General features: G+C 66.3%; 54 protein-coding genes, 1 tRNA gene, 1 other RNA gene and 1 riboswitch (2 of these 57 running past the window's edge). Of the genes, 29 read left to right on the top strand and 27 right to left on the bottom strand.

Translation table 11 applies throughout. The features are described 5' to 3' along the window. The 9 genes from QFZ23_RS16265 to QFZ23_RS16225 all read left to right on the top strand — a co-directional run. A protein-coding gene (locus QFZ23_RS16265) for a hypothetical protein (RefSeq protein ID WP_373427888.1) crosses the window boundary here: on the top strand, positions 1 to 225 show its 3' end. It extends 342 nt beyond the left edge of the window; 225 of the gene's 567 nt are visible here — the last part of the coding sequence; its start codon lies beyond the left edge, outside the window; it ends in the stop codon at positions 223 to 225. A 65-nt stretch (positions 226 to 290) separates the two neighbouring features. Then, positions 291 to 704: a pilus assembly protein TadG-related protein gene (locus QFZ23_RS16260; RefSeq protein ID WP_306924448.1), complete on the top strand. Its 414-nt coding sequence runs from the start codon at positions 291 to 293 to the stop codon at positions 702 to 704. A 70-nt stretch (positions 705 to 774) separates the two neighbouring features. After that, positions 775 to 1890, top strand: coding sequence for a peptide chain release factor 2 (gene prfB, locus QFZ23_RS16255; protein ID WP_306924447.1), 1116 nt, complete (start codon positions 775 to 777; stop codon positions 1888 to 1890). A 171-nt stretch (positions 1891 to 2061) separates the two neighbouring features. Continuing rightward, entirely contained in the window at positions 2062 to 2838 is a 777-nt protein-coding gene (ftsE, locus tag QFZ23_RS16250; RefSeq protein WP_306924446.1) for a cell division ATP-binding protein FtsE, read from the top strand. After that, positions 2835 to 3749: a permease-like cell division protein FtsX gene (gene ftsX / locus QFZ23_RS16245; RefSeq protein WP_003804884.1), complete on the top strand. Its 915-nt coding sequence runs from the start codon at positions 2835 to 2837 to the stop codon at positions 3747 to 3749. Before ftsE ends, ftsX begins: the two co-directional genes overlap by 4 nt. 45 nt (positions 3750 to 3794) lie before the next feature. Continuing rightward, positions 3795 to 5162 (top strand): peptidoglycan DD-metalloendopeptidase family protein, encoded by a 1368-nt coding sequence (locus QFZ23_RS16240; protein WP_373427944.1) that lies wholly within the window; start codon positions 3795 to 3797, stop codon positions 5160 to 5162. Between the two features lie 116 nt (positions 5163 to 5278). Next, on the top strand, positions 5279 to 5749 hold the full coding sequence (gene smpB / locus QFZ23_RS16235) for an SsrA-binding protein SmpB (RefSeq protein WP_306924442.1): 471 nt from the start codon (positions 5279 to 5281) through the stop codon (positions 5747 to 5749). 122 nt (positions 5750 to 5871) lie between these two features. Next, positions 5872 to 6240, top strand: a transfer-messenger RNA (tmRNA) gene (gene ssrA / locus QFZ23_RS16230). Between the two features lie 191 nt (positions 6241 to 6431). Next, entirely contained in the window at positions 6432 to 7415 is a 984-nt protein-coding gene (locus QFZ23_RS16225; protein WP_306924440.1) for a S1C family serine protease, read from the top strand. 73 nt (positions 7416 to 7488) lie between these two features. Here the strand turns inward: QFZ23_RS16225 and QFZ23_RS16220 are convergent, their stop codons facing one another. After that, positions 7489 to 7623, bottom strand: coding sequence for a hypothetical protein (locus QFZ23_RS16220; protein WP_306924438.1), 135 nt, complete (start codon positions 7621 to 7623; stop codon positions 7489 to 7491). 126 nt (positions 7624 to 7749) lie between these two features. Further along, positions 7750 to 8112 (bottom strand): hypothetical protein, encoded by a 363-nt coding sequence (locus tag QFZ23_RS16215; protein ID WP_306926897.1) that lies wholly within the window; start codon positions 8110 to 8112, stop codon positions 7750 to 7752. Positions 8113 to 8134: 22 nt separating this feature from the next. Between QFZ23_RS16215 and QFZ23_RS16210 the strand changes: the two genes are divergently transcribed. Continuing rightward, the gene (locus QFZ23_RS16210) at positions 8135 to 9523 is read left to right on the top strand and encodes an MFS transporter (RefSeq protein WP_306924436.1); all 1389 of its coding nucleotides are present in this window, start codon (positions 8135 to 8137) and stop codon (positions 9521 to 9523) included. On the opposite strand, the gene QFZ23_RS16205 is transcribed toward QFZ23_RS16210, so the two are convergent. From QFZ23_RS16205 to QFZ23_RS16165, 9 genes are all read right to left on the bottom strand, one after another. Continuing rightward, on the bottom strand, positions 9510 to 9875 hold the full coding sequence (locus QFZ23_RS16205) for a fluoride efflux transporter FluC (protein WP_306924434.1): 366 nt from the start codon (positions 9873 to 9875) through the stop codon (positions 9510 to 9512). The two genes, QFZ23_RS16210 and QFZ23_RS16205, sit on opposite strands and share 14 nt — an antisense overlap. Further along, the gene (locus QFZ23_RS16200) at positions 9872 to 10327 is read right to left on the bottom strand and encodes a fluoride efflux transporter FluC (RefSeq protein WP_306924432.1); all 456 of its coding nucleotides are present in this window, start codon (positions 10325 to 10327) and stop codon (positions 9872 to 9874) included. Before QFZ23_RS16200 ends, QFZ23_RS16205 begins: the two co-directional genes overlap by 4 nt. Positions 10328 to 10333: 6 nt before the next feature. Then, a complete protein-coding gene (locus QFZ23_RS16195; protein WP_306924430.1) occupies positions 10334 to 11047 on the bottom strand; it encodes a metal-dependent transcriptional regulator in 714 nt (237 codons plus the stop codon). Between the two features lie 10 nt (positions 11048 to 11057). After that, positions 11058 to 11837, bottom strand: a complete 780-nt coding sequence (locus QFZ23_RS16190) for a class I SAM-dependent methyltransferase (protein ID WP_306924429.1) — start codon at positions 11835 to 11837, stop codon at positions 11058 to 11060. Between the two features lie 85 nt (positions 11838 to 11922). Further along, positions 11923 to 13329 (bottom strand): aminotransferase class V-fold PLP-dependent enzyme, encoded by a 1407-nt coding sequence (locus QFZ23_RS16185; protein ID WP_306924428.1) that lies wholly within the window; start codon positions 13327 to 13329, stop codon positions 11923 to 11925. Between the two features lie 34 nt (positions 13330 to 13363). Then, a riboswitch (SAM riboswitch) is annotated at positions 13364 to 13477 on the bottom strand. 178 nt (positions 13478 to 13655) lie between these two features. Next, on the bottom strand, positions 13656 to 14468 hold the full coding sequence (gene hisN, locus QFZ23_RS16180) for a histidinol-phosphatase (RefSeq protein ID WP_306924427.1): 813 nt from the start codon (positions 14466 to 14468) through the stop codon (positions 13656 to 13658). Between the two features lie 66 nt (positions 14469 to 14534). Continuing rightward, positions 14535 to 15650 (bottom strand): ribosome small subunit-dependent GTPase A, encoded by a 1116-nt coding sequence (rsgA, locus tag QFZ23_RS16175; RefSeq protein ID WP_306924426.1) that lies wholly within the window; start codon positions 15648 to 15650, stop codon positions 14535 to 14537. After that, a complete protein-coding gene (gene aroA, locus QFZ23_RS16170; protein ID WP_373427943.1) occupies positions 15634 to 17010 on the bottom strand; it encodes a 3-phosphoshikimate 1-carboxyvinyltransferase in 1377 nt (458 codons plus the stop codon). The genes rsgA and aroA overlap by 17 nt, the downstream gene beginning before the upstream one ends. Before the next feature lie 21 nt (positions 17011 to 17031). Further along, positions 17032 to 17601: a DoxX family protein gene (locus QFZ23_RS16165; protein ID WP_306924423.1), complete on the bottom strand. Its 570-nt coding sequence runs from the start codon at positions 17599 to 17601 to the stop codon at positions 17032 to 17034. A gap of 437 nt (positions 17602 to 18038) precedes the next feature. Between QFZ23_RS16165 and QFZ23_RS16160 the strand changes: the two genes are divergently transcribed. Both QFZ23_RS16160 and rsrA read left to right on the top strand, forming a co-directional pair. Then, positions 18039 to 18767 (top strand): sigma-70 family RNA polymerase sigma factor, encoded by a 729-nt coding sequence (locus tag QFZ23_RS16160; protein ID WP_306924422.1) that lies wholly within the window; start codon positions 18039 to 18041, stop codon positions 18765 to 18767. Beyond that, a complete protein-coding gene (rsrA, locus tag QFZ23_RS16155; RefSeq protein WP_306924421.1) occupies positions 18764 to 19024 on the top strand; it encodes a mycothiol system anti-sigma-R factor in 261 nt (86 codons plus the stop codon). The genes QFZ23_RS16160 and rsrA overlap by 4 nt, the downstream gene beginning before the upstream one ends. A gap of 84 nt (positions 19025 to 19108) precedes the next feature. Here the strand turns inward: rsrA and QFZ23_RS23795 are convergent, their stop codons facing one another. From QFZ23_RS23795 to QFZ23_RS16135, 5 genes are all read right to left on the bottom strand, one after another. After that, a complete protein-coding gene (locus tag QFZ23_RS23795) occupies positions 19109 to 19183 on the bottom strand; it encodes a 50S ribosomal protein bL37 (protein WP_369299106.1) in 75 nt (24 codons plus the stop codon). 128 nt (positions 19184 to 19311) lie between these two features. Next, entirely contained in the window at positions 19312 to 19917 is a 606-nt protein-coding gene (locus QFZ23_RS16150) for a PadR family transcriptional regulator (RefSeq protein ID WP_306924420.1), read from the bottom strand. After that, positions 19917 to 20744, bottom strand: coding sequence for a DUF4097 family beta strand repeat-containing protein (locus tag QFZ23_RS16145; protein WP_306924419.1), 828 nt, complete (start codon positions 20742 to 20744; stop codon positions 19917 to 19919). Before QFZ23_RS16145 ends, QFZ23_RS16150 begins: the two co-directional genes overlap by 1 nt. 90 nt (positions 20745 to 20834) lie before the next feature. After that, positions 20835 to 21434, bottom strand: coding sequence for a GDSL-type esterase/lipase family protein (locus QFZ23_RS16140; RefSeq protein WP_306924417.1), 600 nt, complete (start codon positions 21432 to 21434; stop codon positions 20835 to 20837). Positions 21435 to 21577: 143 nt separating this feature from the next. Further along, positions 21578 to 25405, bottom strand: coding sequence for a multifunctional oxoglutarate decarboxylase/oxoglutarate dehydrogenase thiamine pyrophosphate-binding subunit/dihydrolipoyllysine-residue succinyltransferase subunit (locus QFZ23_RS16135; RefSeq protein ID WP_306924415.1), 3828 nt, complete (start codon positions 25403 to 25405; stop codon positions 21578 to 21580). Positions 25406 to 25857: 452 nt separating this feature from the next. On the opposite strand from QFZ23_RS16135, the gene QFZ23_RS16130 reads away from it, so the two are divergent. The 5 genes from QFZ23_RS16130 (at position 25858) to QFZ23_RS16110 (ending at position 31278) form a co-directional block, all read left to right on the top strand. Beyond that, positions 25858 to 27432, top strand: a complete 1575-nt coding sequence (locus QFZ23_RS16130) for a hemolysin family protein (RefSeq protein WP_373427942.1) — start codon at positions 25858 to 25860, stop codon at positions 27430 to 27432. Further along, on the top strand, positions 27429 to 28499 hold the full coding sequence (locus tag QFZ23_RS16125; protein ID WP_306924413.1) for a hemolysin family protein: 1071 nt from the start codon (positions 27429 to 27431) through the stop codon (positions 28497 to 28499). Before QFZ23_RS16130 ends, QFZ23_RS16125 begins: the two co-directional genes overlap by 4 nt. Before the next feature lie 123 nt (positions 28500 to 28622). Then, positions 28623 to 29594: a metal ABC transporter solute-binding protein, Zn/Mn family gene (locus QFZ23_RS16120; RefSeq protein WP_306924411.1), complete on the top strand. Its 972-nt coding sequence runs from the start codon at positions 28623 to 28625 to the stop codon at positions 29592 to 29594. After that, positions 29591 to 30403 carry a metal ABC transporter ATP-binding protein gene (locus QFZ23_RS16115; protein WP_306924409.1) on the top strand — a complete coding sequence of 271 codons (813 nt, stop codon included), beginning with the start codon at positions 29591 to 29593 and terminating at the stop codon, positions 30401 to 30403. The genes QFZ23_RS16120 and QFZ23_RS16115 overlap by 4 nt, the downstream gene beginning before the upstream one ends. After that, positions 30403 to 31278, top strand: a complete 876-nt coding sequence (locus QFZ23_RS16110; RefSeq protein ID WP_306924408.1) for a metal ABC transporter permease — start codon at positions 30403 to 30405, stop codon at positions 31276 to 31278. The genes QFZ23_RS16115 and QFZ23_RS16110 overlap by 1 nt, the downstream gene beginning before the upstream one ends. Before the next feature lie 34 nt (positions 31279 to 31312). Here QFZ23_RS16110 and QFZ23_RS16105 read toward each other — a convergent pair whose 3' ends face one another. Beyond that, a complete protein-coding gene (locus tag QFZ23_RS16105; RefSeq protein ID WP_306924407.1) occupies positions 31313 to 31777 on the bottom strand; it encodes a Fur family transcriptional regulator in 465 nt (154 codons plus the stop codon). A 95-nt stretch (positions 31778 to 31872) separates the two neighbouring features. Here QFZ23_RS16105 and QFZ23_RS16100 point away from each other — a divergent pair, with 95 nt between their 5' ends. Beyond that, positions 31873 to 32529, top strand: coding sequence for an MBL fold metallo-hydrolase (locus QFZ23_RS16100; RefSeq protein ID WP_306924405.1), 657 nt, complete (start codon positions 31873 to 31875; stop codon positions 32527 to 32529). Here the strand turns inward: QFZ23_RS16100 and QFZ23_RS16095 are convergent. Next, on the bottom strand, positions 32526 to 33608 hold the full coding sequence (locus tag QFZ23_RS16095) for a PLP-dependent cysteine synthase family protein (RefSeq protein ID WP_306924403.1): 1083 nt from the start codon (positions 33606 to 33608) through the stop codon (positions 32526 to 32528). The genes QFZ23_RS16100 and QFZ23_RS16095 overlap by 4 nt on opposite strands. Before the next feature lie 85 nt (positions 33609 to 33693). Between QFZ23_RS16095 and QFZ23_RS16090 the strand changes: the two genes are divergently transcribed. The 3 genes from QFZ23_RS16090 (at position 33694) to QFZ23_RS16080 (ending at position 36196) form a co-directional block, all read left to right on the top strand. Beyond that, complete coding sequence (locus QFZ23_RS16090) at positions 33694 to 34536, top strand: sulfurtransferase (protein WP_306926896.1); 843 nt, start codon at positions 33694 to 33696, stop codon at positions 34534 to 34536. Between the two features lie 80 nt (positions 34537 to 34616). Further along, a complete protein-coding gene (locus QFZ23_RS16085) occupies positions 34617 to 35771 on the top strand; it encodes an NAD(P)-dependent alcohol dehydrogenase (protein ID WP_306924401.1) in 1155 nt (384 codons plus the stop codon). Continuing rightward, positions 35768 to 36196 carry an HIT family protein gene (locus tag QFZ23_RS16080; RefSeq protein ID WP_003804824.1) on the top strand — a complete coding sequence of 143 codons (429 nt, stop codon included), beginning with the start codon at positions 35768 to 35770 and terminating at the stop codon, positions 36194 to 36196. Before QFZ23_RS16085 ends, QFZ23_RS16080 begins: the two co-directional genes overlap by 4 nt. Here QFZ23_RS16080 and QFZ23_RS16075 read toward each other — a convergent pair. Next, positions 36193 to 37974, bottom strand: coding sequence for an HNH endonuclease (locus QFZ23_RS16075; protein WP_306924399.1), 1782 nt, complete (start codon positions 37972 to 37974; stop codon positions 36193 to 36195). The two genes, QFZ23_RS16080 and QFZ23_RS16075, sit on opposite strands and share 4 nt — an antisense overlap. Before the next feature lie 156 nt (positions 37975 to 38130). Between QFZ23_RS16075 and QFZ23_RS16070 the strand changes: the two genes are divergently transcribed. Next, positions 38131 to 38310, top strand: a complete 180-nt coding sequence (locus QFZ23_RS16070) for a hypothetical protein (protein WP_306924397.1) — start codon at positions 38131 to 38133, stop codon at positions 38308 to 38310. Positions 38311 to 38313: 3 nt separating this feature from the next. On the opposite strand, the gene hrpA is transcribed toward QFZ23_RS16070, so the two are convergent. Together hrpA and QFZ23_RS16060 are read right to left on the bottom strand one after the other, a co-directional pair. After that, positions 38314 to 42306: an ATP-dependent RNA helicase HrpA gene (gene hrpA, locus QFZ23_RS16065; RefSeq protein ID WP_306924396.1), complete on the bottom strand. Its 3993-nt coding sequence runs from the start codon at positions 42304 to 42306 to the stop codon at positions 38314 to 38316. A gap of 72 nt (positions 42307 to 42378) precedes the next feature. Beyond that, on the bottom strand, positions 42379 to 42546 hold the full coding sequence (locus QFZ23_RS16060; protein WP_306924395.1) for a hypothetical protein: 168 nt from the start codon (positions 42544 to 42546) through the stop codon (positions 42379 to 42381). Positions 42547 to 42627: 81 nt separating this feature from the next. On the opposite strand from QFZ23_RS16060, the gene QFZ23_RS16055 reads away from it, so the two are divergent. After that, on the top strand, positions 42628 to 43596 hold the full coding sequence (locus QFZ23_RS16055) for a GlxA family transcriptional regulator (RefSeq protein ID WP_306924394.1): 969 nt from the start codon (positions 42628 to 42630) through the stop codon (positions 43594 to 43596). On the opposite strand, the gene QFZ23_RS16050 is transcribed toward QFZ23_RS16055, so the two are convergent. From QFZ23_RS16050 to QFZ23_RS16025, 6 genes are all read right to left on the bottom strand, one after another. Then, complete coding sequence (locus tag QFZ23_RS16050; protein ID WP_306924393.1) at positions 43597 to 43911, bottom strand: protealysin inhibitor emfourin; 315 nt, start codon at positions 43909 to 43911, stop codon at positions 43597 to 43599. 60 nt (positions 43912 to 43971) lie between these two features. Beyond that, positions 43972 to 45012 carry a M4 family metallopeptidase gene (locus QFZ23_RS16045; RefSeq protein ID WP_306924391.1) on the bottom strand — a complete coding sequence of 347 codons (1041 nt, stop codon included), beginning with the start codon at positions 45010 to 45012 and terminating at the stop codon, positions 43972 to 43974. A 99-nt stretch (positions 45013 to 45111) separates the two neighbouring features. Beyond that, a tRNA-Arg gene (locus QFZ23_RS16040) sits at positions 45112 to 45184 on the bottom strand. A 93-nt stretch (positions 45185 to 45277) separates the two neighbouring features. Beyond that, positions 45278 to 46834 (bottom strand): ferredoxin--NADP reductase, encoded by a 1557-nt coding sequence (locus tag QFZ23_RS16035; protein ID WP_306924390.1) that lies wholly within the window; start codon positions 46832 to 46834, stop codon positions 45278 to 45280. Continuing rightward, a complete protein-coding gene (locus tag QFZ23_RS16030) occupies positions 46831 to 47703 on the bottom strand; it encodes an FAD:protein FMN transferase (protein WP_306924387.1) in 873 nt (290 codons plus the stop codon). Before QFZ23_RS16030 ends, QFZ23_RS16035 begins: the two co-directional genes overlap by 4 nt. A gap of 8 nt (positions 47704 to 47711) precedes the next feature. Continuing rightward, positions 47712 to 48191: an FMN-binding protein gene (locus QFZ23_RS16025; protein ID WP_306924385.1), complete on the bottom strand. Its 480-nt coding sequence runs from the start codon at positions 48189 to 48191 to the stop codon at positions 47712 to 47714. A 192-nt stretch (positions 48192 to 48383) separates the two neighbouring features. On the opposite strand from QFZ23_RS16025, the gene argS reads away from it, so the two are divergent. From argS to rho, 6 genes are all read left to right on the top strand, one after another. Further along, positions 48384 to 50033, top strand: coding sequence for an arginine--tRNA ligase (argS, locus tag QFZ23_RS16020; protein ID WP_306924384.1), 1650 nt, complete (start codon positions 48384 to 48386; stop codon positions 50031 to 50033). A 5-nt stretch (positions 50034 to 50038) separates the two neighbouring features. Continuing rightward, on the top strand, positions 50039 to 51514 hold the full coding sequence (gene lysA, locus QFZ23_RS16015; RefSeq protein WP_306924383.1) for a diaminopimelate decarboxylase: 1476 nt from the start codon (positions 50039 to 50041) through the stop codon (positions 51512 to 51514). Then, positions 51515 to 52831, top strand: a complete 1317-nt coding sequence (locus QFZ23_RS16010) for a homoserine dehydrogenase (RefSeq protein WP_306924381.1) — start codon at positions 51515 to 51517, stop codon at positions 52829 to 52831. It abuts the gene before it with no gap. Continuing rightward, positions 52832 to 53938, top strand: coding sequence for a threonine synthase (gene thrC, locus QFZ23_RS16005; RefSeq protein WP_003804798.1), 1107 nt, complete (start codon positions 52832 to 52834; stop codon positions 53936 to 53938). An 11-nt stretch (positions 53939 to 53949) separates the two neighbouring features. Beyond that, positions 53950 to 54915 carry a homoserine kinase gene (gene thrB, locus QFZ23_RS16000; protein ID WP_306924380.1) on the top strand — a complete coding sequence of 322 codons (966 nt, stop codon included), beginning with the start codon at positions 53950 to 53952 and terminating at the stop codon, positions 54913 to 54915. Between the two features lie 446 nt (positions 54916 to 55361). Then, positions 55362 to 56328, top strand: the start of a protein-coding gene (gene rho, locus QFZ23_RS15995; protein ID WP_306924379.1) for a transcription termination factor Rho. Its footprint extends 1208 nt past the window's final position; the window shows 967 of its 2175 coding nt (coding positions 1–967); it begins with the start codon at positions 55362 to 55364; the stop codon falls past the right edge of the window.

The following is a 56328-nucleotide window of genomic DNA, read 5'->3' as shown; positions in this document are numbered from 1 at the left end:
CAGGCTACCATGCTGGCGCTTGCCGATTACGGCCATCCCGCCGGGAACGCCAGCGTCGAGATCCGCTGTGACTCCGGCGGCGACTGCATGGCGGCGGGCTCCGCGGTCACCGTCACCGTACGGCTCACCGTGCCGCTGCCTTTCGTGCCCTTCGGGGAAGCACTTCGCCTCAACGCCGGCCAGCTGAGCGCTTCGGCCACCCAGGTTGTGGGCAGGTTCCGTTGACGCCTCCTGCGGCCGGCCGCACACCTGCCGGACCAGCGCGAACGAGCCGTGATGAGGGCGGACAAATGACAGTCCTCATCATCGGATTCGTCATGCTGGCCCTGCTGGTCAGCACCGTGGTCATGGCGGCGTCCAGCCTTTACATCGAGCACAAGAAGCTCCTGTCGCTGGCAGACGGCGCCTCGGTGGCCGCCGCCGACTCCTACACGCTCGGCCAGGTCGAAACGGCCGGCGGCACTCCCTCGGCACTGCTGAATGGTGACAGGGTCCGGAACGTCGCAGCCGACTATCTCAGCCGCAACGGCGCCTTCGGGCGGGTCGACGGGCTGGCCGTCGCGGCGGGAACGGGGACGCCCGACGGTTCCACCGCCGTCGTGGTTCTCAGCGCCACCGTGCACCCGCCGGTGGTCAACTTCCTCATCCCGGACGGCATCACCATTGGGGCCTCATCCACGGCGCGCTCGCGGTTGACCCGGTAGCGGGCCGCAGGCCCGCTACACCTGCTACCGGCGCAGCCGGTGAGGGAGGATAGCGTACGCTTAAACAACCATGGCTCAAATTGATTTTGCTGCAGAAATCCGCGCACTGCGCGGCACCTATACCTCCATCGAAAATGTCACCGATATCGAGGCGCTCAAGGAAGAGATCGCAGAACTGAGCGAGCGGGCCGGCGAGCCGGACCTCTGGGACGACCCCGCAGCCGCCCAGGTCATCACCTCACGGCTTTCGCACCGCCAATCCGAGCTGGAGCGGCTGAACACCCTGGCTTCCCGCATCGATGACCTTGAGGTGCTGGTGGAACTTGGCCAGGACGAGGACGACGCCGACTCCATGGGCGAGGCGGAGGCGGAGCTGGAGTCCATCCGCAAGTCGCTGAAGGACCTTGAAGTCGTCACCCTGCTTGCCGGCGAGTACGACGAGCGTGAGGCCGTGGTCACCATCCGCTCCGGAGCCGGCGGCGTCGATGCCGCGGACTTCGCCGAGATGCTGCTGCGCATGTACCTGCGGTGGGCGGAGCGCCATGGCTACCCAACCACCGTCATGGACACCTCCTACGCCGAAGAAGCGGGCCTCAAGTCCGCCACCTTCGAGGTCAATGCGCCGTACGCTTTCGGCACGCTCAGCGTCGAGGCGGGAACACACCGGCTGGTCCGGATCAGCCCGTTCGACAACCAGGGACGCCGGCAGACCTCCTTCGCTGCCGTGGAAGTCATTCCGCTCATCGAACAGACGGACTCCATCGACATCCCGGACAACGAAATCCGCGTCGACGTCTTCCGCTCGTCCGGCCCTGGCGGCCAGTCGGTTAACACCACCGACTCCGCCGTCCGCCTGACGCACATACCCACTGGCACGGTGGTGTCCATGCAGAACGAGAAATCGCAGCTGCAGAACCGCGCCGCCGCGATGAGGGTGCTCCAGTCCAGGCTTCTGCTGCTCAAGAAGGAGCAGGAGGACGCGGAGAAGAAGGCCTTCGCCGGTGACGTCAAGGCATCCTGGGGCGACCAGATGCGCTCCTACGTCCTGAATCCGTACCAAATGGTCAAGGACCTCCGGACCGAGCACGAGGTGGGAAACACCTCCGCCGTGTTCGACGGCGCCATTGACGACTTCATCGAAGCCGGGATCCGCTGGCGCACTGACAACCGCAACGCAGAACGCTAGACGCGCCAGGGGCAAGGGACCTAATCCGCGACACGCCCCTCTGACTCCCGCCTGAGCATGGCAGCCCGTGCGTATAGTCGAGAGGCCGGAGCTCAACTTCCCCCTAGTGAAAGCCCCCGCACCGGTTGCAGACCATGCCTTTAAAGCCGTGTCCTGCAGGGTTTTAGGGTCATGATCCGTTTCGAAAATGTCACCAAGGTCTACGACCAGAAAGCCAGGCCCGCCCTGGATTCTGTCAGCCTTGAAATTGACCGTGGTGAATTCGCCTTCCTCGTCGGCGCGTCAGGATCCGGCAAGTCCACGTTCCTGCGCCTGGTCCTCAAGGAAGACCGCGCCACTTCCGGCACGGTCTACGTCGCCGGCCAGAACGTAGCCAACATCTCCAGCTGGCGCGTGCCCCGCCTGCGCCGCGGAATCGGGGTGGTGTTCCAGGACTTCCGCCTGCTGCCGCAGAAAAACGTCTTCGCCAACGTAGCCTTTGCCATGCAGGTCATCGGCAAGAGCCGCAGCGTCATCCGCGACACCGTCCCTGAGGTGCTCAAAACCGTTGGCCTGGAGGGCAAAGAGAAGCGCATGCCCCACGAGCTCTCCGGCGGTGAGCAGCAGCGGGTGGCCATTGCCCGGGCCGTGGTCAACCGCCCCGGCATCCTGCTGGCCGACGAGCCCACCGGCAACCTGGACCCCACCACGTCCATGGGGATCATGGGGGTGCTGGACAAGATCAACCAGAACGGCACCACAGTGGTCATGGCCACGCACGACGACGACATCGTCAATGAGATGCGCAAACGCGTTGTGGAGCTCAAGAACGGCAAGGTCATCCGCGACGAAGCCCGGGCCCTCTACACGTCGATGATCCCGGTGGTCGGCCAGTCACGCAGGCTCAAGGACGCCAGCGGACGCGACGACGAGGCCGCCCGCGACCAGGCAGGGGAGGGGCGGCTGTGAGGCTCCAGTTCATCCTCGGCGAGATCGGCGGCGGCCTGCGGCGCAACCTCTCGATGGTCGTTTCCGTCATCCTGGTGACCTTCGTGTCCCTGACCTTCGTGGGCGCCGCCGGGATGCTCCAGCTCCAGATCAACCAGATGAAGGGCTACTGGTACGACAAGGTCCAGGTGGCCATCTTCCTGTGCGGTGAAGGGTCGACGGCGGCCGGCTGCGCCTCGGGACCGGTGACGGCCGAACAGCAGGACAACGTGCGGACCCTGCTGGAATCGCCCGCAGTCGCCCAGTACATCAACGACTTCCAGTTCGAATCCAAGGACGACGCCTACAAGCACTTCAAGGAGCAGTTCTCGAACTCTCCCATCGTCGATTCGGTTACGCCGGACCAGCTCCCCGCCTCATTCCGGATTAATATGAAGGACCCCGAGAAGTACCAGATCATCAGCGAGACCTTCGCCTCGCAGCCGGGCGTGGAAACTGTCATCGACCAGCGGCAGGTCCTGGAGCGGCTCTTCTCCGTGATGAACGCGGCGTCCCTCGTCGCAGTGATCATCGCAGGCGTGATGACGGTGTGCGCCATCCTGCTCATCGCCACCACCATCCGCCTCTCGGCGTTCAGCCGGCGCCGGGAAACAGGAATCATGCGGCTCGTGGGCGCTTCCAAGACAGTAATCCAGCTGCCCTTCATCCTCGAAGGCGTGATCGCCGCGGTCATCGGCGCCGCCCTCGCGTCAGGAACGCTGTGGGCCGTGGCCCACTTCTTCCTGGGCGAGTACCTGTCCAAGCAGTATCCGGATACGGCGTTCATCTCGCCGGCCCAGACCCTGCTCCTCGCCCCGGCACTCGTCGGGCTGGGTGTTGTTCTGGCGGGCACTTCATCTCTGCTCACGCTGCGCCGATACTTGAGGGTGTAGGCCATGCTCACCGAAGGAATGCCCATGACGAGTTCCGGCAGGCCCATGCGAAAGAGCCCCGCGGGGCGCCAGCGCAGGATTCTCAGTGCCGCAGTGGCACTGGTGCTGGCCGCGAGCCTGGGTGCGTCATCTCCCGCCGCCTTCGCGGACGACCTTGAGGACCAGCAGGCCGCCCTGAAGGCCGAAGCCGCCCGGGTCCAGCAGTCGCTCGAATTCGTCGATGCAAAAATTTCCAAAGCAGCCGGGGACCTCGTGATCTACCGGGGACAGCTTCCGGCCGCGCAGCAGGCGCTGCTCGAGGCCCAGGGCCGCGTGGCGAGTGCCGTCAAGGAAGTGGAAGCCCTCGCTGCCAGGGTGGATCTCGCGCAGCAGAACAAGGCCAAGATCACCCAGCAGCTGGATGCCGACAAGCAGAAGATCGCCAGCACGAAGAAGCTGATCGGCCAGATCGCCACCCAGGCCTACAAGTCCGGCGGCGTGCCCTCAGACCTCACCCTCTTCTTCGGTTCCAACAACACCGGCAGCCTCACAGACACGATGGACCTGGCCGACCAGGCGCTGCGGAGCCAGAACTCCGCGATGGACAAGCTCACCCAGCAGAACGCCACCAACGTGAACTCGCAGGCCCGGCTGCAGGCAGTCGAAGCCGAGATCAAGGACCTCAAGGCCAAGGCTGACGCGGCGCTTGCCAAAGAGAAAGCCGCCCGCGACGAGGCCGCCGCCAAGAAGGCCAAGGTGGACAAGCTCATCGCCGACACCACCCGCCTGAACAACGAACTCGAGGCCGCCAAGCCCGGAATCCAGAAGAAGCTGGCAGCCGTCAAGGCACGCCAGGACGCCGTTGCCGCCGAAATCGTCGAGCGTGACCGCAAGCTGCGCGAGGCGTGGCTCGCCGAGCAGCGTCGGATCGCCGCCGCTGCCGCCGCGGCGGCGAAGGCCAAGGGCGAGGAAGCAAAGCCTTACGTGCCGCCCGTAGCAGGGCCGCCGTCGGCCTTTGGCCTCCGCCACCCGTTCCCCGACAGCGTACCCATCACCTCCGGTTTTGGATGGCGTGCGACGCCGCCCGGAACAATCGACTTCTACGGCACCGGCGGTTACATGCACACGGGCATTGACTTCGGCGCCGCCTGCGGCACGCCGGTGTACGCAGCCGCAGCCGGCACAGTTTTCTCAGCCGGCTGGGCGGACGACGGCGGCGGAAACAACGTCAAGATCTCGCACGGCGTGGTCCAAGGCAACTCGCTGACCACGATCTACTACCACAACACCAGTGTGGTGGTCTCGGTGGGACAGCAGGTCAGCCAGGGCCAGCTCATCGCCTATTCGGGCACCACCGGAAACTCTACGGGCTGCCACTCGCACTTTGAGACCTGGCTGAACGGCGAGGCGGTTGACCCGATGCGCCTGCTCTGACGCGGGGGCACCGGCCACCCGGCGACGCGGGCCCGCCGGCGCACCTGCCGTAGAATAGTAAGACTTTGTTCCGGTGCCGCCGGAACAGCCAGTACCGAGAACTGAGGAGTTGAACCGTGCCCAAAGAAAGTGGCCGTAAAGTCGTGGCCACCAACCGGAAGGCCCGGCACGACTACCACGTCCTGGACACTTACGAGGCGGGCATAGCGCTCATGGGGACGGAGGTGAAGTCCCTCCGCGAAGGTCACGCATCCATGGTCGACGGGTTCTGCACGTTCTACAACGACGAGCTCTGGATGGAAGGCATCCACATCCCTGAGTACAACCAGGGCAGCTGGACCAACCATGCGGCGCGCCGGCGGCGGAAACTCCTGCTGCACCGCGAAGAACTCATCAAGATCTCGCACAAGATCCGTGAATCAGGTTTCACGATTGTCCCGCTGCAGCTGTATTTCGTGGATGGCCGGGCCAAGGTGGAAATTGGCATCGCCCGCGGTAAGAAGGATTACGACAAGCGCCAGACCCTTCGCGAGCAGCAGGACAAGCGCGAGGCCCTGCGCGTCATGCGGGAACGCAACCGGCGCTAGGCCTGCGCGGCCGACGCGCGGTGCACCGGCTGGAATGATTTGGCGCCCCAATGCGTTATGATTGGTAGTCCGGCAGGGATCAGGTTTCGAACCTGCGTCTGACCGGTTTGGTAACAAAATACGGGGATGATCGGTTTCGACGATGTTAGTCGCGACAGGTGAAGCGGGCCGAGGATGCAGAATTATCTCGTAAACGCTGTCTGCAAACCAATAAGTGCCGAATCTAAGCGCACTGACTTCGAACTCGCTGCTTAAACAGTAGTTCAGTCCGTCAGCCCGGGGATGCTATCGCCCCGGATCCTGGCGTCATTTAGATAGCCACTGCTGTTTGCTCCCGTCATCGGAGTAAACGGGACTCTTAGATGACTGGGCCCGGATCAGCTGCCTGTTTGCAGGACGGCTGGGGCCGAGAAAATCCGACGCAAACTGCGCCCGGAGAAGCCCTGACAACACGACATCGGACGGGGGTTCAATTCCCCCCATCTCCACAAAATCCCGTTACCTGACGGGGAGCGCCCGGACCTCGGTCCGGGCGCTCTTTGTTTAAGCCCCTGACCCAGTCCGCGGCAGCTGTTGCTGTTCACCCACGGCGTAGCCCGCACGGGACTACCCACCCTGCCGGCGGGGTTGTGACAGGTATCACGAATCCAGTGATGTGAAACCAGCGGTAGGGAGGCATGCCATGTCCACGGCGGCTGCAAACGAACCGGGTCCCGTCGACGACGGCGCGGCCCTCGACTCCTATTCGGAGACGGTCATCAGGGTGGCCAGGACCGTCACACCCCATGTGGCTGCCATTGAGATGACGGGGAACCGGCGCAACGGACGGTTCCGGGTCGGCGCCGGATCCGCTGTCCTCTTCACCGAGGATGGCTACCTGCTGACCAACGCCCACGTGGTTGCCGGGACCCAGAAAGGACACGCCGTCTTCGCTGACGGCTCCGGTACTGCTCTTGAGGTGGTGGGCGCGGATCCGTTGTCCGATCTCGCTGTGGTCCGGGGCCGCGCCCCGCATGTCGCGCCGGCGGAGTTCGGTGACGCCGAGTCGCTGCGGGTGGGGCAGCTGGTGATAGCCGTCGGGAACCCCCTGGGACTCTCGGGCTCGGTGACGGCAGGTGTGGTCAGCGGACTGGGACGTGCCATCCCTGTCTGGGCCGGACGCAACCGCAGGGTCATTGAGGACGTCATCCAGACCGACGCCGCCTTGAATGCCGGCAGTTCCGGCGGGGCACTGGCCGACTCACGAAGCCGGATCGTGGGGATCAACACTGCGGTGGCCGGTGCCGGGCTGGGGCTGGCCGTTCCCATCAACAGCACGTCGCGCCGGATCATCTCCGCGCTCCTCTCGGACGGCCGGGTGCGGCGCGCCTATCTCGGCGTGGTCAGCACCCCGATCCGCCTGGCTGTCAGCGAAGTGGTCCGAACCGGCCAGCGGGAGGGGCTGCGCGTGGTGGAGGTGCTCTCCGGTTCCCCGGCGGAGCAGGCAGGGCTCCGGACTGGCGATGTGCTGCTGCGGGTAGGCTCCCGCCCGGTCAGCAATGCCGAGAGCCTGCAGAAACTCCTCTTCGCCGAGGCCATCGGCGTCCCGATGAACATAGCCGTCCTGCGCGACGGACACCTAACCGATGTGTCGGCGGTTCCCGGCGAAATGGCGGACTGGGGATAGGCACAGGAACCGGACACAAAGAACGGGGTGGCCAGGAAATCCCTGGTCACCCCTAATCTATGTTTTCCAGCAATCAGCGTTTCTTCAGATGCGCCACAGGGTCCGGGGCTCCCTCAATTGGGGCCTTGGCCTTCTTGTCCGCGCGTTTCTGCTTGATCGTTTTGCCTGCTTTTTTCTGCTGTTGCTGGTGCGGCGACTTGTCCGGCATGGCGTGCTCCCTCGTCCGAGGAGCAGGAGAGTGCCCCTCCCTACGTAAATTACGCCTGTTCCAGCCCAAATGTAACTGCCCAAGTTCGCCGCCCGCGCAGATCACCTTGTCCGTCTACCAGGCCCGTCAGCCGGCGACGTCGGCGATTCCCACGAACCTGGTGCCCACGCCGTCGAACTCGCTCCGTACGAACCCGGGCGCCGGCCGGGGCACTTCGGAGGGGCGGTGATGCGCGCAAACGACATACGTGAACTCGGGCCACCACTTCTTTGGCCGGGCAGCCTCCTCGTAACCACAGACCGCGCAGACGAGATGCACCCACACCGGCCTTTTCCCTGTCCGGTTAGCGCGCGACTGGACGAGCCAGGCGGGGGGATTGTCCAGTAGCTCGCCTAACTGGGCTTCGGTCAGAAGCTTGGGAATGCCGTGGCGCTGCGCCATTTCCAGTGGTACATCCAGGGCAATTGCCGCATCACGTCTGCTGATCATCCACTCCACGATACGGTAAGTCATGAGCGATGCCAGCCAGACCACCGCGCCCACGCGCCTCCAGCGACAGGTACTGACGGTCGCGATCGTGGCGTCCTTCATGGCGATCCTTGACAGCTTCGTCGTCAGCCTGGCGCTGCCCGCCATCGGCAGGGAACTCGGCGGCGGCCTCCGCATCCAGCAGTGGGTGGTGGACGCCTACCTCCTGACGCTGGGCGCACTCATTCTGGCGGCAGGCTCACTTTCAGACCACTTCGGACGGGTGCGTGTTTTGCAGTGGGGGCTGGGCGGTTTTGCCCTCACCTCGGTCCTCTGCGGGGCAGCCTGGACCGGCGAAATACTGGTGGTCAGCCGGGGGCTGCAGGGAGTGGCCGGAGCGCTTCTGGTGCCCAGCTCGCTCGCGCTGATCGTCAGCCACTTCGACAGTGACGCCCAAGGGGCGGCCATCGGCAAATGGTCGGCGTGGACCAGTGCTGCCGCCATCGCGGCCCCCTTGATCGGAGGTGTATCCGTGGATCTGCTCTCGTGGCGGGTCATCTTCTTCGTCAACGTCCTGCCGGCGGCGGCCATCTGGCCCGTCCTGGCCAGGCTGCGGAAGGCCGATGCTGCCACCAGCGCTGCCGGCAGCATCGACATTGCGGGGGCGCTTCTGGCCGTCGTTGCGCTTGGAGGACCCGTCTACGCGCTGATCGAGCAGGGGAGCGCGGGCTGGGGCAGCCCGCAGGTCTGGCTGCCGCTCGCCGCAGGTCTCGTGGCCACAGTGCTTTTCCTCATCCATGAATCGCGGACAGCCGCGCCGCTCCTGCCCCTGGGCATGTTCACGGTGCGCAACTTCGGCTGGGGCAACATCGCCACGGCCGCGATCTACGGCGGGTTTTCCCTCGGGTTCTTTGCACTGGGCATCTACATCCAGCAGGTGGGCGGCATGAAGGCGACCACCGCCGGCCTGGCTCTGCTGCCATCCACGGTGATCCTGATGCTGTTGGCATCGTTCTTCGGGGGCCTCGCCGGCAAGTTCGGGCCGCGGTGGTTCATGACCGCCGGGCCGGTGCTGTGTGCTGCCGGATTCCTGCTCACGCTGTCCATTGGCGGCTCCCTGAACTACTGGACCCAGGTCCTGCCAGGGCAGGTGGTCTTCGGCCTCGGCCTTTCCATGACGGTGGCACCCCTGACAGCGGCCATCCTGGGTTCCGTGCCTGAGAAGCAGGCGGGCGTGGGCTCCGCGGTGAACAATGCGGTTTCACGAATCGCCGGCCTCGTCTGCATCGCGTTTGCGGGCTTCATCGTCGGTCCCGAGCTGACGACGCCGGGCCTGCACCGCGCGCTGCTGGCCACGGCCGCGCTGCTGTTACTGGGTGCAGCCTGCTCCGCCGTCGGAATCCGCAACCCAATGAAAGTTAGCCGCCGCTGACCGCGATTCCTGCCGCGGCAGCAGCCAGCCCCAGCAGCAGGTTGGCGAGGATGTTGGCGGCGGCGGCGAGGTAGCGCCGTTCACTGGCCAACCGCACCGTGGCGGTGGTCCAGGAACTGAAAGTGGTCAGGCCACCGGCGAACCCGGTGGCCAGGGCAGAGTGCCATTCCGGGCCGAATACCGAAGTGACGCCCACGGACAGCCCGATCACGAACGAGCCGGCCACGTTGACCAGCAGGGTAGCCCAGGGCCAGTGCCGCCGCGGCGACGGGAACCCGGCCAGCCAGCCGTCCACAGCGAACCTGAGGAGGGCGCCGGCGACGCCGAAGAGGCCCACGAGGAGCGCCGTCACGGACGCACCCCACGAGGAGCGCCCAGCACCCTGCCGGTCCGCCAGCCGGCTGCTGCTGCCGCCAGCCCTAAAAACACAGAGAGTCCGACATAGAGAAGTCCCGATCCGGGGAGCCCGGATCGAGTCAGCTGGTCCGTGGAAAATACGACGGCGGAAAAGGTGGTGAAAGAGCCCAGGACGCCCGGTCCGATGGCCGCACGGAGCCAGAACGCAGTCTGCGGCCGCGCGATCCAGACGGTGGTGAGGGCCGCCAGCACGAAGCTCCCAACGATGTTGATGCCCAGCGTGGCCCACGGCAGGTCTCCCGGCCGGTCCGGGCACAGCAGTCCCAGCACGTACCGCAGCTCCGTGCCCAGCAGTCCGCCGGCGGCCACGGCCGTCCAGACCCGCCAACCGTAGCCGGAGCCCATCTTGGAGGCAGCGCCGGTGCGACCGGCCAGGGGAGCCCGCAACTGTGCCTACAGCCCGGCCATGCGGCAGCCGGGATGCGCGGAGTCGCTGTGGATCCACAGCGCGGAGGCCACTTCGTCGGCGAGGTCAACGTCGCGGCTGGTCCCGGGGGAGCCGATGCGGACCACGAGCGCACCGCCGAAGGGTTTGCGGCCGCGCACCTCGACGTCGGCGTCGAGGCTGATCCTTTCCGCCGCGAGGTAGCGCAGCAGCTCCGGGTTCTCGTCGCTGATCCGGGTGATCCTGCCGGTGTGGCCGTCGTCGAGCTCGATCATCCGGTGGGCCGACGGCATCCGGACGGTTCCGTCAGCCGAGGGGATGGGATCGCCGTGCGGGTCCCGTGACGGGTTGCCCAGCCGGGCTGCCAGCCTCTCAATGAACGTGTCCGAGACCGCGTGTTCCAGCTGTTCGGCCTCGTCGTGGACTTCGTCCCAGCTGTATCCCAGGTCCTTGACCAGGTACGTCTCAATGAGCCGGTGCCGCCGGACCATGGAGAGGGCAAGCCGGACGCCCTGGGGCGTGAGCGTGATGGCGCTGTACGGCTTGTGGAGGACCAGCCCCTGGTCCTTGAGCTTGCGCACCATTTCGGAGACCGAGGAATTGGCCACGCCGAGGCGCTGTGCAAGCTGGGTGGAGGTGATGGGCTTGTCCTGCCATTCCGTGAAGGAATAGATGACCTTAACGTAGTCCTCGATTGAGGAGGAGGGCGTAATGGTCTTCACAGCTTCAAGCCTACCTGCTGCCACCAGGGCGTTCCGCCCTGACAGCCCGCCAGGTCTGGGTGAGGTAGGGGAGCTGCAACAGTTCGCCCTCGGCATGCCCCAGGTGCTCGTGCAGGTACCAGGTCAGGTTGCCGGTCACCTTGGCGCGGGTGGCATCGTTGGCCGCGAGGTAATAGCTGCGGGACTTGGCCAGTTCGAGGATGTCGTCCGGGGTGACGGGATCTTCCCACCGCGTTAAATGGCTTTCCAGGGACGTGAATTCCGGGCCGATTTTCGGGCGGAAATCCGGTTTATGGACGTCCCCCGCGTGCATGATGCGGGACAGCCGGTACACCCACGGCACTGATGTGTCCAGCTGGTTCCAGATCAGGCCCAGCACCCCGTGGGGCCTGAGGATCCGGGCAATTTCCGTGCTGGCCCGCAGCGGGTCGCACCAGTGCCACGCCTGGGCAACGCTGACCACATCGAACGACGCCCCGGGCAGTCCGGTTTCCTCCGCCGTCCCTTCCAGAGCTTGAACCCGGGGGTAGGCGCGGCAGAGCTGCTCCAGCATGTCCACGGAAGGGTCCACCGCGCTGACGCTCAGACCGCGTTCCACCAGCAATGCCGTGAATTTACCGGTTCCGGCGCCGAGGTCGGCAGCGGTGCGGGCCCCGGCTGGAATGAGCCAGTCCGCGGAATCACCAGGGTAGCCGGGACGAACGCGGTGGTAGTGCTCGCCGCCGTCCTGGAAGCTCTGCCCCAGCTCCTGCCGCCGCCCGTGATGAAGTTTGGGACCGCCACGTGCCACGCACAGTCTCCTTAGCCCGACGTCGAAAATTACCTTTTCGAATTTACCGCACGGGGACCGCTGCCGAAGGAGGCCTGGGTGGCGACTAGTCCTGCGAGCAGGGTGCGGCGCCGGCGGTGCCGGGGGTGTTGGGTGCCCATTCGGGGTAGGTGCGGGTGTCGTTCGCCGGAACCCAGCGCCCGGCGTCCACCACGTAGTCCCAGCCGAGGCCGGAACGGCGGAGCTCCTCGATTCCGGCGAGCAGCCGCTGGACGTCCTCGAGCCGCGATCCCACCCCGAAGCTGGCGCGCAGGGAACCGGATGGAAGGCCGAGGCGCTTCAGCAGCGGGTGCGCGCAGAAGCGGCCATCGCGCAGGCCCACGCCGTGTTCGGCCGACAGGTAGGCGGCCACCAGACCGGCGTCGTAACCCTCCACGGAGAAGTTGACCACGCCAATGGCGTCGTCCGGGTCGCTGTCCTCGAAGATCTGGTGGACGGTGACGCCGTCGATCTTGCGCAGCCCCTCGACAAGGAAGGACCGGATGGCGGCTTCGTGGGCGTGCCAGTGCTGCGGATCAAGGGCAGCGATGACCTGGGTTGCCCGGGCCAGTGTGGCAGCGCCGAGCACATTGGGTGAGCCGCCCTCGTGGCGGGCGGGGCCGGTGGCCCAGCTGACGCCGTCGAGCCTGGCCTCGCTCACGGCGCCGCCGCCGGCGAGGTGGGGTGTGCCGGCATCGAGCCAGTCCGGGCGGCCGATCAGGACGCCGGCCCCGAAGGGGGCGTATAGCTTGTGGCCGGAGAAGGCGAGGTAGTCGACGTCGTCCGCGGCGATATTGACGCGGCGGTGCGGCGCGAGTTGCGCGGCGTCCACCACGATCCGGGCGCCGTATTCATGGGCCAGCGCAGCGAGGCGCCGGATGGGAAGGATTTCGCCGGTGACGTTGGAGGCGCCGGTCACCGCAAGGAGGCTGACATCGCCGTGCTCAAGTTCGGTGCGCAGGCTGCTGATGGTGGCTTCCACCGTTTCCGAGGCCACCACGCTGCGGTGCGGCACGCCCTGCCACGGCAGCAGGTTGGCGTGGTGCTCGATGTCCAGGTACAGGACTTCACCGGTGTGGTGGTGGTCCTCCACAGGCAGGCAACCGGCCAGGAGGTTGAGGGAGTCGGTGGTGTTCCGGGTGAAGATGACGGCGTCATCGGCGCGGCCGCCCACGAACTCCCGCACAATGCTCCGTGAGTTCTCGTACACGGAGGTGCTGATCTGCGAGGCATAGCCGGCACCGCGGTGCACGCTCGCGTAGTACGGCAGGATCTCGTTGAGGTACGCAGAAACCACCGACAGCGCAGGCGCGGAGGCGCCGTAATCGAGGTTGGCGTAGCGGATGTGGCCACCCTGGATCAGCGGAGCCTGGATTTCTGCGCCGGTGACGGCGGCCAGGGGACGGCCGGCGGCGGCGAACCGGCCGTCCAGCACGCCAGCGTCGGTGGTGGAAGAAATGGTTGCAGTCGTCATGGGACCTCACTGAGAAAGGACCCCGTGTGACGGGGATCCGCGCTTGCCGGGTCCGTTCCGGATCGGCCTGGTCGTCACCCGGGGCACCCCACCGCGAATGGAGGGTTGCCGGCCAGCTAACCGGGGTTTAGCGCTGGCACTCGTGACCTGTTACGAGACTAGGACATCCGGACGGGCGATGAAAAAGCCAATCAGGAATGTTAAGCGGATTATTACGCGGCCCGGATATCGGGCATTCGGCCGCATAAACGACGGCGGACGCCACCAAAAGGGGGCGCCCGCCGTCGTTATATTCAGCGCTAGGGCGCCGGGGCAGGAGAGGGCACCTAGAGCAGGTCGTCCAGCTGCGGGTTCAGGCGCTTCAGGACTTCCGAGTGCAGGATCGAATTGGTCGCCAAGGCGTTGCCGCCGAACGGGCCGTCGGTGCCTTCGAGGGAGGTGAAACGGCCGCCTGCCTCCGTCACGATCGGCACCAGTGCCGCCATGTCATAGAGGTTCAGTTCCGGTTCGCAGGCGATGTCCACCGCGCCTTCTGCCACCATGCAGTAGGACCAGAAATCGCCGAAAGCGCGGGTGCGCCACACCTCCTGGGTGAGCTGGAGGAACTCATCGAGGTTGCCGCGGTCCTTCCAGCCGCCGAGGCTGGAGTAGGACAGCGAGGCGTCGGCGAGGCTGGAAACGTTGGATACCTTGAGCCTCGTGGCGGCGGCCAGGGAACGGCCCGAGTAGGCGCCGGCGCCTTTGGCGGCCCACCAGCGCTTGCCGAGCGCAGGGGCGCTGACCACGCCCACGACGGGTTCGCCCTCGTCGACGAGGGCGATCAGCGTGGCCCAAACCGGCACCCCGCGAACAAAATTCTTGGTGCCGTCGATGGGGTCGATGATCCAGCGGCGGGAACCGTGGCCGGAGCTTCCGAACTCCTCACCGAGCACGGCATCGCGGGGACGGGAGCGGGACAGCTGGCCGCGGATGGACTCCTCGGCGGCCTTGTCCGCATCGGTGACCGGCGTCAGATCTGGCTTCGTCTCGATCTGGAGGTCCAGCGCCTTGAACCGGCTCATGGTCTGGTCGTCCACGGAATCGGCCAGCACATGGGCCAGACGCAGGTCATCGTTGTACGTTGAAGCGGGTTGGGTCATGGTTCCAAACTACCCTCAAAGGCCCTGCGGGGCGGGGAGGCAGCCGCCGGGCTGCGCCGGGGAAGGCTAACCGACGCTGCCGAGTTCCTTGGTTTCCTGGGCCTCCATGCGCGGGTCGGTGCCCAGCAGGCGGCGCAGGGACGCGAGCCTGGCTGCTCCCGTTGGGCCGGCATGACCGGCCGCAACCCACGCGTCCACACCGCAGTTGACGGCAGTGGCGTCGTGCTTGCAGCCGCGTTCGCAGGCCTCGGTGCCCGGCTCAAGGTCGGGGAAGGAGTGCAGGATACGGTCCGGGTCGACGTGGGCCAGCCCGAACGAGCGGATGCCCGGCGTGTCGATGATCCAGCTCCCCGCCGGGGCGTCAGCAAGCCTGAGGGCGAGGGCCGACGACGAGGTGTGCCGCCCGCGGCCCGTCACGGCGTTGACGCCGCCGGTGGCACGTTCGGCCCCGGTCAGCGCGTTCACCATGGTGGATTTGCCGACGCCCGAATGCCCCAGCATCACGGTCACCTTGCCGTCCAGGTGGGCGCGGAGTTCGGACACGGCGGCAACGTCGAGCCGGGCGGAGAGGCCGTCGTCGGACCGGGCGTCGATGCCGGATGCTTCCGAGTCAGCCGTGCGGCTGATGATGACCGGAAAGTCGAGGTGGCGGTAGTTGTCCAGTAGTTCGGTGGGGTCTTTGACGTCCGCTTTGGTGACCAGCAGCAGTGGTTCGATCCCGGCGTCGTAGGCTGCCACCAGCGCCCGGTCGATGAAGCCGGTACGGGGTTCCGGGTTGGCGGCAGCGACCACCACCACCAACTGGTCCGCGTTGGCAACAACAGCGCGTTCCACCGGGTCGGTGTCGTCGGCGCTGCGGCGCAGCAGGGTCTTGCGGTCCTGGATTTTCACGAGCCGGGCGAGGGTGTCCGGCGCGCCGGACACGTCGCCCACGAGGGACACGAAGTCGCCGGCCACCACGGGGGAGCGGCGCAGTTCCCGGGCCCGGGCGGCGATGACCGTCCGCTCGTGGCCGGAGTCCTCGCCTACGACTGCTGTGTAACGCCCCCGGTCAACAGTGATGATCCGTCCGGTGACGGCGTCCTCGTGGCTGGGGCGGTCCTTCGTCCGGGGCCGGGAACCTTTCTTGTTCGGCCGGATCCGGACGTCGGATTCGTCCCAGGAATCAGTGCTGCGTGCCACCGGTGGTCCCCGCGGTGTTGGTCACTGCGCCGATCCGCTGGCCGAGCATGTCCGCCCACAGCTTGGGGAAGTCCGGCATGGTCTTGGACGTCGTGGCGATGTCCTGCACTTCCACACCCCTGACCGCCAGGCCGAGAATGGCTCCGGCCGTGGCCATCCGGTGGTCGGCATAGCTGTGCACGACGCCGGCGTGCAGTTCCGAGGGCCGGATGATGAGTCCGTCGGCGGTTTCCTCGGCATCGCCGCCGAGGCGGTTGATCTCCGTGACCAGCGCGGCGAGCCGGTCCGTCTCGTGTCCCCGGAGATGGGCAATGCCGCTCAGTCGCGAGGGGCCCGAGGCCAGCGCGCACAGCGCGGCGACGGTAGGTGCCAGTTCGCTGGTTTCGGCGAAGTCCGCGCCTTTGATTTCACTGCCGCCGGTCACCGTCAGGGTTCCGTCCTGCAGGGTGACCGCTGCCCCCATGTCACTGAGGATGCTGCGCCACATGTCGCCCACCTGCGTGGTGCGCTCGGGCCAGTCCGGAATCCGCACTGTGCCGCCTGTCGCCAGTGCAGCAGCCAGGAACGGGCCGGCGTTGGACAGGTCCTGTTCGATACGCTGGTCGAACGCACGGATCGGGCCGGGGCTGACAATCCAGTGGTTGGGCTTGGAGTCATCCACCGCTACGCCCGCCCCGCGCAGCACGGCAACGGTCATGTTGATGTGGTCAAGGCTCGGAACGGTGCTGCCGGAGTGTTCCAGATGCAGGCCGTCCGTGAATCGTGCCCCCACCAGCAGCAGGGCGGAGACGAACTGGGAGGACGCGCTGGCGTCAATGACGAGGTGCCCGCCGCGGACCTGCCCCGTGCCTTCAACACGGAACGGCAGCGAAGCTGGCAGTCCGCCGTCCTCTCCGCTGACGGTTACGCCGAGGCCTGCAAGGGCCTCGATGATGGTCCCCATCGGACGCTCCCGGGCATGGGGATCGCCGTCGAAAATGGTGGCGCCGCTGCGGAGTGCCGCCAGCGGCGGGACAAACCTCATGACGGTTCCGGCAAGGCCGCAGTCGATGGCGGCGTCGGCACCGCCGGAGTTGGCCGGAATCGGCGTCACCTCCAGGTCCGGGCCGAAGGCGCCGTCGCCCGGCACCTCCCGGATGTCCGCGCCCAGCTGGCGCAGGGCTGCGATCATCAGCGCTGAGTCGCGGGAATGCAGCGGTGCCCGGAGCCGGGACGGCCCGTCGGCCAGGGCGGCGAGCACCAGGTACCTGTTGGTCAGCGACTTTGAGCCCGGCACGCGGACGGTGGCGTCAACCGGCTGCTCCGCAAACGGCGCGGGCCAGTGCGGAGCAGCGCCGGAGTCTTCAGCGGACGCGCCCATGGGTGATGCTGACATTCCCGCTTATGCCCCCACCGCGTGGTCAACAGCCTTGCGGACTGCCTTGTCGGCCTTGCGGACCGCCTTGTCGGCACTGTGCAGCTTCTTTCCGGTGGTCTTGCGTGCGTCGGCGGCGAGGTGGCTCGCGGTCTTCCGCGCGTCGGCAGCGAGGTGCTCTGCGCGCCAGGCCAGGCTCGGTTTGCCGGCTGTGTCCACTGAGGCGAGCAGCACACCGCCGGTGAGGGTGATGTTCTTGAGCAGCTGGTTGCGGCGGGCGTCCCGGCCCTCCCTGCTGCTGATGTCGGCGCTGCGCCATTCAACGAAGGCGTTCAGTGCCGAGATGACGGCCAGCACCGAGGCCGCCAGGCGCGCAGATTTGCCGAGCGCGAAGAGTACGCCGGCACCCACCTGCGTTCCGCCGATGATCCGTGCCAGCACCTTTTCGTTCGTCTGGAACGGCAGGGCCTCAGAGGCGCGGCGCAGGAGGGGCGACAGTTGCTGCGCGGTGTCGTCCGCATTCCTGAGCTTGTCCGTTCCGGCGAGGATGAAACTTGAGGCCAGCATCGGCCGGGCAAAAAAGCGGGCAAAGGACATGAATTTCCTCCTGGATGGCCGAGCCGCGGTGGCCGCGGCGGAGTCGGTTCTAGTCTTGCACTTTTGCGGAATATTTGCCCACCGCGCGTCGTTGTGCACTTCAGGCCGGAAGCAGTCTGCAGGGGGCGTCCTGCACGGTTTCCGGTGTTTGGCGGCGGCTGGGGGATGGCCGGAACCGGCAAGAGCACGGACAGCCGCACGAACGCGGGTCTTATCAAGCGTGTCCTAATAGGCGGAGTGGAGATGGAGCATTGACTTTGGTGAAGGAAGCTGTGGGGGTGCGAAGTCCCGCCAGGATGCGGCCGTTTGTGGTGCCGGAAACCGACGCGCTTGAGGCAGGGAGTGCCTTCCCGGGCCAGGACGGCTTCCCCGGCCCGGACTCCGGTACGGCACGTCGTCAGGGGCGGCCGGCGCCGATCAAAGTAGACTTGAAGGCAATGAGCACCGTGGATCCGGCCGTACAGGCCGCACAGGAGGACGCCGCCAACGGCATCCCGGAGAATGGCACGTCACCCGCCGCTGAAGCGGCAGAGGATATCGACGTCGGCTCGGAGAGCGCCGAAGCGCGCCGGGCCCGGTTTGAGCGCGACGCCATGCAGTACGTGGACCAGCTGTATTCGGCGGCCATGCGCATGGCGCGGAACCCGGCCGATGCCGAGGACCTCGTGCAGGAGGCGTATACCAAGGCGTTCTCGGCGTTCCATCAGTACAAGCCGGGCACCAACCTGAAGGCCTGGCTGTACCGGATCCTGACGAACACCTACATCAACCTGTACCGGAAGCGGCAGCGGGAACCCCTGCAGTCCAATTCGGACACCATCGAGGACTGGCAGCTTGCCCGTGCCGAGTCCCACACTTCCAGCGGTCTGCGGTCCGCGGAGGCCGAGGCTTTGGACCACCTGCCGGATTCGGACGTCAAGCGGGCCCTGCAGGCCATCCCGGAGGAGTTCCGGCTGGCCGTGTACTTCGCCGACGTCGAGGGCTTCGCGTACAAGGAAATTTCGGACATCATGAACACCCCCATCGGCACTGTGATGTCCCGGCTCCACCGGGGCCGGAAGATGCTGCGGGACATGCTGGCGGACTACGCCGCCGACCGGGGATTCAAGGCTGCTGCAGACGCCACGGCGGCAACGGAAAGCAAGAAACAGGAGAACGCGAAATGAGCGACTGCCAGGGATTGGGCGATTGCGATGACACAAGGATGCAGCGCATCTACGAGTATCTGGACGGAGCTTTGACCCGCAGCGACCTTGCGGAGATCAAGCACCACCTCGATGAGTGTCCGGAATGCGCCCAGCAGTACGATCTTGAGTGCGTCATCCGGAAAGTAGTGAAGCGTTCCTGTACCGAGGCGGCGCCGGAAAACCTTAAGAACGCGATTCTGGAACGGATCCACACCATCCGGCCGGTGGACGCCTGACGGGTTTCCTGACTTAAACGCGATGCCCCCGCTACCTTGCTGGTAGCGGGGGCATCGCGTTTAAGCTTCGGTTCAAGCCGTGGCTTAGGTGTTGGGGCGCTTCCCGTGGTTCGCGCCGCCACGCTTACGGTCACGACGCTTACGTGCACGTTTGCTCATAGCTGGCCTCCTTAATTTCGTTACCCAAAAGAGTTGCCCTCCAGTCTCCCATATCAGGGGACAGGCCGCGAACCGGGAGCGGTGCGGGGGCGCAGGGAGACGCCGCGGCTGCCGGTGCCCAGTAGCGGCTACAGTGAGTTGCGGATCGAGACCCGGGCCTGGTCCAGGACGGTCCGCACCGTTTCCAGGGCCACGGGTGTCATGGGCCGGGCGCTGGTTTGCAGTCGAAGCTCGGCGCGGATGTCATCGCGGAACGCCTGCAGGAGCATCTCCGCTTCCTTTAGCATGCGCTGCCCCTCGGCGGTGTAGCGGCCCTGGCCGGCCAGGTCCGCCGACCTGGCAGCGGTGCGTGCCGCTTCCGCTGTGGCCGCCAGGTCCGCCCGCAGTCCGCGCATGTTGCTGCGGATGTCGGCTCGGAGGTCATCGGCGAGCCGGCGGACGGACGCCGCAATGTCGTTCTCCACGGTCTTCAGCTCCTCGCGCCGGCTGTCCAGTTCAGCCAGGCCCGCCGCGGTGATGCGGTAGTTGGTGCGGCGCCCCTGGGATTCCGTGGCCACCAGGCCTTCCTCCTCAAGCTTGCCGAGGCGCGGATAGATGGTGCCTGCGCTGGGAGAGTAGGTGCCGCCGAACCGGTCGCTGAGCGCCTTGATGAGTTCATACCCGTGCTTCGGGCCTGCCTCGAGGAGTGCCAGCAGATAGAGCCGGAGGGCGCCGTGGGCAAAGACGGGAGGCATCAGAGCGCCTGTTCCGCGGTGGCTGGCGCCTGGCCGTGGAAGATGGACGTCTTCCCGGACACCGAATTGGTCCGGACCAGCATGAGTTTGGCGTCCGGGCCCGAGATGGTCTGTACCTTGCCGCCGGGGTGGCCGTACTTCCGGTCGTCGATGACCACAGGCCCGCTGGCTGACTGGGCCACGATGTCCACGCCGACGTCGTGCGGTACGCGGACGGTCAGGTCCCCGGACACCGAGTTCGCACCGAAGTCATGGGTGAAGCCGTGCAGGTCAAAGCTCATGTCGCCGCTGACAGTGTTGGCCCGGATGTTGGTGAACTGGCCGGACGCCGTGACCTCGCCGGAGACGCTCTTGGCCGTCAGGACGCCGCTGTGGTTGCGGGCGATCACTTCGCCGCTGACTGTGTTGACGTGCAGGTCACCGGAGGTCCCGTCGGCCAGCAGTGATCCCGTGACGGTGCTCAGCCGGGTCCGTCCGTGGACACCCGAGACCAGACCGTCCCCGCTGACAGTGCCCGCCTCGACCTCAACGCCGGCAGGGACGGCGATGCTGATGACCACGGAGTTGTTGCTGCTGTTGTTGACCGAGTTCATCAGGTTTTTGAACCAGCCCTGCGGTCCGTGCAGCTGGTGGCGGATTTCGAGGCGGCCGCCGGTCATGGAGATCGCCAGCGGATCGCCGAGCACCTCCGACACCTCGATGCGGACAACGGCCTCGTCGTGCGTGACGATGTCCAGCCTGCCCCGGACAATGCCCACCTTAAGGTGCGAGACGCCGTCGACATCCATGGTCTGCGGGCCGGTGACGGTCCAGGAATTCTCTTCCATGATTCCCTCCACTTGAGATATATCGTGTCCGTGGAAGCCACGCTAGTCCGCTGCCGCCGTAAGATCAAGATATATCGCGAGTGGGTTTTCCTAGTCCGGGGTGTCCATTCCGAGCCACTGGAACCAGCCCCGGTGCAGCACCAGCCATGCCATCAGCCCGTAGCCCGCCTGCCCGGGCGAGCCACCGTTGGCTGCGAGGTCCTGGCGCCACTGCTCATGGTTCAGCAGCGGTGAAAACGTGTCGACGTAGAGGTGCTTGCGCCGGGTGGTCACGTCGGCAAAGGCTGTGTTCAGCTCGGCGAGGCGGTGGTTCTGCACCGGGTCGAGTGTAGGCGGCGGTCCCACGACGAAGACCTCCAGCCTCTTCTGGGTGGCCGAATCCAGGATGTTGGCGAGATTGAGCCGGCTCCGGGCGGTGGACAGCCCGAACTCAATATCCCGGCCGGAGAGCCCGATGACCAGGCGGTTCTCATGAGAATCGCTGAACCTGCGGCCGGCCTCCTCGAGCCAGCGCGCCGACAGGCCCTCGGTGCCTTCCTGCGGGCACGGAAGGGAAAAGCTCTCCACCGTCATGCCGTCCTGCGGAGTGCGGGCGAGGACCCGGCCCAGCCACCCGAGCGCCCGGGGATCGCCGAGCCCGGCGAGCAGTTCATCTCCAACAGCTGCAATCCGCAGCTTCCTGTCTTCCACTACTACCTCTTCACTTGTTGGGAGGGCGTGTCCCGGATACGGACCGTTTGTATGCCAACACTAAAGGTCCATTAACTCATGCCGATTAAACAGAGCTGCCCGGCTGGAACGGTATGTCACCGTCCGGCCGGGCAGCTGTTCTGCTACTTACGGGCGAAAGCCTGCTTCAGCAGCGCATCCTGCTCCGCAGCGTGGCGCTTCATGGAGCCGGCCGCGGTGGAAGCTGAGGCCGGGCGTGAAACCAGGCGCACCTTCAGGTCCAGGGCGGTCGGCAGGTGCAGACCCATGAACGGCCACGGACCCTGGTTGGCGGGCTCGTCCTGCGCCCACACAACTTCCGCGTTCGGGTACTTGGCCAGTTCGGCTTCGATCTCCGCCTGCGGCAGCGGGTACAGCTGCTCGACGCGGATGATCGCCGTCGACTTGTCGCCCGTCTTCTGCCGCGTGGACAGCAGGTCGTAGTACAGGCGTCCGGAGACCAGGAGTACGCGGTCCACGGCGTCCGCCTGCAGCATCTCGTGTTCACCGATCACCGGGCGGAAACCGCCGGTGGTGAAGTCCTCCACGGACGAGGCAGCGGCCTTGAGGCGCAGCAGCTGCTTCGGCGTGAAGATGATGAGCGGCTTGCGGGGCCGGCTGTAGGCCTGGCGGCGCAGCAGGTGGAAGTGCGACGCCGCCGTCGTCGGGTTGGCGACGATCATGTTTTCCTCGGCACACAGCTGCAGGAAGCGTTCGATGCGGGCCGAGGAGTGGTCCGGGCCCTGTCCCTCGTAGCCGTGCGGAAGCATCAGCACGAGCGACGAGCGCTGGCCCCACTTCTGCTCGGCGGACGAGATGAACTCATCGATGATGGTCTGCGCGCCGTTGACGAAGTCGCCGAATTGCGCTTCCCACAGGACCAGGGCGTCGGGGCGCTCCACAGAGTAGCCGTATTCGAAGCCCATGGCCGCGTATTCGGACAGCAGCGAGTCGTAGATCCAGAGCTTGGCCTGGTTGTCCGACAGGTTGCCGAGCGGCAGCCATTCGTTGCCGTTGGCGCGGTCGTGGAACACAGCGTGGCGCTGGACGAACGTGCCGCGGCGGGAATCCTGGCCGGCAAGGCGTACGGGTACGCCCTCCATGATCAGGGAGCCGAAGGCAGCGATTTCGCCGAAGCCCCAGTCGATGCCGCCTTCACGGGACATCTGTTCACGCTTCTCCAGCAGCTGCTTGAGCTTGGCGTGGACGGTGAAGCCTTCGGGGATCTCCACGTGCGCCTTGCCGATGCGGGCCAGGGTGTCGGCCGAGATCGCCGTCGACGCCGGGGCGTTCGTTCCGATGTCCGACTGCTGTGCCTGGGGACGCTCGATGTCCGATACCGCTGCCGAGTCGGCGGTGATGATCGGAATGGGCGAAGTCTGGGCCGCGTGGGTTTCGGCGAAGACGCGCTCGAGGCGTTCCTGGTAGTCACGGAGCAGCTGCTCGGCTTCTTCCTCGGTGATGTCACCACGGCCGATCAGGGACTCGGTGTAGAGCTTGCGCACGGACCGCTTGGCCTCGATGAGGTTGTACATCAGCGGTTGCGTCATCGAGGGGTCGTCGCCCTCGTTGTGGCCACGGCGGCGGTAGCAGACCATGTCGATGACAACGTCCTTGTGGAACCGCTGGCGGAACTCGTAGGCGAGCTGGCCGATGCGGACAACTGCCTCGGGGTCGTCGCCGTTCACGTGGAACACCGGAGCCTGGATCATCTTGGCGACGTCCGTGGAGTACGTGGACGAACGCGAGGCGGACGGCGCAGTGGTGAAGCCAACCTGGTTGTTTACCACGATGTGGATGGTTCCGCCGGTGCGGTAGCCGCGCAGCTGGGACAGGTTGAGCGTTTCCGCCACAACACCCTGGCCGGCGAAGGCCGCGTCACCGTGGACCATGATTGGCAGCACGGGGAACGACTGCCCCTGGTCCAGGCGGTCCTGCTTGGCGCGGACGATGCCCTCCAGGACCGAATCAACGGCCTCGAGGTGGGAGGGGTTGGCGGCCAGGTAGACCTTGGTCTCCTTGCCGTTGTCCGACGTGAACGTGCCTTCGGTGCCGAGGTGGTACTTGACGTCCCCGGAACCCTGCACGGAGCGCGGATCCTGGGTGCCTTCGAACTCGCGGAACACCTGGGCGTAGGTCTTGCCGGCGATGTTGGTCAGCACGTTCAGGCGGCCGCGGTGGGCCATGCCGATGGCAACCTCGTCCAGTGCGTCGTCGGCAGCGTCAGAGATGATGGCGTCCAGCAGCGGAATCAGCGATTCCCCGCCCTCGAGCGAGAACCGCTTCTGGCCCACGAACTTGGTCTGCAGGAAGGTCTCGAAGGCCTCTGCGGCGTTCAGCTTGGAGACAATGCGCAGCTGCTCGTCGCGGCTCGGCTTGGAGTACGGGTGCTCCAGCTGGTCCTGGAACCACTTGCGCTCGGCCGGGTCCTGAATGTGCATGTATTCGATGCCCGTGGTGCGGCAGTAGGCGTCCCGGAGCACGCCGAGGATGTCGCGGAACTTGAGCATCGGCTTGCCGCCGAAGCCGCCCGTGGGCCACTCGCGGTCGAGGTCCCACAGGGTCAGGCCGTAGGTGAGGACATCGAGGTCGGGGTGCTTGCGCTGGACGTACTCGAGGGGATCGGTGTCCGCCATGAGGTGGCCGCGAACGCGGTAGGAGTGGATCAGCTGCTGGATCCGGGCGACCTTGTTGATCTGGTCGGAGGGGTCCACCTGCAGGTCCGGGCTCCAGCGCACAGGCTCGTACGGAATGCGCAGGGCTTCGAAGATCTCGTCGTAGAAGTCCTGCGCGCCCAGGAGCAGGGAGTGGACGAGCTTGAGGAATTCGCCGCTGCCTGCACCCTGGATGACGCGGTGGTCGTAGGTGGAGGTCAGGGTGAGGATCTTGCTGATGGCGTTCTGGGCGATGATCTTCTCGCTCGCGCCCTGCCATTCGGCCGGGTAGTCGAGGGCGCCGACGCCGATGATGGCTGCCTGGCCCTTCGACAGACGGGGTACGGAGTGTACGGTGCCGATGCCGCCCGGGTTGGTCAGGGACACGGTGGTGCCCGCGTGGTCATCCGCGGTCAGCTTGCCGTTGCGGGCACGCTTGATGAGGTCTTCATAGGTGTGCCAGAACTCCGCAAAGTTCATGGTTTCGGCCTTCTTGATGTTGGGAACCATCAGAAGGCGGGTGCCGTCGGGCTTGGGCATGTCAATGGCGATGCCGAAGTTCACGTGTGCCGGCTGGACCGCCACGGGCTTGCCGTCGACCTCGTCGTAGTACACGTTCATGGACGGGAACTGGGACAGCGCCCGGACAACGGCGTAGCCGATGAGGTGGGTGAAGGAGACCTTGCCGCCGCGTGCGCGGGCCAGGTTGGAGTTGATGACAACCCGGTTGTCGATCAGGAGCTTGGCCGGGACTGCCCTGACACTGGTGGCGGTGGGCACCTCAAGGCTCGTGACCATGTTCGACGCAATGGCCTTGGCCGGTCCGCGGAGAACGGAAACGACGTCCTCCTCGGGGGCGGTGGGAGCCTTGACGTTCTTCGGCAGCTGGGCCGGGATGGGCTGGGCGCCGGTGCCCGCCTCGGTCTTCTTCGAGCCGTCGCGGGCCACCGTTGCCGGAGCCTTCTTGGCGGGTGCGGGCTGGGCGGGGGCTGCTGCCGGCGCCGGTGCCGGTGCTGCCGCAGGCGCCTGGGCCGCGGGAGGAGCGGATGCCGGTGCCTGCGCGGGCGCCGGGGGAGTGACAACGGGCAGTTCGCGGGTAGCCGGATTGGCCGCCGGGGCCGTCACAGCCGGTACGCCGTTGGAAGATGGACCGTTGCCGCTGTCGAATGATTCGAACAGGGGCCACCATTTGGCATCGACCGTATTCTTGTCCTGTTGGTAACGCTCGTACAGTTCGTCAACGAGCCACTCGTTTCCACCAAATTCCTCTGGCAGACGGTGGCTAGGCTGCTCTGGCACTTGAAATACGCCTCTTCCATGAGTTTGATTTCCCTCTGGTCGCCTAAGGTGCCACGGCACAACAATCGAACCAGTTTCTGTGTCCTATGAACCCAGACCCTTGCCAGTCTAGTGACCGTTCCGGCTTAACTGCCAATAAGGGTGACCCAAATCATGTACCGTCCGATTTATGGCGAAATAGCCGTCCAGACGGGCCCCGAACGGTGTCCTATCCATCATGCGCGGGCACCGATTCCGGACGGGCAGGATGAGCAGCTTCAGTCCTCTGTAGCGGCACGTTGCTCCTGTAGACTGCAATCCTTATGGACAGTAAATATAGGTGCCATGGACGGTAGATCCAGGTGCCGGCCTGAGGGCTTGGAGCGGGGCGCGGTCTGCGCCGCACAGCCCGACCGCAGCGCCGGCAAACCCACTGGCCCGGTCAGCTGCCGACGACTTCCGGCTGGCCCATGATGGAGTGGCTCCTTGTCGCTGCCGGCCTGCTGCTCATCCTCGGAACCGGCTTCTTTGTGGCCGTTGAATTTTCCCTTATTGCGCTGGACCAGCCCACAGTGCAGCGTGCCGTTGACTCCGGCGATACCGCGGCAGTGCCGCTGCTCAAGTGCCTGAAATCCCTGTCCACGCAACTGTCCAGCTGCCAGCTCGGCATCACCATGACCACGCTGTTGACGGGGTACGTCATGGAGCCGTCCGTGGGAGCGCTGCTCGAGGTGCCCCTAGCCGCCGTCGGCATCCCGGAGCCGGTGGCCAGTTCGGTCTCCCTGGTGGTTGCGATGGTAATCGCGACCGGGCTGTCCATGCTCCTGGGTGAGCTCGTTCCCAAAAACATGGCCATTGCCCTCGCGTTCCGCATCGGCCGCACCCTTGCACGGCCGCAGCTGATCTTCACCGCCATTTTCAAGCCCGCCATCGTGGTCCTGAACGGCTTCTCCAACAAGGTCCTGAACGCCTTCGGGCTGGAGGCCAAGGAGGAGATTTCCGGGGCCCGCACGCCGGCGGAGCTCGCCTCCCTGGTGCGCCGGTCCGCGGCCATGGGCACGCTCGATCCGGGGACGGCGAACTTCATTGCCCGCACGCTGAACTTCTCCGGCCGCAGCGCGGCTGACGTGATGACTCCGCGCATCCGCGTCGAAACCATCGACGCCGACCAGCCGGTTTCGGACATCATCGACGCGGCCCGCCGCAGCGGATATTCGCGCTTCCCCGTCATCGGTGAGTCGGCGGACGACATCCGCGGTCTGGTGCACGTGAAGAAGGCGATTGCGGTCCCTCCGAGCCGGCGGCGAAAGCTTGAGGCGGGCGCCATTATGACGGACGTCCTCCGGGTGCCGGAAACCATCCACCTCGACGCCCTGCTTGCCGAACTTCGGGAGGGCAACCTGCAGCTTGCCGTGGTGCTGGACGAGTACGGCGGGACGGCCGGGATCGCCACGCTGGAGGACCTGGTCGAGGAAATCGTGGGCGAAGTGGCCGACGAGCACGACAAGGTCCGGCCCGGGCTGCTGCAAAGCGCTTCCGGTGACTGGTACTTTCCGGGCCTGATGCGGCCCGACGAGCTCTCAGAACAGATTCCGGGCCTGACAGTTCCCGACGAAGCCGCGTACGAGACGGTCGGCGGGTACGTCATGAGCGAGCTTGGACGGATACCCGAGGTTGGAGACATGGTGGAGGCGGGCGGTGGAACGCTCAGCGTTACCAGGATGGACGGCCGGCGCATCGACCGGATCTGCTTCAGGCCCCACCGTGAACCGAGCGCCGGTCCCGCCGAGGACCAACCGTCCGGAAGCGCGGCTGTTGAGCATGCGTCGGCCGGCGCCGGTGCCTCTAAGTACGGTGCGCCCGGCAACGGCGCTTCCAAGTACGGTGCGCCCAAAAACGCCGCGCCCAAAAACGGCGCGCCCAAAAACGGCTCTGTCTTCAACGGAACGGCCAGAAAAAGCCCGACGGGGCACGGGCCGTCGAAGCGCGGCCCGTCCAACCACGGCAAGCCAGGCAACGGCAAGTCCGGGAACGGCGGCCGGACGTGAGCGACTGGGCGGGACTGCTCTGGCTGGTGCTGCTGCTCCTGGGCAACGCGTTCTTCGTGGCCGCGGAGTTCGCCGTCATGTCCGCGCGCCGAAGCCAGATTGAGCCACTGGCGGACGAGGGCGTACTGCGCGCGCAGACCACCCTTCGGGCCATGGAGAACGTCTCGCTGATGCTGGCGTGCGCGCAACTGGGAATCACCGTGTGTTCGCTGCTGATCCTGCTGGTGGCGGAGCCGGCCATCCACCATTTGCTGGCGGTACCCCTTGCCGGGCTGGGCGTGCCGACGGAAATTGCCGACGTCTCGGCGTTCGCTGTGGCCCTGATGCTGGTGACGTTCCTGCATGTGACGTTCGGCGAGATGGTGCCCAAGAACATCTCCGTGTCCGTTGCCGACAAGGCAGCGCTGCTCCTGGCTCCGCCGCTCATGTTCATTGCGAGGATTGTGAACCCGGTCATCGCCGCGCTGAACTGGTCCGCAAACCACATCCTGAGACTGATGCGCATCGAGCCCAAGGATGAGGTCAGTTCTTCGTTCACGCTGGAAGAGGTGCAGTCCATCGTGCAGGAGTCCAGGCGGCACGGCCTGGTGGATGATGACGCCGGCCTTATCACCGGTGCCCTCGAATTTTCGGAGTACACCGCCGGCGACGTCATGGTTCCGCTGGAACGGCTTGTCATGCTGCGGTCTTCAACCTCGCCCCTGGAGTTTGAAAAGGCTGTCAGCCGCACAGGCTTCTCCCGTTTCCCGATGCTGGACGACGACGGCCTGCTCGCCGGGTACCTCCACATCAAGGACGTGCTTGCCATCCCGGAATCCGGTTACGAGCTGCCCATCGCGGAGAGCCGCATCCGGTCCCTGGCCAACCTTTCGCGTGATGACGAGATAGAAAAGGCGATGTCCGTGATGCAGCGCTCCGGCTCGCATCTGGCCCGCGTCATCGGGCCTGGCGGGCAGACCGAGGGCGTGCTGTTTCTGGAGGATGTGATCGAGCAGCTCGTGGGGGAGATCCGGGATGCTACCCAGGCCAAGGGCATCCGGCGGCTGGGCAGGCCCGACGGCGGATAGCCCCCGGGTGCCCCGGACCACCGGATCGCGAGTTCTAAATAGGAATCATTCCTATTTAGCGATACACTCGACTAGGGGTTGCCCCTCCCCGCAACCTGACCTGTCCAGAACCGAGGTTTCTCCGTGCCTGTCAACGCCCGCACTTCCATTACCGCCGCCCTGGCCGGCTTCGGCCTGCTCCTCACAGGCTGTGGGTCGCCAACGGCCCAGACCGCGGGCGCAGACACCAAAGGCCGCATTGCCGTCGTCACGTCCACGAACGTTTACGGGGACATTGTTGAGGCGATCGGCGGGGACAAGGTCAACGTCTCGGCCATCATCTCCCGTCCAAGCCAGGACCCCCACTCCTACGAAGCCAACGCCCAGGACCGGCTGGCGGTGTCCAAGGCCACGCTGGTGGTGGAAAACGGCGGCGGCTACGACGACTTCATCCACACCCTGGCGGACGACAGCAACGTGCCGCACGAGAACATCATCAGTGCCGTGGAGGTGTCAGGACTGGCCCCGGAACCGGCGGGCACCGCATCCGCCCACGCAGGGGACGGCCATTCCCATGACCACGGCGACTTCAACGAACACGTCTGGTACAGCCTTGAGGCCATGACGCACCTTGCCGACGCTGTGGCGGCCCGCCTCGGCACCCTCGACGCCGCCTCGGCCTCCCAGTTCACCGCCAACGCCGCCGAGTTCAAGTCCGGTCTCACAAAGCTTGAGAGTAAGATTTCCGCAATGAAGACCTCGCACGGCGGTGCCGGCGTCGCCGTGACCGAACCGGTGCCCCTCTACCTGCTGGAATCTGCAGGACTGGAGAACCGCACCCCTGCCGAGTACACGGCAGCCGTGGAGGAAGGCGCCGATGTTCCGCCCGCAGTCCTGAAGGCAGCCACTTCGACGGCCGCCGCAAAGGACACGAGTTTCCTCGCCTACAACGAGCAGACGGAAGGCCCGCAGACCCAGGCCGTCAAAAACGCGGCCAGTGCCGCGGGCACGCCGGTGGTGAACTTCACCGAAACGCTTCCGGACGGCAAGACCTACCTGGAATGGATGGCGGACAACGTGGAAAACATCAGCAACGCACTGAAGAGCCAGCGTTGAACCCAGTCATCAGCCTGAAGCAGGCGTCGCTGAAGTTCGGCCGGCGCGCGCTCTGGGAAGACCTGAACCTGGACATCAACCCGGGGGAGTTCTTCGCGGTGCTGGGGCCCAACGGCAGCGGCAAGACCAGTTTCCTCAAAGTCCTGCTGGGGCTGCAGGAGCTGCACTCCGGCGAGGCAAACCTCGGCGGGCACCCCGTGGAGCGCGGCAGTCACATGATTGGCTACATCCCGCAGCAGAAGCCCTTCCTGCCGGACACCCCCATGCGCGCCCGCGACCTGGTGGGTCTGGGCGTCGACGGGCACCGCTGGGGAATACGGCTCGGCACCGCCAGGGCCAACCGCAGGATAGACGAACTGCTGGAGCTCGTCGGGGCAAGCGATTACGCCAAGGTTCCCGTCGGGCAGCTGTCTGGCGGTGAGCAGCAGCGCCTGCGCGTGGCGCAGGCCCTGGCCACCGACCCGAAGGTGCTGCTGTGCGACGAGCCGCTCCTGTCGCTGGACCTGCACCACCAGCAGGCCGTCAGCGCACTCATCAACAAGCAGTGCCATGACCGGAAGAGTGCCGTCGTGTTTGTCACCCACGAGATCAATCCGATCATCGACTACGTGGACCGGGTCCTCTACCTGGCCGGCGGCAGGTTCAGCGTGGGAACGCCGCACGAGGTCATGACCACCGAAGTCCTCTCCGACCTTTACGACAGCAACGTGGAAGTGATCCATGCCAACGGCCGGATCGTCGTCGTCGGCCTGCCCGACGCCACCACCCACCATCACGACGCGCACGCCGCTGCGGGGGACGGTTCCTGATGGACCTGGAATCGATCCTGCAATCGGTGTTCAACTTCGAGAACTACGGCGAATTGCTGGTGCTGGTGCAGAACTCGCTGTGGGCCGGCGCGGTGCTTGGACTCCTCGGCGGCCTCGTGGGGACCTTCGTGATGAAGCGCGACCTGGCGTTTGCCGTCCACGGAATTTCCGAGCTGTCGTTCGCCGGTGCCGCCTTCGCGCTCCTGATCGGCACGGACGTGGTGTTTGGTTCCCTGGTGGGGTCAGTGGCGGCTGCGCTGCTGCTCGGGCTCATGGGTGTCCGGGCGCGGGACAAGAACTCCATCATCGGCGTGATCATGCCCTTTGGCCTCGGCCTCGGCATTCTCTTCCTGTCGCTCTACGAGGGCAGGGCCGCCAATAAATTCGGACTCCTCACGGGGCAGATCGTCTCGGTGGACACCGTCCAGCTTCAGGTTCTGGCGGGCACCGCGGTGGCGGTAATGGCGGCGCTGTGCGTCATCTGGCGCCCGCTGAGCTTCGCCAGTGTCGATCCCGAGCTGGCCGAGGCCCGCGGTGTTCCCGTGCGGTCGCTTGCCCTGGTTTTCATGGTGCTCCTCGGCGTCAGCGTTGCGCTGTCCATCCAGATCGTGGGCGCCCTGCTGGTTCTTGCCCTGCTGATCACGCCCGCGGCTGCCGCCCTGCGGGTGACGTCCTCGCCGCGCCTCGTGGTGCTGCTGAGCGTGGTGTTCGCCGTTTCGGCAACGGTGGGAGGAATACTCCTCGCCCTTGGCGGCCGTATCCCCATCAGCCCCTACGTCACCACGCTGTCGTTCCTGATCTACGTGGTGTGCAGGGTCATCGGCAGCATCCGTGCCAAGCGCGGCCTCAACGGCCGGGTAATGCGGACCGCCTAAACAGGCTGGGTGGGGCGCCTACTGCAGTGGGTTTCTACTGCGCGGCAGCCTTGCGTGCGGAGCAGTCGGGGCAGAGGCCGTAGATCTCCACCGTGTGGGCCACTTCCGTGAAGCCGTGCTCTTGCGCGGTCCGCGCGGCCCAGGTCTCGACGGCGGGGGCCTCCACTTCCACGGCCTTGCCGCAGTTGCGGCACAGGAGGTGGTGGTGGTGGACCGTCACGGCGCAGCGGCGGTAGACGGCTTCGCCGTCGCCGTTGCGGAGCACGTCCACGAGTTTCTCGTCAGCCAGCGACTGCAGGATCCGGTAGGCGGTGGCCAGGGAGACAGAAACACCTTTATTCTGGAGGATCCGGTAGAGCTCCTGGGTGCTCACGAAGTCATTGAGCTCATCCAGGGCGGCGCTGACAGCGATCCGCTGCTTGGTGACGCGCTGCTCTTTCCCGCCGGCCGCCGTCGAAGGTGCCTGTTGTCTGCCGTCAGCGCTGGCGCGTTGTGGCATGGATGGACTCGCTTTTCTTTCGGGTAATGGCAAGCTTTAACGTTACCAGCCGGAGCCGCGTGGACACTGATCGGGCCCGTCCCTAGGCTGGCTTCATGAAGCTGACAAAGTACACGCACGCCTGTGTCCGGCTCGAAAAGGACGGCCGGGTGCTGGTCCTGGATCCGGGGACCTTCTCCGAAACCGCCGAGGCGCTGGACGGCGCACACGCCGTCCTCATCACGCATGAGCACACCGACCATATCGATGTCCCCGCCGTGGCCGCTGCCCTTGGGGACAACGGAGGGCTGGAGCTCTTCGCGCCGGAGGGCGTGGCGCAGAACGTGCGCAAGGAGGTGCCGGACGCTGCTGAACGGGTGCATGCTGTCGAGCCTGGAACGGCCTTTGACGCCGCAGGCTTCGCGGTCCGCAGCTTCGGCGGCCAGCACGCGCTGATTCACCCTCAGATTCCGGTGGTCGCCAACATCGGCTACCTCGTGGACGAGAACGTGTACCACCCGGGCGACTCCTTCATCATCCCGGACGGCATCAGCGTGCGCACGCTCCTGGTTCCGGTCCATGCCCCGTGGAACAAGGTCAGCGAGGTGGTGGACTTCGTGATCGGCGTCCGCGCGGAGCGGGCATTCGCCATTCACGACGGGCTTTTGAACGACACCGGCCTCGGCCTGGTGGAGGGCCATGTCAAGCGGATCGGGGCCAGGTACGGCACCGAATACACCCACCTCTCCAGCCGCGAATCCGTGGAGCTTTAGGGCCGCCAGACACCCGTCTCGAAGAATGCCTTCACCGTGGCCTCGTGTGGCTGCGGATCCAGTCCCTGGGCCGCCAGCCACGCAGGACTGTAGTGGCTGCCGGCGTACCGGTCACCGCCGTCGCACATCAGGGAAACCACGCTGCCGCGTTCCCCGTCGGCCACCATCTGTGCCACGAGCTGCCAGACACCCCAGAGGTTGGTGCCCGTGGACGGCCCGGCGTGCAGCCCTGCCAGCGTGTGCAGGTGCCGCATGGCTGCGACCGAGGCGGCATCCGGAACCTGGATCATGTGGTCGATGACCGAGGGGACGAAGCTTGGCTCCATGCGGGGCCGGCCGATCCCCTCGATCCGGGAAGGCATTCCGGTGCTAAAGTCTGCAGCGCCGCTCCGCCACCCGGGATAGAAGGCGGAATTCTCCGGATCGACCACCGCCAGGGACGTGGCGTGGCGGTGGTAGCGGAGGTAGCGGCCGATCGTGGCGCTGGTTCCGCCAGTGCCGGCTCCCACCACAATCCAGCGGGGGACCGGGTGCTCCTCCAGCGCCAGTTGCTCAAAGATGGACTCGGCTATGTTGTTGTTGCCACGCCAGTCCGTGGCTCGCTCGGCGTAGGTGAACTGGTCCATATAGTGGCCGCCGCTCGTGGCGGCAACCTCGGCGGCTGCTGCGTACACCTCTGAGGCATGGTCCACCAGGAGGCAGGCGCCGCCGAACTGTTCGATCAGGGCGATCTTTTCCGGGCTGGTGGTGCGGGTCATCACGGCGATGAACGGCAGGCCCAGGAGTTGGGCGAAGTAGGCCTCGGAAACCGCGGTGCTGCCGCTGGAGGCCTCCACGATGGTGGTGCCCTCGCCGATCCACCCGTTCACCAGCCCGAACAGGAACAGGGACCGGGCAAGCCGGTGCTTGAGGCTTCCGGAGCGGTGCGTGGACTCATCCTTGAGGTACAGCTGGACGCCCCAGTGCTCAGGCAGCGGCACCGAATACAGGTGGGTGTCTGCGGAGCGGTTGTTTTCCGCGTTGATCTTGCGGACAGCCTCATCCGCCCATGCCCGGTCCCGGGTCCCCGCCCTGTTCACTTATTCTTCCCGTTCACTGAATCGCCTGCTCACTGAATCAGCCTACCGGCGCGGGCAGCGGGCCGCCGCTAGAGTGGGATGCGTGATCAACACCCTCATTGATGTGGCCGGGCTGAACGCCCGGATGGCGGCCGGTCAGCGGACCGTAGTGCTGGACGTCCGCTGGGCGCTCGGGGATCCGGAGGGCCACAGCCACTACCTGAAGGAACACATACCGGGCGCAGTGTACGTCGACCTGCCCACCCAGCTGGCGGACCCCGCAGCTCCGGGCCGTGGGCGCCACCCGTTGCCTTCGCCGGCCCGCTTCCAGGAAGCGGCACGGTCCTGGGGAATTTTCGACGGCGACGTCGTGGTCGCCTATGACGATGCCGGCAACACCTCCGCAGCCCGGCTCTGGTGGATGCTCCGGAATGCCGGCGTGCGCACCGTTTACCTGCTCGACGGCGGCCTGGCCGCCTGGCGCGCGGCAGGGCTGCCCGTGGAGGGCGGTGAAGTGCAGCCCGACGCCGGAGACGTGACGCTTGCAGGCGGCGCCATGCCGGTGACCGACGCCGACGGTGTCGCGGACTGGGCCGCCGGTGGCGTGCTGCTGGATGCACGCGCCGCAGAACGGTACCGCGGGGAAGTCGAACCTGTGGACCCCCGGGCCGGCCACATTCCGGGCGCCGTCAGCGCCCCCACCACCGGAAACCTCGACGACGACGGCTGCTTCCTGCCGGCGGAGAAGCTGCGGCAGCGCTTTGCCAGCCTTGGGGTCGACGCAGCGACGCCGACCGCCGTCTACTGCGGCAGCGGCGTCACAGCCTCCCACGAGATAGCGGCCCTGGAAATCGCAGGTTTCAGCGCCGTTCTGTTCCCCGGTTCCTTCTCCCAATGGTCCAACGACGCCTCCCGCCCGGTGGCCACGGGTGCCCACCCCGGAAAGTGATCCCCGGAGGCGCAACCTGGTGGCCCGTGGAACGCCACCGGCAATTGGTAGTCACCGGGGAGCCGCGGTAGCGTCGCCATATGACTCCTGGACGCCCCGTACCCCCGCCGCTGAACCTGCGGATCCCGCTTGAAGAGACCGCCGTCGGACCCCTCGAAGGACGCCTTGCCGCCGCCCGCGGCGCGTCATCCGCCACGAGCGGCCTGGTTGGCCTGACCGTTGCCCGCCGGGCACCCAAAGCCGACGACGTCGAAATTGCGATCGAATTCTGCGGCCTTTGCCATTCGGACGTTCACGCCACCCGGGGGGAGTGGGGCACCCAGAACTACCCGCTCGTACCGGGCCACGAGATCGTGGGCAGGGTCAGCCGCGTCGGTTCGGACGTGAAGGACTTTCAGCCGGGAGACCGCGTGGGCATCGGCTGCATGGTGGACTCCTGCCGCGAATGCGAGAGTTGCCTTGAAGGGCTGGAACAGTACTGTGAACGCGGCATGACCGGGACGTACGGTGCCAAGGACGCCCGGAACGGGGACGCCGTCACCCAGGGCGGTTACGCATCATCCGTGGTGGTGGACCGGCGGTATGTCCTGCGGGTGCCGGAAAGCCTGGATCCTGCGGCGGCTGCCCCGCTGCTCTGCGCGGGCATCACCACCTTCTCGCCGCTGCGCCGCTTCGGAGTCCGGGAAGGCCACGTGGTCGGCGTCGTGGGCCTAGGCGGCCTGGGCCACATGGCCGTCAAATTGGCCAAAGCGATGGGCGCCGAGGTCAAGGTGTTCACAACTTCGGAATCCAAAGTATCGGCGGCACTGGAACTGGGCGCTGACGAAGTAGTACTTTCCCGGGACGAGGAAGCGATGGCCGCTGAGAACCGGAGCATCGACGTCATTATCGATACGGTGGCAGCACCGCACGACCTTAACCCGTTTTTCCGGACCCTGCGCCGGGACGGGGCCCTGTTCCAGCTGGGGCTGCCCTCCGAAGCCATGCCGCCGGTCAATCCCGGGGCACTGATCAGAAGGCGGATTTCCTATACGGGTTCCCTGATCGGAGGTATCGCAGAGACGCAGGAGATGCTCGACTTCTGCGCCGAGCACGGGGTCGTCTCGGACATCGAACTGGTTGGTGCCGGGCAACTTAACGACGCCTATGACCGGATGGTCGCAGGTGATGTGAAGTACCGTTTTGTCCTGGATACATCCACACTGCAGGAACCGTCGGAAAGGGCTGACGCATGAGCACGCTGTTCACCAAGATTCTCAACGGGGAGATCCCTGGCCGGTTTGTCTGGCGCGAGCCGGACGTCTCCGCGTTCCTGACCATGGGTCCGCTTGCTGACGGGCACACGCTGGTGGTACCGACCGAGGAAGTGGACCGCTGGACGGACGCCTCGCCCGAGACCCTGGCCAGGGTCATGGAAGTGGCGCGGCGCATCGGCGCGGTGCAGGTGGACACGTTCGGGGCAGCTCGGGCTGGACTCATCGTGGCTGGTTACGAGATCAACCACATGCACGTGCACGTGTGGCCTTCCAACAGCATGGCGGAATTCAATTTCGCCACCGCCGAGCACAACCCGGATCCGGCGCGGCTGGACGCCAACGCCGAAAAGCTGCGGGCAGGCCTGCGCGACGCCGGCTATGGGGAGTTCGTGCCGGAGGCTTAGGCAGAATCCAGGTCGGTTATTCGCGCCGCTTCCAGACTGGCTGATTCCACGCAGGTTCCTGGTAGCGGTGGTGCCGTGGATCGGTAGCTGTGGCCGGTGGGCGTGGTGAGTTCGATGGAGTGTCGGGGTCCGGGTCTGGGCTTCACTTTCCAGCCGGGGAGTTCTTTGGTGTGGTTGCATGCTTCGCACAGTCCGGCGCCGTTGGCCAGGGTGGTGGGGCCGCCGTCGTGCCAGGGGATGATGTGGTCAAGGTGGCGGATCGGGGCGTCGCAGTAGGGGGTCCGGCAGGTGTCGTCCCGGATCTGGATGACGCGGCGCAGCTTTGGCGGGAAAAGCCGTCTCCGCGAGTCCATGGCCACCAGGTTGCCGGTCCCGGGGGCGGTGTAGAGCCGCCGGACCCAGATCTTCAGTTCCTTCACCGCGTCCTTCGGGCCCGGGTTTGAGCCGGACGCGTTTGAGTCGCCAGCCCGAGGTTCTTCCGCCAAGGCTTTTCGGTGCTGGGGTGCTTCGTCCTGTGCCTCTTCGGGGTTGAGGAGGTTGCGGACCCAGGCGGCGGGGACGATGCCGTAGCCGGGTATCCGGGCGGGTTCGGTGTCGCCTTGGAGGAGGGTGCGGTCGGTCATGACGAGGTTGATGTCTATGCCGGTGATGCCGCCTCGGGTGCCGGTGGTCCGTTCGACGAGGGTGTCGGCCTTGATCTGACTAAGCGTGCGCGGGTCTCCGGCGGCGTGGAGGGTGTCGGCGTGCCGGGTCAGTGCTGCCCAGACTGCGACTCCCTGGTGGGCGGGGAGCAGCGCCGTCAGGTAGGTCATGCAGTCCGGGGCCGGGCGCAGGCTCACGGTCCGCCCGGACGCGGCATGGCTGGCGCGTTGGGCCACGGAACGGGGGTCCCTGCGGGTGGCGGCGGCCCGGGCGGCGGCGATGACGGCCCGGGTCCCGGCGCCGGTGAAGGCTCCGGTGTCGGCGGACAGCTCCTCATCAACGGCGGCCCGGTCCGCAACACTCAAACAGGCGGTCTCTTTCACGACGTGCATGGCGCGTTCTTCGTTGAGCTGCCCGGTATCCAGGGCGGCCAGGGTGTGGGGCATCTCGGTGACCAGGGCCTTCGACATGCCGAGCAGACGGCCGCCGCGGTGCGGAGACTCGCCCCGGGCCAGGGCGATCTGCTCGGCCCCGCCCATGCTGTGTTCTTTGGGGCGTCTCTTGCCGAGGTCCTCGGCCGATAGAGTGCTGCAGTTGGTCTGCGCTCCGTGTTCGGCGTGTTCCTGGCGGTGCCGGATCTCGAAGGCGACGGCAAGCCTCGCCTGCTGCCCCGCAATCAGGCACTTGATCTTCTCCCATGCCCGCATCTGGTCGATCAAACCCGCACCGTCGGCGCTGAGGTCGGCCCTTAGAAGGGCCGTGGCCGCAGCGACCCGGTCCGCCACGCCCAGCCACGGCGTACAGGCATTGGAGGCACCGCCGGCGAACAGAACATCGGCAAACAGGGCCTCGGGGAACGGGTCCTCCGGAAGATCATCGTCAGCAAACAGGGCGCCGGGGAGAGGGTCCTCCGGAAAAACGTCGTCCGGGTACACGAAGTTGGGGTCCTCGTCATACGGAAACCCGTAGACCGGAAACTCGGCGAACGGAATAGCGCCGTCCGGGAACGCATCCTCGGGAAGTGCGCCAAGAGGAAAAACTGCGTCTGGAAAAAGGTCGTCAGGAACCGAGGCAGCATGCAGGGCAGCGCCGCGCGATCCTCCTGCTGTCAATGCTGAGTTCCTGATGCCTTCCATGAACCCAGTCTGCCAAGGGCCACCGACATTTAAGGCCGATCGGGCGCCGGATGAGGGCTGGAACTGTCCATTTCGATCTTTGGCGGCACCACGCCGCTGGTCAGCCAGACCCTCGTCGAGGTCACGGGTAACGCCTATGCGCCGGCCTTCTACATCATGTTCTTCTCCGCCGTCGCACTCGTGGCGGTGCTGAAGATGCGCGAGTCTGCTTCGCGGCCGCTCCCGGGCTCCGTGCCGGTGGTCTCCAGCCGCGACGAGGCGGCGGTGCTGGTCAAGGGACAGGACACCAACGAACGCATCGATACGGCGACCATGTTGCTCACGCCCGTGAAATAAGACCTACGCCGCGAGCACCTTGTTCAGTGCCGTCCGGATCCGCTTCTCGGACACCGAATAGGCCGTTCCGAGTTCGACGGCGAACAGGCTCACCCTCAGTTCCTCGATCATCCAGCGCACCTGGGTCAGCTCGGCACCTGCCCGGCGGCCGGGCAGCAAAGCCGACACGGCGTCGTCGTAATCATCCTCCAGCCGCTGGACCGCCGCCATGTTGAGCGCATCGCGCTGCACGTTGCCGGGCAGCTTCTCCAGGCGTTTTTCGATGGCGGTGAGGTACCGGGGGAGCTGGCTCAGCTGGGCGTAGCCCGTCCGGGCTACAAAGCCGGGGAAAACCAGCTGTTCAAGCTGGCTGCGGACATCGTTGAGCGCGCTGATGAGCGCCAGGCTTGTGGTGCCCCTGAGCTGCTTCTCGATCCGGCGGGTGCTGGCGAGGATGCGCTCCACGACGGCCGTCACACTGAAGACGGTGTCGATCAGCTCCGCCCGGACATGCTCGTACAGGGCATCGAACCCTGCCTGGTCCCACGGGAGCTCTGCTGGAGTCAGCTTGTCCACCGCCGCCAGGACGCAGTCGGCGATCAGGGCCGAGACGGACCCGTGCGGGTTCTGGCTGAACGTCAGCTTCTCCGTGTTGTTCAGGTGTTCGAGGACATAGCGGTCCGGCGCGGGCACACGCAATGCGAGGAGCCGGATGACGCCGCCCCGCATGGCTTCCTGCTGCTCCGATGCTGTCTGGAAGATGCGCAGGCCAACGGACTTTCCTTCGTCCACCAGCGCGGGAAAACCGGTGACGGTGTGACCCTTGACGGTGACGCTGGCTTGGCGCTGAAGGGTGTCGAACCGCCACTCGGTCAGGCCGGACTGTTCCGTGAACCCGGTCTGTGCCTGCGGTCGGCCGTCATGAGGGGGAGCCTGCTGCTGGCTCTTCTTCGGCGACCGCGGACCGGCAGTGGCGGGGGTGGCGCCCAGCGACTCCGCGATGGCCCGGCGGGTGGCCGGCGCGAGCCGCTCCTGCAGGGCTTCCAGGTCCTTGCCCTCGTCCAGGACCTTGCCCCGGCTGTCCACCACCTTGAAGCTCACCCGCAGGTGCGGCGGAACCGCTTCCCAGTTCCAGGACCCGGGCGGGACGATCTGGCCCTTCAGGCGGCGCAGCACAAGCTCCAGCGAGCTCTCCAGCTCGTCCTCGGCCGGGTCGAAATCCGCTTCCAGCGCCGCCACGGCCTTGCGGGCGACGTCCGGGGCCGGTACGAAGCTCTTGCGGACCTGTTTCGGCAGCGACTTGATCAGCGCGGTGACGAGTTCCACGCGCTGGCCGGGGATTAGCCAGCGGAAGGGTGCGTCTTCGAGCTGGTTCAGGAAGAGGACCGGAACTTCTGCCGTGACGCCGTCGGACGGGTTGGGCGCCGAGCCGGGTGCCACGGGATGGAATTCATAGCTCAGGGGCAGTTCGAAGCCCTTATGCAGCCACGTCTTCGGGTAGGCGGACTCGTCCAGCGCGTCGGCGTCCTCGCTCAGAAGCAGGGCCTCATCGAAGTCCAGAAGCGCCGGATCCTGCTGCCGGGCGTCCTTCCACCACTTGTCGAAGTGCCGTTCCGACACGACGTCCTTGCCGACGCGCGCGTCATAGAACTCGAAGAGCGTCTCGTCGTCCACCATCAGGTCCCGGCGGCGCATCCGCGCCTCGAGTTCTTCCACTTCCTGCAGCAGGGCCCGGTTGCGGTGGAAGAACTTGTGGTGCGTCTTCCATTCGCCCTGGACCAGCGCATGCCTGATGAACAGTTCGCGGGCCAGGACGGGATCGACCTTGCCGTAGTTGATCCGGCGCTGGGCGATGATGGGTACGCCGTAGAGGGTGACCTTTTCATAGGCCATCACGGCGCCCATCTTGGTGGACCAGTGGGGTTCGCTGTAGCTGCGCTTGATCAGGTGCGGCGCCACCTGCTCGGCCCACGAGGGCTCGAACTTGGAGGCCACCCGTGCCCACAGCCGGCTTGTCTCCACGAGTTCTGCGGCCATGACAAACGTGGGCGACTTCTTGAACAATGCCGAGCCAGGGAAGATGGCAAATCGTGTTCCCCTGGCGCCCGCGTATTCCCGCTTGCGTTCGTCGAGGATGCCGATGTGGCTCAGCAGGCCGGAGAGCAGGCTGATGTGGATGCCCTCGTGGTTGCCGACGGCGTCGGCCTGGCGCTTGTTGTCCAGGCCTATGCCCAGCGGCCGGGCCAGCTGCCGCAGCTGTGTGAACAGGTCCTGCCATTCGCGGACGCGCAGGTAATTGATGAACTCGTTGCGGCACAGGCGGCGGAACTGGGTGGAGGAGAGCTCCTGCTGCTTCTCGTGGATGTAGTTCCAGAGGTTCAGGTAGCCGGTGAAGTCGGAATTCTCGTCGCGGAAGCGGGCGTGCTTCTCCGCCGCCAGCTGCTGTTTGTCCGTTGGACGCTCGCGGGGGTCCTGAATGGTGAGGGCCGCCGCCAGGATCATGACTTCGCGGACGCAGCCGCGCTTGCCGGCCTCCACAATCATGCGGCCGAGCCGCGGGTCCACCGGAAGCTGGGCAAGTTTCTGTCCGACGGCGGTCAGGCCGCCGCCGTAGCGGCCGGCATTCCTGCCGCTTTCGGCGTTGGCCGCCTGGGGAGAGCCAGTGGCTGCCTGCGGCGCGCCAGCGGCTGCCTGCGGCGCACTCAGGGCGCCGAGCTCCCGAAGGAGGGTCACGCCGTCGTTAATGGCCCGCGAGTCCGGCGGCTCCACGAACGGGAAGTTTTCGATGTCCTTGGGCCCCCGCGCGACTCCCATGGCGGTCATCTGCAGGATGACAGCAGCCAGGTTGGTGCGCAGGATTTCCGGATCGGTGTAGAGCGGCCGGGACTCGAAGTCCTCCTCGGAATACAGCCGGATGGCGATGCCGTCCGACACGCGGCCACAGCGTCCGGAACGCTGGTTGGCAGACGCCTGGGACACCCGCTCGATGGGTAGCCGCTGAACCTTGGTGCGGTGCGAATAGCGCGAGATGCGGGCGGTGCCGGTGTCGATGACGTACTTGATGCCCGGCACGGTGAGAGAGGTCTCGGCCACATTGGTGGCCAGCACGATCCGCCGCTTGCCGCCCGGGTTGAAAACCCGGTGCTGTTCCTGAAGGCTCAGCCGCGCGAACAGCGGCAGGACCTCGGTGCCGGCCAGTCGCCGGTTGGACTGGATCCTGGCCTGCAGTGCGTCCGCCGCGTCGCGGATCTCCCGCTCGCCGGAGAAGAAGATGAGGATGTCGCCCGGCGCTTCAAGGGCGAGCTCGTCGACGGCGTCGCACACTGCGTCCAGCGGGTCGCGGTCTTCCTCGAGTTCATCGTCGGAGGAGTTGTCCTCGTCATCGCCGGTGGACGGGCCGCCGGCCGGCTGGGAGAGCGGCCGGTAACGGATCTCCACCGGGAAGGTTCGTCCGGACACCTCAACGATAGGTGCCGGTTCCTCGTCCGAACCGAAGTGCTTCGCAAAGCGTTCGGGATCGATGGTGGCGGACGTGATGATCACCTTCAGGTCCGGTCGCTGCGGCCGGATCCGCTTGAGGTAGCCGAGGATGAAGTCGATGTTCAGGCTGCGTTCGTGGGCCTCATCGATGATGATCGCGTTGTATTTGCGGAGCAGTTTGTCGCGCTGGATTTCGGCCAGCAGGATGCCGTCGGTCATCAGTTTGACCTTGGTGGACTTGCTCACCTCGCCGGTGAAGCGGACCTGGAAGCCCACTTCCTGCCCGATGTCGACGCCGAGCTCGGAGGCAATGCGCTCGGCCACCGTGCGGGCCGCGAGGCGCCGCGGCTGGGTGTGGCCGATCAATCCGTTCTCACCCAGGCCCAGCTCCAGGCACATCTTCGGGATCTGGGTGGTCTTTCCGGAACCGGTCTCACCGGCAATGATCGTCACCTGGTTGGCGGCAATCGCGGCCATCAGGTCCTCGCGGCGCTCGGAGACCGGCAGCTCGGCGGGGTAGGAGATGTGAAAAGTCATGGCTCCCACAAGTCTACTGCCGCGTAAAAGGACCCGGCGTGCGCCGGGTCCTTGGTGTGTGTGGACGGTTTGCTAGAAGATGCGCATGGTGTAGTTGCTGCTGGGCAGGTCCAGCGCGGACCAGTCCCGGGCCGAGTACTCGGGAGGGGTGTGGCCGCGGCCATCCCGCAGAATGGCGCCGACCGTGGCGGCAGCTGCAATGAGGACCAGAACAAGGAGGGCGATTCCGAAGATTTCCATGTCTCCATGGTTCTCCCGCGGAAGCCTTGAAAGAAGTGGCAGAAATGCCTAAAAAGTACAAATTTCTGCCATACTGGATACATGCTCAAAACAGTGGCAGTCATTGTGGTTCCCAACTTCTCGATCTTTGAGTTCGGTACCGCATTTGAGGTGTTTGGCATAGACCGTTCGGACCGGGGAACAGGCGTGCCGCAGTTCGACTTCCGCGTGTGCGCTCCGGTGCCTGGCGAAGTTCCGCTGAAGTCCGGCCTGACCATGAACGTCGGCCTCGGCCTGGACGCCGCCGCCGATGCCGACCTGGTGATCATGGCGCCCTACGGCAGGGAGGAAGATGTTCCGGAATCCGTCCTCGATGCCCTCCGGGCGGCGCACAGCCGCGGCGCCTGGGTGATGTCGATCTGCTCCGGCGCGTTTGCACTGGCGCGGGCCGGGCTCCTGGATGGACGCAGGTGCACCACGCACTGGCACTACTCGGGAGAGCTCGCCGCCCAGTACCCCAAGGTTCTGGTGGACGAGAACGTCCTTTATGTCGAGGACAGCAGGATCATCACCAGCGCCGGAACGGCCGCGGGCATTGACGCCTGCCTGCATCTGGTGAGAATCGAATTCGGGGCTGCCGTGGCGGCCGCCATCGCCAGGGACATGGTGGTCCCGCCGCACCGCGACGGTGGCCAGGCCCAGTTCATCGACCGGCCCATGCCCGAGTGCGGCTCCCAGCCCATGGAGGAACTCCTACGGTGGATGGTGGAGAACCTGGACGAGGAACATTCCGTCCAGGAGCTTGCTGCCCGCGTGCACATGTCGCCGCGCACCTTTGCCCGGCGGTTCCGTGCTGAAACAGGAGCCACCCCGGCTGCGTGGCTCAATTCCCAGCGTGTCCTGCGCGCCCAAGAGCTTCTGGAGTCCACGGAGCTGAATATCGACGAGGTGGCGCGGCAGTCAGGGTTCGGCCACCCCGTGCTGCTCCGGCACCACTTCGCCAAGGTGCTGGACACGAGTCCGCAGTCCTACCGCCGTGCCTTCCGCGGCCAGATGGCCCCTGCAGGCTAGTTAGCGCCGGAAGCCGGACTCGCCGCTGCCGGGTCGCGATTCTTCTGCGGCGGCCCGGGTCGACTCCACGAGCACGCGCCAGGGACCGGTGACTGCCGTTTCCGGCAGGGTGGCGCGGCGTTGGCCGGCACGGATGGAATACATGAAGCGGTCCGGCTGCCCGTCCGGTGCCTGCCGGGGGTCGTCGACGGCGTCCCATGGGCACGCTTCGACGAGGGGCTGCCACCGGCTCTTGTCGCTGGTCGAGACGGCCAGCACCGTCCAGACGCGGGTGAGTGCGGCTATCCCGCCGCTGCGCTCGACTGTGATTTTCATGGCGAGGTTCCCGGGTTTCCGCGGCTGCCGGGAAGCGGAATGTCACAGTCCCGGCGTCGGTTAGAGCTTTACCTTCACAGTCTCCCACGCCCCGCGCACGGCGTCATGCTCTGCGGACTCCTCGCCGAACAGTTCCTTGGCCGTTGCCGCGGTGGCTTTGGCGAAGGCTGTGAAGGTGGTGGTTGGGCTGAGCGAGCCGCCGGTCAGGGTCTCGTACCAGATCTGCCCCGGAGCCTCCCAGGCGTTCCCGCCCAGGGTCTGGGCGACGAGGCAGAACGCCCGGTTCGGAATGCCGGAGTTGATGTGGACTCCGCCGTTGTCTGACCGCGTGCGGACATAGGAGTCCATGGAGTCCGGCTGCGGGTCCTTGCCCAGGACGTCGTCGTCGTACGCTGTCCCGGGCGCCTTCATGGAGCGTAGGGCGGACCCTTCCACCTGTGGCGTGAACAGGCCTTCGCCGATCAGCCAGGAGGCTTCGGCGGTGGCCTGCTTTCGGAAGTACTGCTCCACCAGGGCCCCAAACACGTCGGAGACGGACTCGTTGATGGCCCCTGCCTGGTTGCGGTAGGCGAGTCCGGCCGAAAACTGCGTCACGCCGTGGGCCAGTTCATGGCCGATCACGCTGAGCGACCTCGTGAACCGCTCGAAGACCTCACCGTCGCCGTCGCCAAACACCATCTGCTGTCCGTCCCAAAACGCGTTGTCATACATCCTGCCGAAGTGGACGCTGGCCTTCAGCGGCATTCCCTGGCCGTCGATCGAGTTCCGCCCGAAGGCGTCCGCGTAAAGGCTGTGCGTATGGCCCAGGCCGTCGTACGCCTCGTCGACGGCGGGGTCGCCCGTGGTGGCGTCGCCTTCCTTTCGTACGACCTGACCCGGCAGCGACTCGCCGGACTTCGCGTCGAAGACGGACCTGTTGACCGGAGAGGGCTGCAGCTGCCTGATGCCGGCAGGAGCCGACGGCGCCGACGTCCGTGCGGCGTGCACTGCACCAACATGGAGCAGGGCTTCCCTGGCGGCGCGGGCAACTGCCGAGAACCGGGGCGATCCCTGGGCGGCCAAGCGGCGGAGGATGTACGGCGGAACGATTGAACAGAACATGCAACTCACACTACGAACGGCCTCTGACATTCCGCGTCAGGCACACTGGAGATACAGGAAACCCCCGCCGCTTTGGGTAAGCGGCGGGGGTTTCTTCTGTGCCCTCGATAGGATTCGAACCTACGGCCTTCTGCTCCGGAGGCAGACGCTCTATCCCCTGAGCTACGAGGGCATCCAGGGATCCTGCCGTTCCCGGCCGGACGTCCTAGAGCTTAGCAGGAAGGTGGGCCGGAACGGAAAACGAAACCCGCTTTCCTGCCCTATATCAGTATCCCGCGAACGAATCCACGTGGATACGGTGGGCGCCGGCATGCCGGGCGGCGCGCCGCAGCGATCCGACGCTGGCCGGTGAACCCGAGATGAAAACCCTTCGCTGGCCGATGTCCGGCACCAGCCGTTCCAGCGCATGACCGTCGAGCCGTTCCCCCGGGGCGAGCAGCGCGCCGGCGTCCTCGATGAAGTCCGGTGGCGCCGAGCCGTCGGCGAGCCGGGCAACGATGCGGGCACCGGAATCTTGCAGTTCCGCCGCATAGGCGAGTTCCGATGCGTTCCGGGCGAGGTAGAGGAGCACGGTGTCGCGCTCGCGGGCCACACCACCGGACAGGTGCGCCAGATATGGCGTGATGCCAATGCCGGCGGCAATGAGCAGCACAGGAGCCGAATCTTTCGGCAGGACGAAATCGCCCGCCACCGTGGTGGCCGTGAGCTCCTCGCCGGGCTTGAGGGACAGCAGCTTGCGCTTGGCGGCGGAGACGGGGTCAGCGGTACCGACGCCGATCTTCACATGCTTTGCTTCGGGCGGGCTGGTCAGGCTGAAGACGCGGCGCCTGCCCCGCCCGTCCGGCTTGGTGTGCGGAAGATCCAGTTCCAGGTACTGGCCGGGCGCGTGGCGGAGGGGGCGCTGCGGGCGGAAGACGAATTCCGTCGTCGTCGGCGTAAGCCTGCGGGAGTGGCTGAACAGCAGCCGGACGCTTCCGCGCTGGCCTGCCAGGAACGCCAGCAGGTTGCCTGTCAGCAGTGCCAGCTCCGGGGAGTTCGCCGCGAAGCCGAAGTTGTAGGGCGTGGCCAGGAGGATTCCGACGACGGCGGCCATCGCCAGCTGCTGCCAGCGCCGGGGCGGCAGGGTGAGCGGCTCGGTGAGCATGAATCCGGCAAAAAACAGCACGGGGCCCTGCGCCAGGGTTTGCCACACGGCACTTCCGAGGTCGACGCCGGAGGGCATTTGCACCGCGGCCACGACGGCGGTGGCCACCAGGATGAACACGGCGGCCATGAGCGCTTTCCGGGTCCGGTAGAGCACCAGCAGGACGCCCGGGACCAGGAGCCACAGCATTGCAGGCGTGCCCGCCCACCACGTGGCAATGTTGAGGCCAGTCAGCCCGGTGATGAAGGCCCCCGCCGCCGCGGGGTTGAACACATGACGTCCGCGCCACGCCAAGGCGTATTTGGACGCTGACGCCAGGACGCAGGCCAGGGCCACCCCGACCAGGTCCCCCGGCGCTAATGCCGGGCCGAGCTGAGTAGGCCAGAACAGGAAATAGAGCAGCAGGCCCGTAATCAGCGAGGATTCCGAATGAGGCTGAACACGGAACAGCGTGGCCAGGCCACGGTTGGAAACGTACGTCAGCCCCAGGCAGAGGGCCAGGTGGGCGAGCATGTTTGGAATGCCGAACGTCAGCCAGCCGAGGGCGTTGAGGAGGAGGCTGTAAGCGGCCAGCACGGCAAGCACCAACAGCACCAGCCTGTACATCGTGAACCGGCCCAGGTACGCGTCCAGGGCGGTGCCGGGTGAAGCCTGCTGCCGGGATGTGGTTGACCTCATGTGAACAGCGCTCCTTCGAATTCGGCGGAGTACTCCGCGCTGCCGTTGGAAAATACCTTGAGCCAGGAAAAACGGAAGTGCCGTTCAAGGCCCTCGGCCGGAACCAGGAACAGGGCCGTGGCGAGGGCGTCCGCCTCCATGGCGGTGTCCGCCCGGGCCCACGTGGCCACGACCGTCCTGACCGGCGCCCCGCTGGTGCCGTCCAGGACATGATGGAGCCCGTCTCCCCAGGCCCGCCGGTTCGACGCCGAAGCACAGAGAGCGCCGGATCCCAGCGGCACGGTTCCTATCGCCTTGCTGGGGTCATACGGATGCTCCAGCGCCACCTGCACCGGCTCCTGGCCGCCGTTCAGCAGGTCCCCGCTGGCATCAATGAAGAAGTCCGTAACCCCGTGACTCCTTAGCAGTTCGGCCAAAAGGTCCACGAGCTGGCCCTTGCCGGCCGCGCCGATGTCCAGCACCACGGGGGCAGTGGTGCGCAGTGACGTTCCGTGCCATTCCAGGACGGCGTCCCAGGCCCGGGGAGGTGCAGCTTCTCCGCGGGGCTGCAGTGAATAGTGCGGATCGTAGCCCAGCCGCTCAAGGCTTTCACCGATGAGGGGAGTCATGGCTCCGCCGCTGAGCGTGTAAAGCTGCCGGTACAGTGCGGCCAGGCCGGTGGCTTCGGGCGGCAGTTCGTACTGCCCGGGCGCCACGGACATCCGGGTCACCAGGGAGTCTGCGCGGAACCTGGACCACGTGGAGTCGTAGCGCTCCACTTCGGCCAACACGGAGCTGCGCAGCCCCGGGGACAACGGGGCAGGGGTGGAGACTTCCCAGCTGGTCCCGATGCCTTCAAACCGGAATTCCTGCCAGCCCGCATGCGGCATGGCGCCTCCTACAGGGCCTGGGCCTTGATCGCTTCGACTGCTTGGTTGAAGCCGCCGCTGGTCAGGGAGGAGCCCGCCACTTTGGAGACGTTGATCTCATCCAGGCTCTTGCCCACCACCTGGTCAGCAATGCCGCTGGCGAACTGGCCCTGGAACTTCCGGGTGTTGGGGTTGGACGGGTGCTCGGTGATCTCCACCGCGGACACAGTGCCGTTGGCCAGCGTCAGCTGAACGCCCACGGTCTCGGTGCCGTTGGGGGACTTGTAGTTGCCGTCCGCGCTGTAGGTCCCGTCCTTGTAGCCGGCTGCGGAACCCGACGCGGAAGCGGACGCCGATGCTGTGCCCGACGCCGCAGCGGATGCCGCCGCCGAGGGCTCGGTCTCCTGCGCGGCAGGCTGCTGGCCGGAAGGCGCGCAGCCGGCCACCGTGCCGGCGAGGGACAGGCCGGCCATTCCGACGAAAACAGTTTTGCGCATTGAAGGCTTCACGGGATCTCTTTTCGTGGTGCGGGCACGCCAGGGACAGCGTCTAGTTCAGCGTTGATGTTTCAACAATTTAGTAGGTGAGTAAAGGCTAAGGGCACTTCCTGTGAATTTCCCTACTATTTGCTGTGACGGCGAGGGGGTATGCCAGGCCCTTCGGATTCCGCGCCGCGACGGGCTCCCCGGTAGGCTAGGAGTGTGACTCCCGAAGAACTCTCCCTCGCAATATCCGCCTGCCTGAATGACGCCGTTGCCGCCGGCGACATTGCCCTTGCCGAGGCGGCTATACCGGACTCCGTCCTGGTGGAGCGTCCGAAGAACCGGGAGCACGGCGACTGGGCGACCAATATCGCCTTGCAGCTGGCCAAGAAGGCCGGCACCAACCCGCGCGAATTCGCCACGCTGCTCAGCGCCCGGCTCAAGGACATCAACGGCGTGGACGGTGTGGAAATCGCCGGTCCCGGCTTCCTGAACATCACGGTTGACGCTGCCGCCGCCGGCGCGCTGGCCAAGGCCATCGTCGAAGCAGGCAGGGAGTACGGCACCAACACCGCGCTCGCCGGCCACACCGTGAACATGGAGTTTGTTTCCGCCAACCCCACCGGGCCGCTGCACATCGGCCACACACGCTGGGCAGCCCTGGGCGACTCGATCGCCAGGGTGCTCCGCGCCTCGGGTGCCGACGTCACCGCCGAGTACTACATCAACGACGCCGGCTCCCAGATGAACGTGTTTGCCAACTCGGTGCTGTCGCGCCTGCACGGCCGCGACGTGCCTGAAGGCGGCTACCCGGGCGAGTACATCCGCGATCTCGGCCATGAGGTCCTGACCCGGCACCCGGATATCCGCGAACTGACGGATGCTGCGGCGCTGCCCGTGATCCGGGCCGCGGCCTACGAGGCGCAGCTCAAGGACATCAAGGACACACTGGCGGACTTTGGGGTCTCCTTCGACGTGTTCTTCTCCGAGCAGGAGCTTCACGACGCCGGCGCGATCGAAAATGCCGTTGCCCGACTTCGCGAGCAGGGCCACGTTTTCGACGATGGCGGCGCCGTCTGGCTGCGCACCACCGACTTCGGTGATGACAAGGACCGCGTAATGATCCGTGCGAACGGCGAACCGACCTACTTCGCCGCCGACGCCGCGTACTACCTGTCCAAGAAGGACCGCGGCTACACCGAAAAGATCTACCTCCTGGGAGCCGACCACCACGGCTACATCAACCGGCTCAAGGCCATCGCCGCCGCGGCGGGGGACGACCCCGAGGTCAACATCGAGGTCCTGATCGGCCAGCTGGTCTCCGTTAACGGCGCCAAGCTCTCCAAGCGCGCCGGCAACATCATTGAGCTCAAGGACCTGATCTCCTGGCTGGGAACGGACGCGGTCCGCTATTCGCTGGCGCGGTTCCCGGCCGACTCTCCGCTCACGCTGGACCCCGAGCTGCTCAAGAAGCACTCCAACGAGAACCCCGTGTTCTACGTGCAGTACGCGCATGCCCGCTCCCGCGGCACCGCCCGCAACGCCGTTGCTGCCGGAGTGGACCGGAGCGCCTTCGAAGCCTCCCTGCTGGACCACGCCACGGAAAACGAACTGCTGTCCTACCTGGGCAGCTACCCCTCCATCGTGGCCAAGGCCGCCGAACTCCGTGAGCCGCACCGCGTGGCACGCCACCTCGAGGTCATCGCCGGCGCGTACCACCGCTGGTATGACGCCTGCCGGGTGGCGCCCATGGGCGACGAAGCCGTCACGGACACCAACCGCACCAGGCTGTGGCTCAATGACGCCACCAGCCAGGTGCTCGCCAACGGACTCGAACTGCTGGGCGTTTCGGCGCCGGAACGGATGTGATTGGCTTGCAGGAAACCACCAACAGCACCGCCTCGCCGCTGGCTCCGGAGTGGCTCGCCGTCCCCGCGGACCTCAACGCCCTCCACACCCCGGCGTGGGCAGGCGGGGTGGAGCGGAACGCCGGCGGTGAGCTTGCCATTGACGGCATCCCCGTCAGCGTCCTCAAGGAGCAGTTCGGCACGCCCCTTTTCGTCATGAGCGAATCGGATTTCCGCGCCCGCGCCCGTGCGTTCAAGGATGCGTTCGACGACGCCTTCGCCGACATCTGCGGGGGAGTGGACGTCTACTACGCCGGCAAGTCCTTCCTGTGCACCGCCGTCGCGACGTGGGTAGCCGATGAGGGGCTGCGGCTGGACACGTGCTCCGGCGGTGAACTTGCCGTCGCCGCCCGTGCCGGCATCAACGGTGCAAACCTGTCGCTGCACGGCAACAACAAGTCCGACGCCGAGATCAACCGCGCGCTGGACATGAACCTCGGCCGCATCGTGGTGGACAGCCTGGACGAGCTGGAGCGCGTGGCCAAAATCGCCTCCGGCCGCGGGGAGACCGCCAAGGTCATGCTGCGGCTGACGCCGGGGGTGCACGCCCACACCCACGAGTTCATCGCCACCGCCCACGAGGACCAGAAATTCGGCCTCTCCATGGCGGAGGATTCCACTGATGAGGCAGGCCTGTCCGCTGCGGAGGAAGCTGTGGCCGCGGCAACGTCCTACGGCAGCGTGGAGCTGCTGGGCCTGCACTGCCACATCGGTTCGCAAATCTTTGAGCCGGATGGCTTTGCGCTGGCCGCCCAAAAGCTCCTGACCTTCCTGGCCGCGGTGCAGGCCAAGTACTCCATCACCCTGCCTGAGCTTGACCTCGGCGGCGGCTACGGCATCGCCTACACGCCGGTGGATACGCCCCGCCCGGCAGCCGACATCGCGCAGGCGATGGCCGCCGTCGTGCGTTCCAAGTGCGCCGAACTGGGGATTACAGCACCCCGGATTTCCATCGAGCCCGGTCGTGCCATCGTGGGCAGCAGCACCTTCACGCTGTACGAGGTGGGCACCCTGAAAACCGTCCGGGTGGACGCCCCGGCCGCCGGCTCGGGCGAATCCGCCGATAAAAACGTTACGCACCCGCGCCGCTATGTGTCAGTGGACGGCGGCATGAGCGACAACGCCCGTCCGGTGCTGTACGACGCGGATTATTCGGCCATTCTCGCTTCGCGGGCCTCCGCAGCGGCCCCGCAGCTGTCCCGCGTAGTGGGCAAACATTGCGAGAGCGGCGACATAGTTGTTAGAGATGTATATCTGCCCGAGGACGTGGCAGCCGGTGATCTGCTCGCTGTACCGGGGACCGGCGCCTACTGCTGGGCCCTGTCAAGCAACTACAACTATCTGGCCCGGCCGGGCGTTGTCGCTGTGCGCGACGGATCTCTCCGGCTCATTGTCCGCGGGGAAACCGAAGAAGATCTGCTGAACCGCGACATGGGAGCCTGAATGACCGAATTGCGAACCCTGAAAGTGGCCCTGCTGGGCTGTGGCAACGTCGGGGCTCAGGTGGCGCGGATTCTGATCGACGACGCCGACACCCTGGCGCCGCGCACCGGCGCCCACCTGGAACTGGCCGGCATCGCGGTGCGGAACCTCGACGCCGAGCGCGAGGTGGACCTCCCGCGCGAGCTGTTCACCACCGACGCTGAAACGCTGGTCAAAGACGCCGACCTCGTGATCGAGCTGATGGGCGGCATCGAGCCCGCCCGCTCGCTGATCCTGTCCGCCATCCAGAACGGCGCCAGCGTGGTCACGGGCAACAAGGCCCTGCTTGCCGCCGACGGTCCGGCACTCTACGAAGAGGCGGACAAGGCCGGCGTCGAGCTGTCCTACGAAGCCGCCGTGGCAGGCGCCATCCCCATCCTGCGCCCCATCCGCGACAGCCTGTCCGGTGACCGCATCACCCGTGTGCTGGGCATCGTCAACGGCACCACCAACTTCATCCTGGATCAGATGGACTCCACCGGCGCGCAGTTCGCGGACGCACTCGCCGAGGCCCAGCGGCTCGGCTACGCCGAAGCTGACCCGACGGCCGACGTCGAGGGCCACGACGCCGCCGCCAAGGCCGCGATCCTGGCGTCACTGTCCTTCCACACGCGCTTCGACCTGGAGCACGTCTACTGCGAGGGAATCACCCGCGTCAGCGCCGCCGACATCGCCGCCGCGAAGGAAGCGGGCTTTGTCATCAAGCTGCTGGCCATCGCCGAGAAGATCGGCAACGGCGACGGCAGCGAGGGCGTTTCGGTGCGTGTCCACCCGACGCTCCTGCCGCGCGAACACCCGCTGGCAGCCGTCCGCGGTGCCTTCAACGCTGTCTTCGTCGAGGCGGAGAACGCCGGTGAGCTGATGTTTTACGGCCAGGGTGCCGGCGGAACCCCGACGGCGTCTGCCGTGCTGGGCGACCTCGTCTCGGCCGCCCGCCGCATCGTCCTGGGCGGTCCCGGACGCATCGAGTCCACCACCGGCCACGTCCCGGCGCTGCCCATCGATGCCGCGACCACCAGCTACTACATCGGCCTGGACGTTGCGGACCAGCCCGGCGTGCTGGCGAAGATTGCCCAGCTCTTCGCCGAGCACGGCGTCTCCATCGAAATCATGCGCCAGACCATCCACCGCGATGCCGACTCCAACGTGGAATCGGCCGAGCTGCGGATCGTCACCCACCGCGCAAGCGAAGCTGCACTGGCAGCGACCGTCGAAGCCGTGAAGGGCCTTGACGTGATCAATTCCGTTACATCCGTACTGCGGGTAGAAGGAGCTTAAGTGGCTCACCAATGGCGCGGTGTCATCCGCGAATACGCTGACCGTCTGCCCGTAACGGCGGCCACCAGGGTCATCACCCTCGGCGAGGGCGGTACGCCCTTGGTCTACGCCCAGAAGCTGTCCGAGCTGACGGGCTCCGACGTCTACCTCAAGGTGGAGGGTATGAACCCGACCGGTTCCTTTAAGGACCGCGGCATGACCATGGCCATGACCGCGGCCGTGGAGGCCGGGGCCAAGGCCGTCGTCTGCGCCTCCACCGGAAACACGTCGGCCTCCGCTGCCGCGTATGCCACCGCCGCCGGCCTGACGTGCGCCGTGCTGGTGCCCGAAGGCAAGATCTCCATGGGCAAGCTGAGCCAGGCCATCGCTCACGGCGCCACGCTCCTGCAGGTTGACGGTAACTTCGACAACTGCCTGGACATCGCCCGCAAGCTGGGCGAGTCCTACCCGGTCTTCCTGGTCAACTCCGTGAACCCGGCCCGCATCCAGGGCCAGAAGACCGGCGCCTTCGAGATCGTCGACGCCCTGGGCGACGCCCCGGACATCCACGTGCTCCCGGTGGGCAACGCCGGCAACATCACTGCGTACTGGAAGGGCTACAAGGAGTACTCCGCCCCGTTCGAGTCCGAAACGGCCGGAACGCTAGCGCCCGTCGCCACCAAGACGCCCGCCATGTGGGGCTTCCAGGCTGCTGGAGCTGCGCCGTTCGTGGCCGGCCACCCCATCACGGAACCCGACACCATCGCCACCGCCATCCGGATCGGCAACCCCGCCTCCTGGGACGGCGCCATCGCCGCCCGCGACGAGTCCGGCGGATTCATCGATTCCGTCACTGACGAGGAAATCCTGGCTGCCCACCGCTGGCTGTCATCCCGCGAAGGCGTCTTCGTGGAGCCCGGCTCGGCCGCCGGCGTCGCAGGCCTGCTCAAGAAGCACGCCGCAGGTGAGGTGCCCTCCGGCAAGACCATCGCCATCACCGTCACCGGCCACGGCCTCAAGGACCCGCAGTGGGCCCTCAGGACCGAGGACGGCAGCGATGTACAGCCCGTCAAGGTGCCGAACGACGTCGTGACCGTTGCTGCAGAGCTGGGACTGGAAGACAAATAACAGTGGAAACCATGCTGCCGCAGACCGCCCAGCTGCCCGCCATCCAGGCCGGGCAGCAGGTGACGGTCCGGGTCCCGGCCACCAGCGCCAACCTTGGTCCCGGCTATGACAGCCTGGGGCTGGCACTCACGCTGCACGACACCCTTACCGTGGAGAGCCTGGACAGCGGCGAGCTGGTCTTCGAGCTCAGCGGTGAGGGTGCGGATTCCCTTCCGCGGGACGCCAGCCACCTGGTGGTCCGGGCCATGCATGCCGCCTTCGGACGGCTGGGCTACCGCCACACCGGCCTGAAAATCACGGCGGAAAATGTTGTTCCGCACGGCCGTGGCCTGGGCTCGTCGGCGTCCGCAGTCGTGGCAGCCGTGACTGCGGCCAACGCGCTGCTGCCGGCGGGGGTGCAGCAGGACCGGAACTGGATCCTGCAGCTGACCAGCGAGATGGAAGGGCACCCGGACAATGTCGCTCCCGCGATCTACGGCGGACTGGCGCTGTCGTGGCAGGACAGTGACCAGTACAGCAGCACGTGCGCCACGGTAGACGCTGCCGTCATCCCCATCGTGGCAGTTCCGGACTACGAGCTCTCCACCGAGGCCGCGCGCGCCTTGCTCCCTGCGTCCATTGGCCACCACGCGGCCGCGATGAACTCCGGCCGCGCAGCGCTTCTGATCCATGCCCTCACGCAGAAGCCTGAATTCCTGCTCGCCAGCACCGAGGACTTCCTGCACCAGAGCTACCGCGCGGAGGCCATGCGGCCCAGTGCCGGCCTGATCAAGGCCCTGCGCGGAGCCGGCCACGCTGCCGTTGTCTCCGGAGCAGGACCCACGGTTCTGGTCCTGGCCAACAGCGAGACAGAGGCCGCAACCATTATGGAATTCATCGCCGCGTTTGCGGAGGCAAACACGCCGGACATCAACTGGCGTGTGATGAAGCTGGCAGTCGACGTCGAAGGTGCTAAAGTGGGAGTGCACCGGCGGTAACACCGCATGCAGTCTCCGCAGTCACCACCGCATTCACTGAATCATCACATCATTCATTGATGCAGCCAGACGGCGACTCTGCAGTCGAGAGGGCCCTGCAGCCAAGAGACCGTGCAGCCAACGACTCCGAGAATGGCCGTGATCGGTCATCGGGTCAGAATCTGCTTCGATCTGCTGCTGCTGCTTCGATCTCTTATTGCGCAATATTTTCCGGTGCCACCTGCTTGGCCTGGCCAGGAACCTACAGATGTGTTTCTGTTCCCTGAACCGCCAGTCCGCCGCCCCGCCAGCTATGCGGAGCGTTTGAAGGTGATCAGTATCCGGCCCTGCTGGCCGAACTCCAACCGGCAAGGCCGACATCCCGGCTGCAGATCTGAACTGCAGCCCAGATCCAATCATCGCGTCCAGCTCACAGTCTGGACGCCGTCGAGGGGGAAGGATCCTTCGTGACCGAAACCACTGAGCTGTCGCCAGCTGTGGACACACCATCTTCTGCTTCCGGATCGTTGACGGAAGCGCCCGCCAAGAGCAGCGGCCTTGCCGGCCTGAAGCTCGCCCAGCTGCAGGCTCTCGCCAGCCAGCTCGGTATCTCCGGCGGATCCCGCATGCGTAAGGGTGACCTGGTGACGGCCATTTCCGCGCACCGTGCAGGCACGTCCGCCACCGCCACCAAGGCACCGACGCGGACCGCGGCCAAGGCTGCTGGAACCAGCCCTGCCGCCCCCGCCCCCGAAACCGCCGCAGCAGCCCCGGCTGCAGAAGCAGGCGAGGCTCCGGCGCAGGAAACCCGTGCACGCGGCCGCGGCCGCAGCCGCCGGGCAGTGAGCGACGGCATTATTGCAGCACCGGCGGAAACGGCCGCCGAGGCTCCGGCAGCTGCTCCGGCCGCGGAAGCACCGGCCGCCGCCGAGGCACCCGCCGCCGCGCCGGCCGCCGAAGCTGCAGCTTCCACCGAGGCAGAAGGCGGAGAGCGCCGCCAGCCGCGCACCCGCAACCGCCGCCGTGGCGAAGCAGCCGCAGCGGCTCCCGCCGAGGCAGCCGCTGCTCCCGCCGAAGCTGCCCCTGAGGCCCGTGGCACCGAAACACGTGGTACTGAAACGCGCGGTACTGAAATACGCGGTGCCGAGGCCCGCGAGCAGGCACCCGAAGGCGAAGCCGGACAGCGCGAACGCCGGGATGCCCGCGGCCGCGGTGCCCGTGACGCAGGCGAAGCTGGCGGACGCGACAACCGCCGTGACGACAACCGCCGTGACGACAACCGCCGTGACGACAACCGCGACGCCGACGACGACGGCGGCAGCCGCCGCAACCGGCGGAACCGCCGCGACCGGAACGACCGCAACGAGCGCTCGGACAGCCGTGACGGCAGCCGCAACGAACGGTTCCGCGACCGCAACGACCGCCGCCGGGGAC

Origin of the sequence: Arthrobacter globiformis, from assembly GCF_030818015.1 — a bacterium.
Classification (GTDB): domain Bacteria; phylum Actinomycetota; class Actinomycetes; order Actinomycetales; family Micrococcaceae; genus Arthrobacter; species Arthrobacter globiformis_C.
This window is presented reverse-complemented; position numbering and strand designations above follow the sequence as displayed.

Excerpts from the sequence above, each read along its gene's own strand:
- QFZ23_RS16210 (WP_306924436.1), top strand. The coding sequence starts at position 8,135 with ATGAGCGATGCCAGCCAGACCACCGCGCCCACGCGCCTCCAGCGACAG.
- QFZ23_RS16185 (WP_306924428.1), bottom strand. The coding sequence starts at position 13,329 with ATGACGACTGCAACCATTTCTTCCACCACCGACGCTGGCGTGCTGGAC.
- QFZ23_RS16220 (WP_306924438.1), bottom strand. The coding sequence starts at position 7,623 with ATGCCGGACAAGTCGCCGCACCAGCAACAGCAGAAAAAAGCAGGCAAA.
- prfB (WP_306924447.1), top strand. The coding sequence starts at position 775 with ATGGCTCAAATTGATTTTGCTGCAGAAATCCGCGCACTGCGCGGCACC.
- thrB (WP_306924380.1), top strand. The coding sequence starts at position 53,950 with ATGCTGCCGCAGACCGCCCAGCTGCCCGCCATCCAGGCCGGGCAGCAG.
- QFZ23_RS16030 (WP_306924387.1), bottom strand. The coding sequence starts at position 47,703 with ATGCCGCATGCGGGCTGGCAGGAATTCCGGTTTGAAGGCATCGGGACC.
- hisN (WP_306924427.1), bottom strand. The coding sequence starts at position 14,468 with ATGACCCAACCCGCTTCAACGTACAACGATGACCTGCGTCTGGCCCAT.
- QFZ23_RS16130 (WP_373427942.1), top strand. The coding sequence starts at position 25,858 with ATGGAGTGGCTCCTTGTCGCTGCCGGCCTGCTGCTCATCCTCGGAACC.
- ftsE (WP_306924446.1), top strand. The coding sequence starts at position 2,062 with ATGATCCGTTTCGAAAATGTCACCAAGGTCTACGACCAGAAAGCCAGG.
- QFZ23_RS16060 (WP_306924395.1), bottom strand. The coding sequence starts at position 42,546 with ATGGAAATCTTCGGAATCGCCCTCCTTGTTCTGGTCCTCATTGCAGCT.
- QFZ23_RS16150 (WP_306924420.1), bottom strand. The coding sequence starts at position 19,917 with ATGCCTCCCGTCTTTGCCCACGGCGCCCTCCGGCTCTATCTGCTGGCA.
- QFZ23_RS16050 (WP_306924393.1), bottom strand. The coding sequence starts at position 43,911 with ATGAAAATCACAGTCGAGCGCAGCGGCGGGATAGCCGCACTCACCCGC.
- QFZ23_RS16165 (WP_306924423.1), bottom strand. The coding sequence starts at position 17,601 with ATGTCCTTTGCCCGCTTTTTTGCCCGGCCGATGCTGGCCTCAAGTTTC.
- QFZ23_RS16160 (WP_306924422.1), top strand. The coding sequence starts at position 18,039 with ATGAGCACCGTGGATCCGGCCGTACAGGCCGCACAGGAGGACGCCGCC.
- QFZ23_RS16100 (WP_306924405.1), top strand. The coding sequence starts at position 31,873 with ATGAAGCTGACAAAGTACACGCACGCCTGTGTCCGGCTCGAAAAGGAC.
- QFZ23_RS16035 (WP_306924390.1), bottom strand. The coding sequence starts at position 46,834 with ATGAGGTCAACCACATCCCGGCAGCAGGCTTCACCCGGCACCGCCCTG.
- QFZ23_RS16085 (WP_306924401.1), top strand. The coding sequence starts at position 34,617 with ATGACTCCTGGACGCCCCGTACCCCCGCCGCTGAACCTGCGGATCCCG.
- QFZ23_RS16145 (WP_306924419.1), bottom strand. The coding sequence starts at position 20,744 with ATGGAAGAGAATTCCTGGACCGTCACCGGCCCGCAGACCATGGATGTC.
- QFZ23_RS16075 (WP_306924399.1), bottom strand. The coding sequence starts at position 37,974 with ATGGAAGGCATCAGGAACTCAGCATTGACAGCAGGAGGATCGCGCGGC.
- QFZ23_RS16105 (WP_306924407.1), bottom strand. The coding sequence starts at position 31,777 with ATGCCACAACGCGCCAGCGCTGACGGCAGACAACAGGCACCTTCGACG.
- QFZ23_RS16070 (WP_306924397.1), top strand. The coding sequence starts at position 38,131 with ATGTTCTTCTCCGCCGTCGCACTCGTGGCGGTGCTGAAGATGCGCGAG.
- rsrA (WP_306924421.1), top strand. The coding sequence starts at position 18,764 with ATGAGCGACTGCCAGGGATTGGGCGATTGCGATGACACAAGGATGCAG.
- aroA (WP_373427943.1), bottom strand. The coding sequence starts at position 17,010 with ATGGGCGCGTCCGCTGAAGACTCCGGCGCTGCTCCGCACTGGCCCGCG.
- QFZ23_RS16055 (WP_306924394.1), top strand. The coding sequence starts at position 42,628 with ATGCTCAAAACAGTGGCAGTCATTGTGGTTCCCAACTTCTCGATCTTT.
- QFZ23_RS16240 (WP_373427944.1), top strand. The coding sequence starts at position 3,795 with ATGCGAAAGAGCCCCGCGGGGCGCCAGCGCAGGATTCTCAGTGCCGCA.
- QFZ23_RS16225 (WP_306924440.1), top strand. The coding sequence starts at position 6,432 with ATGTCCACGGCGGCTGCAAACGAACCGGGTCCCGTCGACGACGGCGCG.
- QFZ23_RS16260 (WP_306924448.1), top strand. The coding sequence starts at position 291 with ATGACAGTCCTCATCATCGGATTCGTCATGCTGGCCCTGCTGGTCAGC.
- QFZ23_RS16110 (WP_306924408.1), top strand. The coding sequence starts at position 30,403 with ATGGACCTGGAATCGATCCTGCAATCGGTGTTCAACTTCGAGAACTAC.
- QFZ23_RS16080 (WP_003804824.1), top strand. The coding sequence starts at position 35,768 with ATGAGCACGCTGTTCACCAAGATTCTCAACGGGGAGATCCCTGGCCGG.
- QFZ23_RS16010 (WP_306924381.1), top strand. The coding sequence starts at position 51,515 with ATGACCGAATTGCGAACCCTGAAAGTGGCCCTGCTGGGCTGTGGCAAC.
- hrpA (WP_306924396.1), bottom strand. The coding sequence starts at position 42,306 with ATGACTTTTCACATCTCCTACCCCGCCGAGCTGCCGGTCTCCGAGCGC.
- QFZ23_RS16045 (WP_306924391.1), bottom strand. The coding sequence starts at position 45,012 with ATGTTCTGTTCAATCGTTCCGCCGTACATCCTCCGCCGCTTGGCCGCC.
- QFZ23_RS16215 (WP_306926897.1), bottom strand. The coding sequence starts at position 8,112 with ATGATCAGCAGACGTGATGCGGCAATTGCCCTGGATGTACCACTGGAA.